The sequence below is a fragment of the Sphaerochaeta associata genome, from assembly GCF_022869165.1.
Classification (GTDB): domain Bacteria; phylum Spirochaetota; class Spirochaetia; order Sphaerochaetales; family Sphaerochaetaceae; genus Sphaerochaeta; species Sphaerochaeta associata.
Genome location: NZ_CP094929.1, coordinates 1 through 57671 on the forward strand (window position 1 = coordinate 1; position 57671 = coordinate 57671).

The window sequence follows — 57671 nt, forward strand, 5'->3', positions numbered from 1 at the left end:
ATGAGCGACATGCATACGACCTATTATGAATTCTGGCAGGAGACCGCCTCCAGGATCAAGGATACGCTGCCGGAACAGGAATACAATACCTGGTTCAACCGTATCGCGTACCTGAAATCAGAGAATAAAAAAGTATTATTGGCGGGAGCAAGCCAATTTATTCTCGATACAGTGATAGCCCGTTACAGGGATTTAATCGTCAATACACTCAGTGAATTGACAGGAGAAGACATCAATGTGGAATTTGTTGTCGTCTCGCGTTCAGAAATTGAACAAATCAACAAACCAGAAGGAACAGCCAAGGACAAAGAGGAAAAAGCCGAACCTGTTCAAGTCCAGGCGAAGCCCAAGATTTCCAGTGAAAAAACACTTCGCATGAAGGAGGAGAGCAATCTCAACCCTTCCTACGATTTCGGCACATTCGTCATCGGGGACAACTCGGCATTCGCCTACAATGCAAGCCTGGCGATCGCCAAGAACCCGGGGGTGAGCTACAACCCCTGTCTCATCTACGGAGGGGTCGGGCTTGGTAAAACACACCTGCTTAATTCAATCGGGAACTACATCATCAATAATACCCCCGAACTGAAGGTAATGTATGTCACCGCTGAGATGTTCACCAACGAATTCATTGAGTCGATTGGATCGCAAAGAACCCAGCATTTCAAGAACAAGTTCCGCAAGGTGGACGTGCTGCTCATCGATGATATCCACTTCCTGCAGGGAAAGGACAGTACCCAGGAGGAGTTGTTCCATACCTTCAACAATCTGTATGAATCGAAGAAACAGATGGTATTCACCTGTGACCGTCCCATCAGCGAACTGAAGAACATAACCGATCGTCTGAGCAGCCGATTCGAACGGGGCCTGAATGTTGACCTGCAGCCGCCGAATTATGAAACGAGAATGGCGATCCTGAAGAAGAAGCTTGTGGAGCGGGGAAGCTCCATGAGTGAGGAAATTCTCAACTATATCGCCACCAATGTCTGCACCAATGTCAGGGATTTGGAATCCTCGCTGACAAAGCTGATTGCATACAGCGAACTGTTGTCCCAGGAAATATCCTTCGATAAGGCAAAAGAGCTGTTGGGTATTCTCCCTTCTTTGGCCGCCAATGCAAACCAGACGCTCTCCATCGACACCATCATCAAGGTGGTCGGTGAGTATTTCAATGTCAGCAGCTTCGAAATCAAGGGGAAAAAGAAGAACAAGTCCCTGATCCAACCGCGTCAGATTTCAATGTATCTTGCAAGGGACATCACCGAGTATTCAACAACCGAAATCGGTACTGAATTCGGAGGCCGCGACCACACGACGGTCATGCATGCATACGATCGAATAGAGTCATTGATGAAGGGAGACGAGGCCTTCGCAAATACCATCCTGAAATTGAAGCGTGACTTAACAAATGTTAAGAAGTAATTGCCTGTGGATACCCTCGGGACACATTGTGGATAACTCAGAAAACTTGTGGATAGAGGGTTTTTGCTTGTGCAAGGAATGTGGACAACTCTAAAAGTTATCCACAGGATGACAAAAAGTAAGAAGAGATTGTATAATGAATTAAAAAGTTATCCACAAAATATGTGCTATTATTACTATTATTACTACATATTCTAATAAACTAGGAGTATTAAGATGAAATTCGTCTGCAGCAAAGAAGCCATCCTCACCGAGATCATATATTCCATGGATTTCACCAGCCAAAGGAACTCCCTTTCCATCACTTCCAACGTCTATCTTGAGACCTACAACGACACCCTGGTTATCAGAGCTACAGACCAGAAACTTGGATTCAGCACCCATATCGCCGTACAGACCCTCCAAGAGGGAAAAACTACTGTGTTTTGCGAGAAACTTTTGAACATTCTTCGCTCTCTGCCCGATACCAATGTTGAATTCAACGTTGAAGACGGCATGTTTACCATCAAGCCGGTAAGCCAAAACATAGATTTCAAACTAAGAACCATAACACCGGATGAGTTTCCCGCCCTTGAAACAGCACCTGAGGGACAGTATTTCACCGTCCCCCAGAAAGCATTCTCCGATATGGCCAACCAGACGATATTTGCCATCAGCGAAGATGAAACACGTTACTTCTTGTGTGGTCTCTACCTCGAACGCAATGCAAGCGGAATGAACATGGTTGCAACCGACGGAAGAAGGCTTTCCATTGTTGAACGTACATTTGAAGAAAATTTACCCATGTTTACTCCTGTCATCATAGCTCCTAAGTTTTTCACCGAGCTTAAGAAGCTTTCCACCGATGAAGGTATGTTGGAACTGTGCATAACAGAGCAGTTGCTCTTTGCAAAAATCGCACAGAGAACGTTCTACACAACCCTGATAAAGGGTCAGTATCCAAACTATCGCCGTGTTATTCCCGACACTCAGAATTACAGTTGCACCATGCGTATCCAGGATATGTTGGATGCATTGAAGCGCGTCTCGTTGTTGGTTGAAAACAAGGCGAAGCGAATATTCCTGGACATCAGCGAAGCCGGCGTGCTCTTGACCAGTGATGAGAGTGAAGTCGGGGAAGCCAAGGAAATAATTCCCTGCCAGTATGAAGGACCAGAGAGCAAGGTTTCTTTAAACTACACCTACCTGCTCAACCCTCTTAAGGCGATGGAAGGTGAGTATTTCTCCATCAATTTCACTGAACCTACCAAAGCTATGACGGTAAAACCTGAGAGTAACAGGGATTACTATCATATCATCATGCCGATGCAGCCCAATTCCTAATGCGTTTCATCGAGCTTTGGGCAAACCAATTCAGAAATATCGCAGCAGAAAGGATACCTGTCGACAATCGGCAGGTATTCCTCATTGGGCCCAATGGTCAGGGTAAAACAAATCTACTTGAAGCAATCTACACCCTCTGCTACGGCTCCTCTTTTCGTACCAATCAACTCAAGGAATTGACTGCCCACGGCCAGAAGGCCTTTAAGATTGAAGGACGCTACCTTGGTGACGATCACGTGGTTCATACGCTGGTACTCGAGTGGAAGGACGGAAAGCGCAGCCTTGTCCTCGATGACCGTGAAGTCAAGGACCGCAAGGAGTTGATATACAACATTCCCTGCATAGTATTCAGCCATGACGATATTTTTTTCATCAAGGGGGAGCCTGAGCAACGCCGCCGATTCTTCGATCAGACGATGAGCATGTACAACCCTCTTTTTTTTGATGATCTTCGTCGGTATCGTCTGGTGCTTCGTCAGCGTAATCAGGCTATCAAGGATGGAAGGCTGGAGCTTTTGGCCCTGTATGACCTGCAGCTTGCGAAATACGGGCTTGCAATCCAGAGTGAACGGACTCGTGCAGTTTATGAATTCGACCAAATTTTTCCTTCGATGTACAAGAATGTCTCACAAAGTTCGTTGGATGTGCATATCGAGTACCACCCTTCTTGGAGCGATTGTGCAACCGAGGATGAGATCGTCGAATATTTGGCTCGTACGAGAAGCCGTGACTTGAGTTTGCTGACCACCACCAGCGGCATCCATCGGGACAGGTTTCTCGTAATGGAGGACCGCCAGCCGTTCTCCCAGACCGGCTCTACCGGGCAACTCAGACTTGCCTCCTTGATTTTCAGAACGGCACAGATGGCATTTTTCCAGAAAAAGACAGGTAAGGAACCGTTGATTCTTGTCGATGATGTACTTTTGGAGTTGGATTTTAAGAAACGAGAACAGTTTTTACACTTGATGCAGACCTACTGCCAAGCCTTTTTCACCTTCCTGCCGGAAGAACACTATTTTTCAGAGCTGGCGGATGAAGGAGCTTTGCTCTATACTGTCCAGGAAGGAAGGTTTTTGCGCTCATGAAGGACAAAAAGCCCAGGTTATGCAAAGAAGGGGAACCTCTGGAGGGAAGAAAAGTCCTGGACTTTGTGTTGCGATCGCTTGATATCAACTCTGATAATCCTAAGGCGGCAATCGGTTTCGAATGGCAGAAAATCATCGGAAACAGACTGTATCCGCATGTAAAAATTGTCGAAATCAAGGGTTCAACATTGGTTCTTCGGGCCGATCATCCTTCTTGGGCACAGATTGCATTGATGCAGCAAAAGAAAATACTTGCTTTAATTACCAAGAAATATCCATCATTGGGCATCAAATCCATACAGATGCTGAGCGCCTAGTTACTTGACGTAACGACAGTTGCTCATTATACTGCACCACTCGGAGGACCTTACTCCGTCAAAGTAGAAAATATCCGCGTTAAGCGATGTAAAATTGGAGAATATCTCATGAGTTACAAAGGAAAAAGAACCTACCAGCCCAGCAAAGTCAAGAGAAACAGAAAGTTCGGATTCAGGGCTCGTATGGCAACGAAGGGCGGACGCCTGGTATTGGCCCGCAGGCGAGCCAAAGGCAGACACAAGCTGTCCGTATGTGATGAGAAGAAGCCTTTCTAAGACAGAAATTGTAAAGCGTAAACCGGAGATTGACCGAATTTTTAAAACAGGCAGGACATACGCCTGCCGTGGTTTAAAACTGATTGTTAGCCAAAACCAGCTGGATGTTGACAGGATTGTAGTTATACCCGTCCGTCACTATGGAAGCGCTGTTCAGCGTAACAGAATACGCAGACAGATCAAGGAAATCTGGCGAAATGAAAAGCCTCGGATGATCCCCGGTTACGATTTTGCATTCATCGTATATCCAGGAAAGGTTAATGACCATACATCCCAAAAAAAACAACTCCTCTCTCTCTGTGAAAAGGCTGGGGTCTTCCTCGAGCCTTAAGACTTTCTGTTAGTCTTTCCCCACTCCTGTTGTTGCAGAAATTCGTTATGTACCTATCTTTCCTGTGATCGTTTTCTCACCACACCCCATCATCAGGAGCAGATATGGACAAAAATACCATTCTAGCCATAGTTCTTTCCGTATTGGTCATTACTGTCGGTATGACCATTCAGACCACGTTCTTCGCCCCCGATCCGGCGACACAGGCAGTTCAGCAGGAAGCTCTGCAGCCCGGGACTTCCCCTGCCGCCGCCACCACCACGCTTGAACCTGCCCAGTATTCACAGATTCCCTCCAATATTGCATGGAACAGCAAGCTTCCGGGCTCGTTGGTATCGGTGGGTAACCAGGGATCGAGTGCACCTTTCACCTTCTCAACCGAATACTTCATCGTTGAGTTCAATCCAAATGGCGCATCCGTCTCCTCCTTCAAGCTGAGAAAACACCTTGATGAAGGACAGCCGGTGGAACTGCTTTTCAAAAGTCAGGAATCCAACGATGCATTCCTGCTTTATGCCGGAAAGGATAAGACCAACCCCATTGATGCCAATTTCAGGTATCAGATCAGTGGAAACAAAGTTATTTTCACCCAAGAATTCGCCCTCCTTTCCGAAGACGGCAAGCGTGCAGGTGATCCGTTCACCCTCACCAAGACCTATACCTTCGGCAGTGAGGACTACTTGTTTCAGATCGACGTGGCTACCAAGAACAGCGTAAACAAGGCTGTTCCCCTCTCGTTCGAGAATGCAGCCTACACCTTGGCCTTTGAGCCCCAGATCGGCCCTTCTTTTGCTTCGCTTGACAACAACTACAACTATAGAAGGTTCTACGTCAAGGAAGATGGATCTTCCAAGAAGAGTCAGGTCAAGCTCAGCAATGGTGCCTATACCACCACCAAGCCCCTCTCCTGGGTGGCTCTGGTCGGCAAGTATTTCTCCATGATTGCAATTCCCGACGCCACCAACTACACCGTCAGCCTGTCCGAGGAAAGTGATGCAGGATTGCCGCTCCAGTCAAGTATGTACTTGACCCGACCGGCCATCAGAAGCGCATCGCAAACCGATACGTTCCGCTTTTATGCTGGGCCTCAGCTCAAGGGTGACATGGCCATCTACAACGATGCGTCACAGAATAGCTTCGGGGTTGCAAACCTCCAGCTTGAACAGGCATTGGACAGCAGTTCCTGGCTTGGTTGGCTTGAGACCATCCTCAAGACCATCCTGAACCTTCTCTACAAGGTGATTCCCAACTACGGTGTGGGCATCATAATTCTCACCTTCCTGCTCAAGATGGTGCTGTATCCCATTTCCAAGAAAGGCATGGAGTCCACGGCAAAGATGGCCTCCCTCTCACCTAAAATGGCTGAGATCAAGGAGAAGTATCCGGACAATCCGACCAAGCAGAATGAAGAGATGGCTACCTTGTACAAGAAGGAGAAGATCAATCCGATGGGCGGCTGTCTGCCGATGCTGCTCCAGTTCCCGATCCTCATCGCCTTCTACGGACTGCTCAACAAGCACTTTGAACTTCGTGGTGCCATGTTCATTCCCGGTTGGATTCCTGACCTTTCCATGCCGGATACCGTATTCACCTTTGGTTTCAATCTTCCCTTCCTGGGCAATCAGGTGCACTTGCTGCCGATCATTTATACGGTCAGCATGATTTACTCGATGAAAATCACCCAGAATGCCTCGACTGCAGGAAGCCAGCAGAGCATGATGAAGTTCATGACCTACGGCATGCCCTTGATGTTCTTCTTTGTTCTGTACAATGCTCCCTCCGGTTTGATCCTCTACTGGTCGGTCATGAACGCTCTCTCCATCTTCCAACAGTTGTATACAAACAAGAAGAAGAGCAAGGAGGCAGCTGAAGAGAAGAGCTCCAATGTGCAGCAGTTCCCCGGCCCCAAGGGGAAGAAGCGGACCTAGTTCCCACAAGAAATTTCACCTGGGGGACCCGGTCCCCCGAACGGAGTAGCTATATGATGAAAGAATTCGAAGGACGTACCGAGCAGGAAGCTATTGCAAAGGCAGTAGAAGAACTGCACATTGAGCGGGAAGATTTCGATGTAGAAATCGTCGAGCCTGTCCGCAAGGGACTGTTCAAGAAAAGCAATGTAAAGATTAGAATCCACTTTGAAGATGAGAATGATGTACCAGAAGAAAGTTACGATGTTCAGAGTACGCAGGACGAGGAAGAGCTTGATGCTCCAATCAACAGCGACCTCGAGGACAAGCTCCTGCTGTTCGTAGCAACCATTCTCGAGAAGATGGGATACCAGGGTAAAGTTTCCATCTCCTTTCGCAAAGCCCGTAAGCTTGGCTTGAATATTGAGAGCGACAACTCCAGTATCATCATCGGCCGCAAGGGAAAGAACCTTGATGCCATCCAGCTGCTGGCCAATGTATATGCCGGTCAAATCGATCCTGATTTGAAGGTCATCATCGACAGTGAAAACTATCGCATGCGTCATGAGGAGCAGTTGATCAGGATGGCTTTCAAGACAGCCGAACAGGTCAAGAAGAGCGGCAGAAGCAGATTGCTTGAACCGATGAACCCGTATGAAAGACGGCTGGTGCACACCGCCCTCAACGATTTCGGGGGAGTGGAGACCAAGAGTGAGGGTGAAGGCTTGTACAAGCAGATCCGCATCACCAACCAACGACACTAAACCTGCTGGGGACTTCGGTCCCCGTTTTTTTATTCTGCTTGACAACAATCCTTATTGGACCTACTGTTAGTAGTGTACCGTATGGTACTAAACACTATATCTTGTGTGTATAGGAAAAGGGAAGTGGGTGAGAAGCCCACGCGGTCCCGCCGCTGTAAAGGGGAGATTCCGCTAAGAGCCACTGGAGTAATCCGGGAAGGGAGCGGGATTGATGAACCTGAGCCAGAAGACCTTGCCTGTACAGACACGCCGTCACGGAGTATGACAGGAGCGTGTGCCAATGCAGCACCGTTGCTCTGTCCATACTCCGTCAGGAGGAAGCCATGCAACAGCAGGTGGTCAAACGGGACGGGCAGGTGGTTCTCTGCGAGGTTCAGAAAATCATCAATGCAGTCAACAGGGCAGCAGTAGCTGCAAATCAGGATGTCGATGCCTTGGAAGTGGCAGCGTTGGTACTTGCCGACATGAAAGGCATCAATCCCATCACGGTCGAGCACATCCAGGACCTGGTCGAGCAAGCCTTGATGGCCAGCGGAGCAAAGGAAACGGCAAAGGCCTATATCCTGTACCGTAATCAACGGGAGAGGGTGCGTGAGGGCAAGGCCCTCATCAAGGCGACAAACGCCCTCTTTGACTCCTATTTGGGCCAGACGACCTGGCAGACCAAGGAAAATGCCAACACACGACGCTCGGTCAACGGGATGAACAATTTCATCCGCGAACGCTTCACCGAACAGTATTGGCTCAATGAAATCTATCCCAAAGAGATCAAGGCGGCGCATGAGAGCGGTGCCTTGCATCTGCATGACCTGGGCTTCTTCGGGCCGTATTGCTGTGGCTGGGACCTTCGGCAGCTTTTGGTCAGCGGCTTCGGTGGTGTTGAAGGAAAAGTGAGCAGCAAACCTGCAAGGCATCTACGCTCGTTTCTCGGGCAAATCGTCAATGCTACCTTCACGTATCAAGGTGAGTGTGCTGGAGCCCAGGCTTGGTCCTCCTTCGATACTTATACAGCTCCGTTCATCCGATACGACAATCTCTCGTATGCCGAAGTGAAACAAGCGATGCAGGAGTTCATTTTCAATCTCAATGTTCCCACCAGGGTTGGTTTTCAGTGCCCTTTCTCCAATCTGACATTCGATTTGATTGTACCCGCTTCTCTTCGGGATGTTCCGGTGATCAGGGGAGGGGTGGCACAGAAGGAGACCTATGGCATGTTCGAGAAGGAGATGTCGATGCTCAATCTTGCCTTCTGTGAAGTCATGGAGGAGGGTGATGCTTCGTCCAGGGTTTTCACCTTTCCTATTCCCACCTATAAGGTGACCAAGGATTTTCCCTGGGAGAGCGAGGTTGTGGATGCGATATTCTCCATGACAGCCAAGTACGGTATTCCCTACTTCTCAAACTATGTGAACAGCGATTTATCCCCCGAGGACGCCCTCTCCATGTGTTGCAGGTTGCGCCTCGATACTTCCGAACTCAAGAAGCGCGGTGGTGGTTTGTTCGGATCAAACCCTCTTACCGGCTCGATTGGTGTGGTGACGCTCAATCTTCCCAGGTTGGCGTACGAAACCGGCTCCGAGCAGATGTTCTTCCAAAAACTTCCCTCGGTTGCAGCACTTGCCAAGGAGAGTCTGGAGATCAAGCGCAAGGTCATTGAAGCGGAAACCGAGCGGGGTATGTACCCGTTCAGCCAAGGGTCGTTGGTTGATATAAAGCAAAGGCTTGGAAAATACTGGGCGAACCATTTCAGCACCATCGGCCTTGTCGGAATGGAGGAAGCCTGTTTGAATCTCTTCGGCCCGGAAGGTTCCTTGGTCACCCAAAAGGGACAGGAATTTGCCTTGAGGGTGCTCAAAACGCTGAGAGACCTCATCAGTGGATTTCAGGAAGAGACAGGAAACTTGTATAATCTCGAAGCCACTCCGGCCGAGGGAGCGAGTTATAGGTTGGCCCGTCTGGATCTCCAGCAGTATCCTGACATCGTCACAGCCGGTGAGAACGTCGGGTACTATACCAACTCATCGCAGCTTCCTGTGGGCTATACTTCGGACTTGTTTGAGACGCTGGAGAAACAGGATGAGCTGCAATGCCAGTACACCGGTGGAACGGTTTTACATCTGTATCTGGCACAACGAATCAAGGACGTTGATGTGGCCAAGAATCTTGTAAGAAAGACCTTCACCAGGTACAAGCTCCCATACGTATCGTTGACTCCCACCTTTTCCACCTGCAAGAATCATGGCTACTTGGACGGGGAGGTGGAACAATGTCCCTACTGCGGAGAAACTGCAGAAATATGGACAAGGGTGGTGGGGTATCTCAGGCCGAAGGGGGACTTTCATCCAGGAAAGCAGGAGGAGCACCGCCAACGCAGGTTCTATGAGGTTCAAGTTTCATGAACATTACAGCCTTGGAAGCCTGCTCCCTGCTCGATTATCCGGGCAGGTTGTGCAGTGTCCTTTTTTGTCGTGGTTGTAATTATGATTGCTTCTACTGTCATAATAGGTCACTTCTTTGTGAGGGATCGGATGCAATAAGCCATCAAGAGATAGAATCGTTCCTGCTAGAGCGAAAGGGTTTCATCGATGCCGTGGTGATAAGCGGAGGTGAACCCACCTTGCAGAAGGATCTTGTTTCTTGCATCGGGTTCATCAAGAATCTCGGATTCTCTGTAAAGTTGGATACCAATGGAAGCCGGCCCGAAGTGATGGTCGAAGTGATCGACTCAGGCATGCTTTCGTATGTTGCCGTGGATGTGAAAGCTCCTTGCTCTAGATACGGCGAGATGGCCGGAAGCAGTGCCGATGCTCTTGCTGTCAAGCAGAGCGTGGCTCTGCTTGCCTCGTATCAGAATCGATGCATCGACTTCAATTACGAGGTGAGAACCACCCTCGCTCCTTCATTGATGATCGAGGACATCCTTCGCATGGTGCAGGAGCATCCTCCTGTTGCTCGTTGGTATCTGCAGGAGTATCGGAAACCAAAGCAATACAAGGATGAGGATGAGCAAAAAATCAACCTCCCTTGCGTTTCGCGCACGGAGGTTGATCGGAATCTTGATTTGCTTAGGAAGTATCAGCCGAATCTGGTCATACGTTGATGATTTGTTCCCAGGGCATGGAGGCTTTGCCGAAGTGCCCGTAGTTCACATTCTGCTGATAAATCGGCCTGAGCAGGTCGAGGCTTCGGATGATGCCCGCCGGGGAGAGGTTGAACTTCTGCCTGACAAGGTCTTCAAGCTTTTGGTCATCCACCGTTCCTGTTCCAAATGTATCGACGTAAATCGAGATGGGATAGGGGACCCCGATTGCGTACGAGAGCTGCACTTCACAACGGGTGCAGTACTTGTTTGCCACCAGGTTCTTGGCGACGAAACGGGCCATGTATGCAGCTGACCGGTCCACCTTCGAGGGGTCTTTGCCGCTGAAAGCCCCGCCTCCGTGCCGGCCCATGCCACCGTAGGTGTCAACGATGATTTTCCGGCCGGTCAGACCGGTATCACCGCTGGGACCGCCGATGACAAATCGTCCGGTCGGGTTGATGTAGATTTTTGTCTTCTCGTCCAGAAGGCCGGTTTTCTCAAGCACCACCTTGATGACCTTCTCGGTCAAAAAGGAGATGAGATGGTTGCGGTCGGTCTCGGCGGTGTGCTGGTGGCTGATGACCACCGAGTCGATATGCACCGGCTTTCCATCCTGGTACAGCAACGATACCTGGCTTTTTGCGTCGGGGCGAAGAAATGGTGCAAATCCTTCCTTGCGAAGCCGGCTTGCTTCCATCAGAAGCTGATGAGCCCACATGACAGGAGCCGGCATGAGCTCTTCGGTCTCATCGCAGGCAAAGCCGAACATCATTCCCTGGTCTCCCGCCCCCTGCTCTCCGAAGAGAGAGGTGTCGGCGCTCACCCCCATGGAGATGTCCGCCGATTGGGTGTTTGTCAAATTGATGACCTTCAGGGTTTTGTAGTCGAAGCCGCATCCTTCTTCGGTGTAGCCGATCTGCTTGACGGTTTCCCTGACGATTGCTTCGATGTCCAAGGTGGCATTGGTGGTGATCTCCCCCCCGACAATCACGGTATCGGTGGTGGCAAACACCTCGCAGGCAACCCTGCTTTTAGGGTCCTGGCGGAGACAGGCGTCGAGAACGGCATCGGAAATCTGGTCACAGACCTTGTCCGGATGTCCTTCGCTTACTGATTCTGATGTGAAAATGTGTGATCCATGTGCTAACATACACCCTTCCTTTGAGAACTTGGGAAGGAGGAACTCAATTCTGAGAATTGTTGCGCTCCCCTTTTAGCAAGTTTCTTTAGTGACGCCCGCAAGCCGGGAGGCTATCAAATCGACGTCATTCGTAGAGGATACTAGCAGGGATGAGCAGATTGTACAAGGGTCGGGGTCTGCCTCTTTACATAACAATAAATGTTATGATATATAAATTGTTATGAAAGTACTCCAATTGAAAGATGACAACCAGCTGCAGATCTTCATGCACCCCAAGCGGCAGGATATTCTCCACCTGTTGAGCGTTGAGGGTCCGGCGACGGCAAAAATGGTCAGTGACGCGCTGAACATGACCCCTTCGAGTGCAAAGCATCACCTGCTCAAGCTCAAAGGACTTGGGGTGGTGGAAGAGGATCATACCCAAATCATCCATGGTATAACAGCCACCTTTTACAGGAAGGCGGAGATTACCGTCAGCTTTGGTGCCCTTGGACAGGATAAGCAGAAACTGGTGTCGGATTTTGTCTCTCACCGGATTCGTGATGAATTATATTCCAAGCCCAGGACACATCAGGATGAGGATGGTCACTTTGCAGCCGATCAGCTCTCGGGCATCGTTCACCTGAGCCGGGAACAGGCTGACCAAATCTATCAGCTCATTCGGTCCTTTATTGACGGGCATGAGCAGAGACAACAAGGAACAGAGGCGTATGCTTACTCGATGGTTGCCTACCGTGTCTAAGCCGTTCAGGCTGGCTCCCTACCTGGGCCTGCTCAGTCTTTCCTACCTGTCACTGGGTGTCACCATTCCAGCGATGAGCCTGATTGTCATCAGCAAAGGTTTCTCGCTTTCCCGGTTGAGTCTGGCCATGATTGTTTTTTCCCTCTCGGTGATGGCCTTCGAGGTTCCCAGCGGAATTTATGCCGATGCCAAGGGGAGGAGAAAAAGCTTTGCATTGGGTCTTGTACTCTCCTTGATCGGGACGTTGCTGCTTTTCAGCTCCTCGTATCTTTTGCTGTGCGCCGGTTTTGCCTGTACAGGAATCGGCAGGGCATACGCAAGTGGAAGCTTGGATGCCCTGATGATTGAGCGCGGACAAAGAGCCGGTAAAAAACTGGAGGATATTGTATTTGCCTTGGATGTGAATTCAGGTATTTCACTGAGCGTGGGGTCGCTGCTTGGCGGCTTGTTGTTAAGTCTGGGGGCCCAACTGGATAACTTGACTTCGTTGGTCCTGCTTGTCCGCGTATTTCTGGTTGCCTTGTCATTGCTTTTGCTTTTTCTTCTGATTCCCAAAGAGACGCAGACCCCTGAGGAGGCCTTCACCTTCAAAGCCCAGGCCAACGCTTTGGTCTCTGCACTCTCGAGCTCTCCGTTTTTACTCGCTTTCAGTCTCAGTGTACTGGTTCAAGGGGTGCTGCTTGCTTCGCTGGAGGGGTATTGGCAACCATATTTAAAGCAGCTGTTGGTCTCCGATTCCCAACTTTGGATTCTTGGTCTGATCTCAGCTTCAGTTTTTGCCGTCAGTGTACTGGGATCGATGATGGGCAAACGCTTACTATCGCATATGCGTCCGCCGTTGGTGTATTGCCTGGCCTTTGCCGGGATATTCGCTCTGCAATTGATGTTGTCACGCTCACATACCATCATACAGTTTTTGCTGTTTTATGAGCTTATCTATCTGCTGTTGGGTGTGGTTTCGGTGGTGGGTATGTACCTCTTGAACAAGAAAGCTTCCGATGCTGTGAGAACTTCGCTGGTCAGCGTCTCATCGTTTTGCCTGCAAACAGGCGGATTGCTGGCGAACCTTTTAGCCACGGTGGTATTTTTAGGCGGCGGCATCAGCAGATATTGGGTCATCACCGCTCTGGGTGGGCTGGGCATGATTTCAATACTCTCTGTCTGGTTGCTACAGCGAACGCCACGCACCTGACTCGAGCAGGTTTCTCAGTTCCTGTGCTTTCTCTTTACTGAATTGAGCCCCTCGCTGGGTGATGATTTCTCCTGCGAGAATGGAGGCGATGATGCCACAGTCCTGGATGGAGAGGTGGTGGTATCGGCCGTACAAAAAGCCTGCTGCATACACATCCCCGGCTCCGGTGGTGTCCACCGGTACCACCGGCCCTTTCACTGGAATGGCGGTGATGGTCCCTTCGTGGCAGATGAAGGAGCCCTTCTTGCCGTTCTTTACGATGGCGGTCCTGCAGAGTTTTCCCATCGAGCGGCAGCACTCATATGGATCGTAATTGTCAAAGAGAATTCGTGCCTCTTCCCGGTTTGCATACACGATGTCGCAACTTTCCTTGATGAGAGAGAGGAAAGGCTCGCGGTATCGGCCGACGGCGAAGGGGTCGGCAAGATCGAACGAGACGATGGTGTTGTGTTGTTTGGCGATGGAAAGGGCCTTCCTGATCGCACCTTGTTGGCATTGGGTGTCCCACATGTAACCGGTGAAATGAAAGAAATCCGCGCCTGCGACAGTGCTCTCACAGACATCGGCCTCCTCATACAGGCGGTTTGCCCCAAGGAAGGTGTTCATGCTCCGTTCGCTGTCCGGGGTGCTGAGGATGACCGTGGAACCGGTCATCTCCTTGTCGGTGGCCACCAGCTCGTCCTGTACTCCGAGGCTGACCAGCCGTTCACGGTAAATGGTGCCATTCTCATCGTTGCCGATTTTCCCGGCCAATGTCGCCGGTACTCCCAAGGATGCCAAGGCGATGATGGTGTTCGGACAGGAACCACCGCAGGAGTAGGTGGTCTTGCGCTGCTTGCTAAGCTGCAACAACTCCTCCATACGCTGACTTGAAATGAGCGCCATGGTTCCCTTGTGAATTCCCAAGTCTATTATGTCCTGCTCCTCGACGCTCACGATGATGTCGATGAGAGGATTTCCGATTCCATATACCATGTGCTGCATCTTGTCCATCTATGGATATTGTACCATCGCTGGTCCATACAATTCAACAATGACCTTGCGAAAGTGAAGCCTCGGAGGTAGGATGACACCAAGGGGGAGGCAATGGGCGAGTATCGTATCATCGGAGGGAAAGCAGCAAGCGGCGAAGTACAAATAAGCGGCAACAAGAACTCCGCCCTTCCGTGTCTCGCGGCCACCCTGCTGACAGATGAACCCGTTCATTTGTTGAACGTACCTGACATCGAGGATGTGCAGGTAATGCTTGAACTCTTGCAGGACCTGGGTTCAACGGTAGTGAGGGAGGATACCCACAGCTACACCATCACCACAGGGAGCCGCAGCGGCTTGCTCAAACGCAATCTTGTCGAGGCGATACGGGGCTCGATTCTTCTGCTCGGACCCTTGCTTGCAACCAACGATGAAGTAAGGCTCACCCCTCCTGGTGGCGATGTAATCGGACTAAGGCGTTTGGACACCCACTTCATGGGTCTCGCTTCGCTTGGGGCCGACTGTACGATCAGCGAAGATGGTGAGATTCACATCAAGACAAAGAACGGTGCCCTTATTGGATCGGACGTGTTCTTGGATGAGGCTTCGGTTACCGCCACGGAGAATGTATTGATGGCGGCCGCCCTTGCCCGGGGGGAGAGCATCATCAGCAATGCTGCAAGCGAACCGCATGTCCAGGACCTGTGTTCCATGCTGCAGCTCATGGGCTGTCCCATCGAAGGCATCGGGTCGAACAGGCTTAGGATTACCGGGCAAAAACGTTTGAATGGATGTGAATTCCGTCTGGGTAGTGACTATATGGAAATCGGATCCTTCATAGGTCTTGCCGGGGCCAGCGGTGGACAGGTCCTGATCAAGGGCGTACAGCATGAGCATCTGAGAATGATTCGCCTCGGCTTTGAACGGATAGGCATTACCTTCGTCGAGGACGGCCCCTCCTCGCTTTTGGTTCCGAGGAAGCAAAAGCGGATCCTTGCCAAGGAAGTGGGCGGGCATACGGCAAAAATCGACGATGCTCCGTGGCCTGGCTTTCCCGCCGACCTGCTCAGCATCATCACCGTCTGTGCAACGCAGATGGAAGGCTCCATCCTGATTCATGAGAAGATGTTTGAATCAAGGATGTATTTCATCGATTGGCTTATCAGGATGGGAGCGGACATTATTCTATGCGACCCGCACCGCGCCGTGGTGAATGGTCCTTCCCAGTTGTTCGGGTCGACGGTTGCCAGTCCTGATGTACGCGCTGGAATGGCCTTGGTCATAGCTGCAGTCTGTGCTCAAGGGGAGAGCGTAATCCAGAATATCTACCAAATTGAACGAGGCTATGAGGACCTTTGCGGCAAGTTGCAGGCACTTGGTCTTGAGATTGAGCGATCCGAGTAATTCATGGTTTCTCCGTGATTTCTTCCTGGTATCCACAACGTTATCCACAAGTTATCCACAACCTGTTTTCTGCTGGTTGTATACAAGGTGGAGAAGTGAGAAGTTGCCTAGTGTTGCAGGCGTTTTGTCGACGTATTTTAAAAGAATGACAAGTAAATATATTATAAGTAATTAAATAAATTCCTAGCTCACAACTTCACTCTAATTTTTATATAGGTTTCATGTGGTTTTACTTACTCCATTTTGATGTCCGATGTACATATGACAAACCGGTTGTCAACAGGTTATCCACAACCTATACTCGATTCTGAAATATCGGGAAAATCACCTCTCGACAGTACTTACAAGTCATTTTCCCGAACGATGAAACATGTTTGTTATAGGATGAACTTGTGGATGGACATTCTGTCTGTAAGCATTATTCCTACATTGTTCATTCTTTACTCCTATGATACTCTGAAACAACCAAGAGAGGAGGGAATCGTGAAACAAAGAACCTGGGTTGCCAGCACGACCCTCATTTTATTATCGACTCTTCTGCTTGTTGTCATGTCACTGCTCACCATCATTCGTGTCGAACAGGTTTACACCAACAATACTGCTCAAAGCATCGAGCAGCTGAAGCGTCGGTTTCTCTACGATGCTGTGAACAACCAGATCAAACGCATCGACACCCAGCGCGAGCTGACTCAGCAGTTTTACTTTTCAGAGTTGGACAGGACAATCTGCATGGTCGACCACATATATAGCAGCGGAAGCGAACACATCGACCGGATTGTTTCCTATTTCACCAGTGAGAGCAATACTCTTTGGACGGCGATATTGTGGGAGAAGAGTACAGGGAATGTGTTGCTTGACAATCATTCACAGATTGAGGAAGGCCTTCCGGCGATTGAGACGGTCGACCGCCTGAGCAAGGAGTACCAAGTATATACAATCAAGTCCTATGGTCTTTACAACCTTTACCTAGGTATTCCCCAGTCGTTCATTGATGCACAGGTTCAAGAGTATATCGCCAAGGAAATATATGACTCCAAGTATTCGGAAGACTCCTACATCTGGGTGAATGAGGTGGTCAACTACGAGGGAGGGGATGCTTATGCCATCAGGCGCATTCATCCCAACCTTCGAGATACTGTAGGGACACTCCTTTCAACGAGCATGACCGATGTGAGGGGCAGCACTCCCTACAAGACCGAGTTGGAAGGGGTGAAGCAGAATGGAGAGCTGTTCTTCACCTATTATTTCAAAAAGATGGGCAGTGACATCATTTCCGAGAAGCTCACCTATGCCAAGCTCTACAAGGACTTTGACTGGATAGTCGCCATGGGAATCCATTTGGATGACCTTACGGAGTATATTGATGAAACGACCGGACAAAGTACGAGAATCGTCAGGCAGATCGCCCCTGTATTCATTATTTCCATCCTTGTTCTCTTCGTTCTGCACTCCCTGCTTCTGGTCTATCTTGAGCATCGCAGAAATAAAAAAAGCGAGCATATTCTCGAGGAGCAGGTCTATCAGGATCCCCTGACCGGTATCGGGAACCGGCGCTTCGGCCTGATGGTGCTCAAAGATCGCTTTCTCCAATTCAAACGGGCAAATACCGCAACGCTGATAGCCCTGTTTGATGTAGATTTCTTCAAACAGATAAATGACACCTATGGACACGATATCGGAGACCGCTGTCTCGTACAGCTTTCCAAGGCAATTTCCCAGGTCATCTGTACGGAAAAGTCACTCTTTCGATGGGGTGGCGATGAATTTCTAATTATTTGTCCCTCTGTTGCCACCGATGAGCTTGAACGAGTGAAAAAGACACTCCTTGAGACCGCACAGGCAACGTACATCACCTATGAAGGGATCTCCATCACCTTGACCATTTCGGTTGGGATTTCTTCATTTTTTCCCGCAGATGAGAGCGAGGAGCAAATTCTCAAACGTGCGGACAAAGCCTTGTATCGAGCCAAACAGCTTGGCCGTAATCGAATAGAAACAGAATTATAGAAAAAAGTGTTGACAGACCAAACAAAGGAACGGTATAACATATTTGAAAGTTAGTTTTAGCTAACTATGGAGGATTCAGTATGCCCCTTTCCTTTGCCCAGGTCGGAGAAACTCGCAAGGTGCTTTCCTTGCAGGGTGATGATATGTTGAAACAGCATCTGCTTGACCTTGGGTTTGTTGCTGGACAAACCGTGCAAATCATCGGAAACAGTAATCAGGGCCTCATTCTCTCCATCAAAGGTGTTCGCCTTGCCCTCAATCGCGGCTTGGCTCACCGTATCAATGTAGCATAATACCGTTCGAAGGAACGAAGAGAGGATAGAGATGACACTAGGAGAGTTGCGTCCTGGAGAGAAAGCACGGGTTCTGAAGATCGGGACCCAGGGAATGTTGCGTCAACGCATTTTGGATATGGGAATAACCCCTTCAGTCGAGGTGAAGCTTGTAAAGGTCGCTCCTTTGGGAGACCCCTTGGAACTCACGTTGCGCGGATATCAGTTGAGCTTGAGAAAAAGCGATGCCGCGTTGATTGAAGTTGAAAGATTATAAGGTTTTTTTCTACTTAAAGTTAGTTATAGCTAACATATAGAAGGAGTTCCTAATGTCCATTACCATCGCACTTGCCGGCAATCCCAATAGCGGCAAAACCACCGTATTCAATGCCCTGACCGGAGCAAAACAACATGTAGGCAACTGGCCGGGAGTAACCGTCGATAAAAAGGAGGGGCAGTACCGAAAGGACAAGAATCTGACCATCCTCGATCTGCCCGGCACCTACTCCCTCAGTCCCTACAGTGCAGAGGAGATCATCACCCGTACGTACATCGTGGAAGAGAAACCGTCCTGCATCATCGATGTGTTGGACGGCACTTCGCTTGAGAGGAATCTCTATCTCGCCCTGCAGATCTTGGAGACCGGCACCCCTACCGTACTTGCTGTGAACATGATGGACGAAGTAGCAGCAAAGGGTGATGTAATCGATGTTGCCCGACTTGAAGCAGAGCTTGGGGTTGCCGTAGTTCCTATTGAAGCGAGAAACAATAAGGGCCTCGACCAATTGATGGAGGCTGTGAATCGGACCATCGAGCAGAACCGCAGGCCCAAGCAGCTTGAACTCTACAGCCTTGCAGGCAAGGTCGATGAGGATACCCTCGCCGATCGTCGCTATAGCTACATTCAGTCCTTGGTGGAAACCTGTGTTCATTCAAAAAGAACCCAGGTTGTGCACATTGAGAGCTTGAGTGACAAACTGGACAAGGTGTTGACCCATCGGCTGTTCGCCCTTCCTGTATTCGCCTTGGTCATGTATGTGTTGTTTTCCATGACCTTCAGTGAAAATTTCCTCTTCGTCCCGGGGCTTCCTAGTCCCGGTATCGCCCTCGCAACCCTGGTCGAGACCCTCTGGGGTGGTTTGACAGGTGTTGTTTCCACGTTCCTTGAGAACGCAGGGGCTGCCGACTGGGCATACAGCCTGGTAGTGGATGGAGTGTTGGAGGGCATTGGAGCCATTTTCGGCTTCCTTCCCCTCATCCTTGTCCTCTACCTGTTGATGAGCTTTCTGGAAGACAGCGGCTATATGGCACGGGTTGCTTTCGTCATGGACAGAATATTCAGACGATTCGGGCTCTCCGGGCGCTCTTTCATCCCCCTCTTGATGGGTTTTGGATGCTCCGTCCCTGCAATCATGGCCACCCGAACCTTGGATAGTGAGAAGGACCGAAGGATTACCACACTCTTGTGCGGCTTTATGCCATGCGGAGCCAAACTGCCGATTTTCATCATGTTCGTCTCGGTCTTTTTTTCCGAGGGAAACAAGACCTTGGTGATTTTCTTCTTGTATGCACTCAGTCTTACCGTTTCGATTCTTGTTTCACTCATTATCAATCGTATTGCCTACAGGGGCCAGGTTTCCAACTTTTTGATGGAACTTCCCCAGTATCGTCTTCCCACCCTCCGTTCGGTATGGATTCATGGGTTTGAGAAAGTAAAGGGATTCGTACAGAAGGCAGGAACCGTCATTCTTGCTGCAACCATTCTCATCTGGCTGCTCTCCAATTTCAATCTACACTCCTTCACCGGACGAAATCAGATTGAACGTGGAACCGTACTCTCGGGGATGGACGACTCGTTCTTGGCTTCAGTAGGAAAGACGGTGGCTCCCGTGTTCAGACCGACCGGATTCGGCGCTTGGCGTCCTACCGTAGGAATTGCAACAGGCTGGGTCGCCAAGGAGATGGTTGTTGTCACCTTGGCACAGTTGTACAGCGAGGATGTCAATGATGAGTATCTTGAGCGGTACTTCTCGTCGATGGATGGTGATGCCTTGAGTGACCTTGGCTTTACTGATGGCCTCTACTCAGGTGATGAAGCGTTTGACATCTATACCGAAGCGGTATTGATGGAAGGATCCGACGAACATGCCCTGAGTACACTCCGCACTGATATTCCCACCAAGCAGGCCGCCCTTGCGTACATGGCTTTCAATCTTCTTTGCATGCCCTGTTTTGCGGCAGTCGGGGCCATGAAACGGGAGTTGAAAAGTTGGAAGCGTACCGCTTCCGCAGTGGGAATTCAGATGGCGACAGCCTATGTAGTGGCTCTGTTGATCAACCTGATCGGTTCACTGGTTTAGGAGGATACGTATGATCAACTATGTAATTGGAATCGGTTCGGCACTCTTTTTGTTCTCCATGCTTGTGAAGAGCATCCGTCGAAGACGAAGGATTAAGGCGGGGAAAGAGATGCTTCGGATGTGCAGCGGATGCTGTTCCTCCTGCCCGAGCAGCTGTTCAACCTAACTCCAGATCTTCCTCCATGATTTGGAGTTCCTGCTGTTCTCCACATGCGATGACACTCCGCCTGAGGGTGGAGAACAGCTGTCTGACATTGCCGGGCCAGTGATAGGACTGCAAGAGCCTGATGCTGGAGGATGAAACTTTTTTGTGGGGAGCATTCAAACCGAGGTAGTGGGAGCATAGCTGGGGAATGTCCTCCTTGTGTTCCCTAAGGGCCGGCATATGGATGTGGGTATCGGTGATGCGATACAGGAAATCACTACGCATGACATTCCGGTGAATCAAGGCGGAGAGCTTTTCATTGGATGCGGTGATGAGTCTGAACTTTGAGGTGTGCACCTGTGTGTCCCCGTATCTACGGTACTGCCCTGTCTCCAGCAGTCGCAGCAGATGAGCCTGGAATTGCAAGGAAAGGTTTTCAACTTCATCGAGAAAGAGGGTGGACTGATGTGCTTCGTGTATAAGGCCGGGAAGCTCTGTCTTGCCGTCGGTGAAGGCCCCTTTTGTGTGGCCGAAAAACATCGAGTTGCCCAAGGCGCTGCTGAGCAACGAGCAATTTATCGAGACTATGTTTCTATGGGGATATTTAAGGCGGTGCAGATAGTTCGCAGCAATCTCCTTGCCTGTTCCGGTTTCTCCGTAGAGATGTACCGAACAGTCCTGATGAGCATACCGCTTCAACTGTTCCCTCACCGAATGCATGCATTTGCTCTGTCCGATCAAGCCGCTTGGGTGATATGCGTGGCTCTCCTTCACTGCATCTTGCTGTTGAAGCTTGTCCAGATATTCAAACAGCTTCGAATAGTTCAACTCTTCTCGTCTCACACAGTATACCTTCAAGTTTGCCTTGGACAGTACCGGTTCCATTTGGTCTTTTTCAAGACAGAGAAGGATGGGAATGGTTGTTTGTCTGTCGGATAGGGCCTGCAGGAACCACTGGTAGGAACCCTTTGCCAATCGGTTGTCGATGATTATGAGTGCCGGTTGTTCGGTAGGCAGGGCTGCCAGGGCTTTTTCTGCCATGGAAAACTCACGAAGAAAGGCTGGTGTGAAATGCGACTTGAACTTTCCCTTGAATCGCCAGTCGGAGGAGACGATGAACAAAGACATAGAAACTCCTAACAAATGAGTATAGGAAATCTCGACTTGCAGAACAGAGACGCATCAATGGATTTCGATTATTTCCATGAAGATTTTGGGAGCAGGTTAGGTATAATTCTACTCTCATTGTGAGAGGTGTACCGGTTTATTGTTGTAGGTTTCTGTGAGGAGAACTTGTATGGCAGAAAGGGCGTAGACACCCGCTGTCTCACTTCTGAGGATGTTGGTCTTAAGAACGACCGGATAGAATCCCGATTGCTCCAGGAATGTGCACTCCTCATCACTGAAACCTCCTTCAGGACCAATGAGGACACAGACAGGCTTCTCAATAGGATGAGCCTCAAGCAGGGATGTGAGAGTCTTTTGGCTTTCGGAGCGGGTGCTTTGGTGAAAGAAAATGGCTAATCCCCGATCAGCCCACCATGAGGGGACATCCTGTAGATCAAGTACCTGCGATACAAGCTGCGTGGGGACAGGGGACCCGCTTTGCTGCAGGGCTTCCTTGATCTGGATCTCAAGCCGTTCAAAGCGTGCGTGTACCGCCTTCTCTTTTTTATCCGAAAGATCGGTAACACAGTACCTGCTGGAGACCAGGGCGAGTGTTGCAGCCCCGATCTCAGTGGCTTGACGGAAAATTTGTTCCTCTTTCCTTCCTTTGCAAAGACATTGCAGAAGCACCAGGTTGGGATAGGGCCCTTGGTAGGATGGCAGGGCATCAGTGGTCTGGACCTGCATGTTCTGCTCCACTTGTTGGCAGGAAAGTATACAACTGTGGCTTGTAATCTCGATAAGCGTGAGCAGATACTTGCGACCTTCAGTGTCGCGCCCGAGGATCTGCTGTCCTCGTTTCAAGCGCAACACCTTGGTCAAGTACTGGCTCTCCTTTCCTTCCAGCTCCAGATGCGGACCACCTTGGTAGGAGCGAGGCAGTACCAACTGCCTCATTTCCCTGTCCTGATGAATTCAACCGCCCGATTGAGCTGCTTGTCGAAGGTTGCATCAGCAATGGGTCGCTTGTCATAGGGCATCTTGGAAAGATACTCGTTGCGAACCAGAAGCGTCAGTACCTCCTCGTCAATCCCTCGTTCGGTGTAAAGGGAGGCGAAGCGGCGGATGTTGGCCTCACTCGGTTCTGGATTTTCCTGTACAAAGGTGCTGATCACCTTGTCGGTCATCAGCTGTTCAAAGGCGGGAATCTCCTCATCCGAGAGCTGGACATCCTCTACCAAAATATCCGGTTCAATTCCCAATTTGTGGATATTCTCCCCATTGGGTGTGTAATAATGGGCGGTTGTGACCTGGGCGAAACCCGAGCCGAATCGGAAGACATCCTGCACAATGCCCTTTCCGAACGTTTTTGTCCCGATGAGCGTCGCCCTGCCGTTGTCCTTCATTGCAGCGGCGAAGATCTCCGCCGAGGAAGCCGAGCCTGTATTGGTAAGGATTACTATAGGAAGATTGGCAGGAACCTCCGCTTTTCCCGTTGATATGTAGCGCTGGTCGCGCATCGTGCCTTTCTTACCTTGGATGGTTACCAGCGTCTTGCCTTCTTCAAGGAAGATGTTCGCCGACTGCATGGCTCCGTCCACAGCCCCTCCGGAATTGTTTCTCTCATCGATGATCAAGCCGACGATACCCTGCTTCATTAACTTTTGTACATGTTCGAGCAGTTGGTTGCCGGTTTGAGGCGTGAATTCAGAGAGAATAATATACCCGATGGTATCTTCAATGATGCCGCTGTCTACAGTGGGGGCGGTAATGCGTTCCCTTTTGAGCGTCAAATCGAAGGAGGTTCCATTTCGGTAGACCGTTATTGTTACGAACGTGTTCGCTTCTCCTCTTAGCTTCATGCTCGCTTCGTAACTGGTCAGTTCGTCTACCTTCTCCCCGTCTATGTGGCTGATCAAATCACCTGCCATCAAGCCCGCTCTCTGCGCCGGGGATCCGGGGAACGGTGATACGATGGTGATCATATAGGAGGAGGGAACGGAGGGGTCGATATTGTCCGGGGCGGGTTTGTTCAAATACGTCCCGATGCCTCCATATACCCCGCTGGTCTCTTCCTGGTACTCCTGTGCCTTGGAGGGCGGTACATAGAAGGAGTAGGGGTCGTCCAGGGATGCGACGAGGGCGGAAGCCAGGTCGTTGAACATCTTCTGCTTGTCGACCTCATCGATGTAAATTGAATCGACATATCGATACAGCCGTTCCAGCGAGGCCATATCGATAGTGATCTGGTCTGCTTCCATGCTTGTCCGTGTGGAAAGCGGAGCAGCAAGAATCTGCTCCATTGAACCACCTGCGAACAGGGGCAGGAAAATCAGCAATACTATGAAACTAAGGCTAAGCCTGCGTATTATGGTTCTTCTCATAGAGAGAATATACAGTATTAGAGAGAAAACGGCTAGGTTTTGTAGTATTGACCACACCCGCACAGCACATTACACTTGCCCCATGACACAATTCATCTCCTTCCCCAGCTGGATTTCACCGGAGATTATCCCCGGTCTACCCCTACGGTGGTATGGCCTGATGTACGTAGTGGCATTCAGTTTTGCCTACCTGATGATTCGCGTCCAGGCACGCAAAGGGGATATAGCCCTCGATGCCGACCAAACCCTGAACCTGGTGCTCTACTGTGTTGTCGGCCTGGTAGTCGGGGCAAGACTCTTTTCTGTTCTGTTCTATGACGGGACAACCTATTACTGGACACATCCTTGGATGATTTTCTGGCCGTTCAGAGACGGCCGATTCGTTGGATTGCCGGGGATGAGTTACCATGGTGGTTTGGTGGGCGCAATTCTCGGAGCCTGGCTTTTCAGCCGAAAATACCGTTTCAATTTTCTCTCTCTTGCCGATACGGTAAGTTATGCCGCTCCCTTGGGCTATACCTTCGGACGGTTGGGAAACTTCATCAACGGCGAGCTCTTCGGGCGTGTCTCGACGACTCCTTGGGCGATGGTTTTTCCCGATGCCCCCCGCTTTTCAACCAACTATGAATGGGTGAGAACCCTTGCCGATTCGCTAGGCATCGCCTATCAGAGCGGGGAGCTGGTCAACCTGCCCCGCCATCCCAGTCAACTGTACGAGGCCCTGTTTGAAGGGGTGCTGCTCTTCTGCTTCTTGTGGTTTGTCATCCGAAAGCGGAAAAACCTTAAAACCGGTATGGGTCTGGCTTGGTATATGATCGGATACGGGACGGTGCGGTTCTTCATCGAGTACTTGCGCTCCCCCGATGAGAATCTCGGCTACATTCTTGCATTCGGAAAACAGTCGGACAATATTGCCTTGTTTCAATCCTTCTTCAATTTCTCCATGGGGCAGCTTTTCTGCCTTGCCATGATATTCAGTGGAATCATCTTCATCCTTGTCCTACGAAAACAAAAAGGAGCCTTGCATGTCTCACATACATGAACGGGTAGCGGCACTGCGCGCCCTTCTAGCTCAACATGATCTTGATGCATGGATCATCAATGGAACCGATCCTCATCAAAGTGAATATGTTTGTACACGCTATAGAAGCCGGGAGTGGATAAGCGGGTTTACCGGAAGCGCCGGGACGGTGGTAATCACCAAGGAAGCTGCTCTTTTGTGGGTCGACTCACGCTATTTCATCCAGGCCCAGCAGCAGATCGAGGGTAGTGAATTTATCATGATGAAGGTCGATACCCCTTCCTATCCCGACCCCTATTCCTACCTTGTGCAGCAGCTTCCAGAGGGGGGCAGGGTCGGCATCGACAGCGCAACCCTCACTGTCTCAGCCAAGGCCTCGTTGGAGGCATCTTTTGAAGGCAGGGTGGTCCTCGTTCCCTTCTCAGACCTTCTGGATGCAATCTGGCTCGACAGGCCTCCTGTTCCCTCTCGGGAAGTTGTTCATCTTCCCAACGATATTGCAGGGTTCAGTTCGGTGCAGAAACTTACCATGGTACGCCTTGCCATGGCTCAGAAGGGGTGTGACTATACCGTCATCTCCTCCCTTGACGATATCGCCTGGATCACCAATCTCAGAGGATCGGATGTCACCTACAACCCGGTGTTTCTCTCCTACTTGGTGGTAGGCAGACAGCAGGCTTGGTTGTTTACCGATCCGGGCCGCTTTGATGCAGAGACCAAGGACCTGATTTCCTCCGATTTTGAGATTCTTGACTATGAGGCGATCTCTCCCACCCTCTCAGCCATGCTGAAGGCCGACGATGTCATCTATTACAATCCCGATAAAACAAACCTTCTTCTTTTTGCCGCTTTTCAAGGAAACAAGCATGTGACAGGGCGCGAATTCACCACCGACCTGAAGGCGAGCAAGAATGAGACGGAGTTGGAGGGAATGAGAAAGGCCCATCTGCTCGATGGGGTTGCCTTGGTTAATTTCCTGGCTTCCCTGGATACCAAGAAAGGCACCTATACCGAAATTGAACTGAGCACCATGCTCAAACAACAGCGGCAGCGTAATGCCCACTGCATCGGAGAATCATTCTCCCCCATCAGCGGGTGGGCCGCCCACGGGGCGATGTGTCACTATAGTGCCGACGAGAAGAGCAATGCGACGGTGCAGGGGGACGGACTGCTTGTCCTCGATACCGGCGGAATGTATACCTTCGGCCTTACCGATGTGACCAGGACCATTCTTTTCGGTACCCCCACCGAGGAGCAGAAGCGTGACTACACCTTGGTGCTCAAAGGCAATCTTGCCCTTGCGAACATGCGCTTCCCCGAGGGAACCTGCGGGTATCAGCTGGACGTGCTTGCAAGGCAGTTCCTCTGGCAGCAGGGCTTGAGCTACTTCCATGGTACCGGTCATGGACTGGGGTTCCGCCTCGGCGTCCATGAGGGTCCGCAGTCGATCAGTGTGAAGCCGCTTGCCGTACCGCTTAAGAAGGGTATGATCGTCAGTGATGAGCCCGGCATCTACAAGGAAGGCCGGCATGGAATCCGTATTGAGAACATCCTCGCGATCAAAGAGGATGTGAAAACTGAATTCGGGCAGTTCTTGAGCTTTGAAGTCTTGACCATCTGTCCGTTTGAACGCACATTGATAGATAAGAATCTACTTACAGTGGAGGAGATTGCCATGGTGGACGCCTACCATCGATGGGTCTTTGAAGAATTGAAGGACCTGGTGGACAGTGCCGCTCTCCCATACCTTGAGAGAGCCACCGAATGTTTGTAAGCAGATATGCTGAAGGAGAACATACCAATGGTTGATGCATTAAAAAAAATGGGGAAGATTTCCCGCAAGGGTCCTGTCGTCCTGGTGATCATGGATGGAGTAGGATTTGGAAAATACAAGGAGGGCGATGCCGTTGCAGCCGCTCTCACCGGACATTTGAACAAGCTGTACAAGGCCAATCCCTGGACGAAGCTGAAGGCCCACGGACTTGCCGTCGGGCTTCCCAGCGATGACGATATGGGCAACAGTGAAGTAGGGCATAATGCCATGGGCTGCGGACGGGTTTTCTCCCAGGGTGCGAAGTTGGTCAACAACTCAATCGAGACCGGTGCCATGTTTGAGGGAACCACCTGGAATAAACTGGTTGCCAATGTAAAAACCAAGGCATCAACGCTGCACTTCATCGGTTTGCTCAGCGACGGAAACGTTCACTCGCACATCGACAACCTCAAGGCTATGATCGTGCAGGCCAAGAAGGATGGGGTTGCAAAGGTTCGCATCCATGCCCTGCTCGACGGCCGCGATGTCGGCGAGGTCAGTGCACTTGAATACTTCGACCCCTTCGAGGCTTTTCTTGCTTCGTTGAACGATGCTTCCTTCGATGCAAGGATTGCCAGCGGTGGCGGCCGCATGGTCATTACCATGGATCGATACAATGCAAACTGGAATATGGTACGCAAGGGTTGGGAGACTCATGTTCTGGGTGAAGGCCGGATGTTTGAAGGCGCCCATCAGGCCATCGAGACGCTGCGCAAGGAGAGCAAGGCCATCGACCAGGACCTTCCCCCGTTCGTCATCGCCAAGGATGGAAAACCGGTGGGAACCATCGAGGATGGCGACAGTGTCATACTCTTCAACTTCCGAGGCGACCGTGCCCTTGAGATAACCAAGGCTTTTGAAGCACAAGAGCTTGCCGAATTCGACCGAAAACGTCATCCGAAGGTAGAATATGCCGGGATGATGGAGTACGACGGGGATTTGCATGTTCCCAGCCAATTCCTGGTCACACCTCCGGCCATCGACAAGACAATCGCCGAGTATCTTTGTGCCTCCAAGGTGCGGCAGTTCTCGATCAGTGAAACGCAGAAATTCGGCCATGTAACCTACTTCTTCAATGGCAACAAGAGCGGAAAGTTCGATGACAAGCTCGAAGAGTATGTAGAGATTCCCAGCGATATCGTTCCTTTCGAGGAGAGGCCCTGGATGAAGTGTGCCGAGATCGCGGACCGTGTCATCAAGGAAGTGGAGAGCGGCAAGTGGGACTTCATCAAGCTTAATTTCCCCAACGGGGACATGGTCGGTCATACAGGCAACTTCCAGGCTGTTGTGTGCTCGATGGAAGGGCTTGACCTGCAGATAGGGAGAATCCACAAGGCGGTCATGGAGGCCGGCGGCGTCATGGTAATCACAGCCGACCACGGCAATGCAGATGATATGTTCGAGCATGGAAAGGATGGAAGCGTGCAGTACAAGGAGAATGGCGATCCGAAGTCCAAGACCAGCCATTCGCTCAATCCAGTGCCGTGCATCATCTGTGACAGCAACTACCAAGGAGAGTATGAGAGCGAGCTCAAGACAGGGCTGGGGATCAGCAGCATAGCTGCAACGTGCATGAATCTTCTCGACTTTGAAGCTCCCGCCGAGTATGATCCGAGTATCATTACCATGCGATAACTGTATTTTCGTACTATGATTAACAGGGCCTACGGGCCCTGTTTGTCGTTTCAAGGAGGGTTTCTATGGATTACAAGGAGTTTGGAAGAACCGCTCATCGTTCCAGCAGGGTCATCTTTGGTGCTGCGGCACTGGGGGAGGTAACCCAACAGGAAGCAGACAGGACGCTTGGTCTTCTTTTGGACCACGGGATCAACCATATCGACACCGCCCGAAGCTATGGAGAGTCGGAACTTCGCATCGGACCTTGGATGAAGCAGCGGCGCTCAGCTTTCTTTCTTGCATCGAAAACCGGTATGCGGACCAAGGCGGAGGCTTTGGAAGAACTCAAGCAGACACTCGATCGCCTCAAGACGGACCATCTTGACCTCTGGCAGCTGCATTTCCTTGTCGACGCCCAAGAGTGGGAAGCAGCCATGGCCGAAGGCGGGGCCCTGGAGGCAGCCATGGAGGCTAAAAAACAGGGTCTGGTACGCTTCATCGGGGTAACCGGTCATGGTGTTGACGCACCGAAGGCCCATCTGAAAAGTCTTAAAGTCTATGATTTCGATGCGGTGCTTTTACCTTACAATTACACCATGCTCCAGAATCCTGTCTACAACGCCGATATGGCACAGCTTCTGGAAGTCTGTTCGAAACGCAATGTTGCCGTACAGACCATCAAATCGCTTGCACGCGGGGCATACAATCCCAATGAAAAAACGTTCGCGACCTGGTATGACGCTCTCAGCGATGAATCCTCGATTGAAAAAGCAGTGCACTATGTCTTGTCAAACGAGCAACTCTTTCTCAACAGTACCGGTGATATCGATCTGCTTCCTCTTTTACTGAAGGCTGCAGAGAAGCCCATTGTTCGGCCTACGGAGGAAGAAATGAAGACATTGGTGGAGAAAGAGGGAATGAAGGCACTCTTTGTGTGATCAGGTCCAGATGTGATAGGTTCTGGTCACCAGGATGAGAATGGTGGTTCCCGCTACATAGAAGACCAGTCCCAATACATTGAACAACGTTTTTTGGCTGATTGTCACCATCGCATTGCCTACGATCATCAGGATGAATGAGAGACAGCGGACAAACGTCTGCCTGCTGAACTGCTCCTCGAACATGGCGATGATGAAGGTGGCGACGGCAAGCACGTTGATCAGTATGCACACGCCGAGAAACAGGGAGTTGGTTACACTCGCCTCAAAAAGAAATGAGGGGGAGTTGACCGATACCGGTACGATCATTGATAAAAACAGGGCGCTGGCAGCTGCAACAAAGGAGTACTGGCTGAGTTTTGCAGGATTGATGGTCTGTTGGAAGAGCCCTGAGGCCAGAAACAGGAATGATGAGAAGAGCAGGGAGAAGTGATACAGTACTGAAATTGCAGACGGGTTGAGGATGAAAATGTGGGTGATGGAGTGATAAAGCGGGAGAATTTTTACATTGCCCAGGCTTATCATTAAAAACAAGAGAGGGAGCACCCTCGCTTCCGCTCCAATGTTTGCACGATAGAAAAAACAGAGCAGCAAGGCAGCTGTAAACGCCACCCAAAGGTGAATGAAAGAAGGAATCAGAAATGACCGCGCCGTGTCCCATATTTGCTGCTGTACCGCACTGATGCTGCCATGAACTATGCTGACAGTAAGAATGAGGGTAAGAAGGCCCTGAATGCCCAATAGGACAAAACGCAGATTTTTTCCCATAGTCTGTTACAGGATGTCACGGTAGGCGCTCTCAGTGAGAACACCCATTTGTTGGCAGGTGTAGGCTGAGCCGAAGGCTGCAATGAAGGAGTCTACAAGGATTCCCAATCCGTTGAGTATCGGCATCAGGGCGACAAGCGTCATCTCGGCACCATATAAGTCGATTTTCAGAAATTGCAGGGCGATGATGGAGATGAAGAATACCTCATAGCCGAGGTAGAGCGGGCTTGCATACGCGAAAAGGGCACTGGAAAGGGCGACAAAGATAATCACCTTGTCCGAGGGCATGGAGGATGTGGCGGCATAGAGCAGGCTGAGTATGCTCAAAGTCGCAATCATGGCCGAACCTCCCCTGCCGATGAGGGTGTAGAGGGGAACGGCTGTCGCACTGACACGTTTTTGACAACCAAGGTTGTGTCGGGAAAGCGATATGGTCATAGGGCTGGAGAAAAAGATGCTGCCGGTGAAAAGAGCCGCCGCCGCCGGTGCGAGCATGCGGTAGATGATCATATAAGGATTAACACGGAAACGGGTGACCAGACCAAAGAGAAGTGGCAGAACAACCAGGATGCCCGAAAGGGTTGAAATGATCAGCATGAGCAAGAAACGTCCGGCGACAAAGAGGGTGCCTTCCATCTGCAGGTGGCTGAACCAGTAGGAGGATGCAAAGAAAATAAAGAAGTGCCCGGTGGTGCTGTACGCCCTGGCAAGGCGGAACATGGTCTCGCTGAGCGAGTTCATGGTGACGTATGCCGGTCTGATTACCTCTACATTCGGCTTGAGAAAGTAACCGAAGACCAAGGCTATTACCAGAACAGGGAGCAAGAAGCTCTCTGCATTGGCCAAGGTGTAGAACGGATTGATCGGAAGCATCGATTCGAAGAGGGTGGAAATCGATTGGGGTGCAATAATGGAAAGCGATGATGCATCGCTGCCTGCACTGGTGCTGGCAGGGAAATTGGACGGGAAGAACCTGAAGACAATGGCACAGCTCATAACCAACAGCAGGGTGGAACCTATGCTCCATAGAATGGTGGTACGTGCGAACACCCCTCCCTTACGATCTTTCCTGAGGGATGCTATTCCGCTTGAGAAGCCGAAAAAGACCAGTGGAATCAAGACGAACCCACCGAGCTGCACCAAAAGGGCGGTGATGGTGTACATCACTTGTTGAAATATACCCGACTCTCCAAATAAAAGGGTTGCAGCCAAACCGAGGGCGGTTGCAGCCAGATAGCTTATCCAGGTCTTCATAGTTTCCAAGAGTATCTTATCAGATGCAGCAAGTCAATCAAACGTCGCTTTTCAACCCAACAGCTGATCAAGCTTATATCCAGACTGCATCTCAGCTTCCATAAGAATCCTGATATAGGAGCTTACATTCCCCATTCCCTTGATTACTGCAAGAGAAAGCGCTGATAGATAGATGATCTCCTGCATTGCCTCCTTTGTGTACCACGTTACTCCCTGGTACTCATTGACCTGTGCATATTTGGCAAGGCTGGAATCGGAAAGCAACAGAGCCAATATCTGCTTGGGATCTTCCATGCCGTCATCCACCATGAAGGCCGCACTTGCCAGGATGGCGGCACTATGGCAGGCTTTTCTCGCTGATTCCTCGGTAAATCCTGCATCGCAGAGCTCTTTGGAGAAGAACCGGGAAAGAAGCAGGCTGTCGCTCGCCCTCATAGCCTCGCTGATGGTCGCCTCGTCACCGAGAAACGGTTTGAGGAAGAATGATGCTGCGACCACTGCTTCCATCTCATCAAGGATGCGCGAACCGTACAGGAATGCGCGATTTTCCTCACGCTTGAAGAGAGTGCTGTATCGCTGGACTTGTGAAAGCATCTGTGCAGGACTCACATCATTGGGGAGGGAAGGCAGTGATTTTTGGGCGGCGGGATGCAGGTTCTCGACGGCAGCCGCCAAATGCGCATAGGCCTCGGCCAAGGTGAGAATGAGCTTTCGCTCGCTCTTGCTGGTAGCCTCTCCATTGAGAATAAGCCTGATTTGCTTGAAGAAGTTCTCCGAGTGGAAACTCTCCATTGCTTTGTAAACAGGCTTGAGGCGGAGCGCAAGGATTTCTTGTTCGAGGTTGGCTATCCCGCTCTCTCCGATCTGCTCATACAGTTCGGAGTATGTCCCGTCGACATCCTCAACTTCACGGATATTCAGAAGCACCTTGGTCTCAAAACCTCTGAGATGGACTGCCATCCCCTCATCATACACCCTCAGTGACGGTCTCATATACGTGAGGCCCTCATTGAACGAGTCGTAAATCAGGTACCTTCTTCCTCCTACCGTCAAGCCGAGAGCCTCTCCGAGACTTACCGTCTCGCTTCGTTTCTCCTCTCCAATTTTCTGAAGCTTGGGGCAGCTGGTCTTGATCCAGCCTTCCACACTCTCATATTGGTTATTGTAGAGAACCAAGGCGCGCTCACGCTCATTGCCGTTGACATAACAGAATGCCGATTGCTGGACATTCCCCTCCCGATACAAGTCGAAGAGTTGGAAGTAGTCGACGCCGCTGAAGAGATACCGCCTTTTCAAAAGCGGGAAAATCCGTCGATAGTGCTCATCGACCAGATATTGATTGGGCTTTTCGTCCCAATACGCTCGGCGGTACTCCATGCCGTACTTTTCCCTATAGCCTTCAATCTGGCCGTGACCGAACATCGGCAGTCCCGGCATGGTGGAAAGCAGGGTGCAGACCCCGAAATATTTGTCCCCGTCTCCAAATTGGGCGAGTGCCGTTTCCTCATCAGGGTTGTTCATGAAATTGACGAAACGCTTGAGAATCTCAGGCTCGAAGGCGATGGTGTTCTTGATCGTCTCCCGATACTTCTGGTTTTCCTGATTCTTGAGCATGTTCATGAAAGCGCTGTTGTAGACTCGATGCATTCCCAGGGTACGCACGAAGTACCCTTCCATCATCCAGAAGGCCTCGGCAAGCAGCAATGTGTCAGGCAGCTCCTCATTGATGCGGTCGACAACCTCACGCCAGAACTCCTGGGGGATTTTCTGGTTGAACTCGAGTTCGTCCATGCCGTATTGGGTGCGGCCTGCTATATCACCTCCATGTCCCGGTTTCGGATACCAAAGTCGCTGGATGTGCTTCTTTGCCAGGGTCATTGCAGCATCGAAGCGGATGATCGGGAAGTTGCTGGCAACATGCTTTATCTGCTGATAGACAGCCTCGCGGGTGGCAGGATTGAGGAAATCGAGCTGTGCAGTGTCATTCCAAGGCATCGATGTACCATCGTTGCCATGGAAAATATAGGTGGTGTCTCCTGAACGAAGGTCTTTGCGTCTGAATGTGACGGCAGCATCGCTGCGGTCATAGTAGTGATCCTCAAGCTTGATTTCCACCGACGGGTCTGAAGAGAGATTGGGACCATCATACGTATAGGAGGGGAAAGGAGGATAATGCTGCTGGATGAAATATTCACTGTGGTTGAAGACCCAATCCCCATCGATTCCGGTGTGGTTGGGCACCATGTCGCTCGCCAGACGGATGTGGTAGCGGCTGCAGCGCTGGCGCAGGTTGTCCAGTGCCTGCCAGCCTCCGATGGACTGGGCGATCTCATAGTTCTTCAGCGAGTAAGCCGATGCTTCGGCATCAGGATTGCCGCACAGATTCTTGATCTTCTTGCTTGCCGAGCTGCGCTCCCACAATCCGATGAGCCACAGGGCGGTGAATCCTCGAGAAGCGAGTTTCTCCAGCTCCTGGTCGGGAATCTTGTCCAACGTGTCGATCGGGTAGCCGTACTCCTTGGTAAGCTGGTCCAGCCAGACCAGAGTCGATTTGGCGATCATGATGACATTGGGCATCCAGTTCCGGTCGGCGGTGAAGGCTTCGTATTCATGGTCGAATATGCTGTAGTCGGGAACCACCATCACAGGACTCCCGCCTGCGCCCACCGGCGGGAAGTGCGGCTTGTCCTCCTCCTGCACGAAGTCGATTGCCCTGAGGAGCATCGTCTTCAGGCTCTGGGGAATCAGGTCCGCCCAGGCTTCAAGAATGTAGCTGATCTGGTCGAGCAACGAATCCGGATAGAGTTTTGCAGGACGGGTGAGGAAGGAAAAAATGTCGGAGTCACTGTTGCCCATGACGGCGGAGGCTTTGGTATACCCACCCAGCAGGGCGGTAACCGCCTGGGATGCCTGGGGGAAGGAGAGTCCTTCGGGTGAAAGGAACGGCTTTGCAGCCATGATGAGGGCAGGATTCTCCTGCATTACCTGATGAAGGAAGTAGCCGCGAAGCGACTCTTCATAGAAGAAATCCAAAGGAAGGGATTGCTGAACCAAAAGCGGCGACGGGAACTCCTTCATGTAGAAGGCCAGCACCTCCTGGGCGGCATGGTTCTTATTGATCAAGGCCGTAAGGCGGGTGAAGAAATCAGGTTCGCTGTCGCTGAGGTATCGGCTGAGAACACTCTGATAGAGCTGGTGGAGGACCGCTGTGGCATGGAGCTTGCCGGCTGACACCCAGTCGTTTCCCCCCTTTGCCTTTACCTTGCTGTTGTAGATGTGTGCGATTTCCGTGGCTTGCTTGTAGAGCAAAGAAAGATCGGAATCCGAAGGGAACAACGCTGGAAAAAAATCCATTTCAGTCCTGGTACGAACTGAAATGCGAAAATCACGTGTAATCAAATCACGCCTCCCTGAGGGTGGGTCCATCCCTGAACAGTAATGCCAGTATACCATGAGAGCGCTTGGTTGTAACCCCTTTCTTGAAAAACGGGGACTGTTAGACTAGTGTATTTGTTACTGGTAGAGAAGAATATGCGTCTGTAAGCATTTTTTCTGCGAGATCGATGACCAGCGGCAGGGAAATTTCCTCGTCAGGTGTAAACCGTTCCAGCACAAAGGAGGCAACCGAGCCGTGCTGCGGTCTGCCGATACCTATCCTCAACCTGAAAAATTGATCGCTTTGAATATGGGCCCTGATGGACTTCAGCCCGTTGTGACCTCCCAGTCCTCCGCCTTTCTGCAGTCGTAGTGTTCCGAACGGCAGTTCCAAATCGTCGTGTACGACTAGAATCTCATCGATGGCGTATCCGTAGAAATCCATGCAGGCACGAACCGACCTTCCGCTCTCATTCATGTAGGTGGAGGGTTTGAGCAGCTTGGTTGAATTGTCCGAACTCACAAGGCCGTGGAACTTCTCACTCCATCTTGCCTGGGGATGACGATGCTCTGCAACCATCCAGCCGACATTATGTCTTGTTCTTGCATATACCTTGCCCGGGTTGCCCAGAAATACCAGAAGCTTTACCATACGCGTATCATACGGGCAATACGGGAGGCATGCAACGATGTACGTGATGGTTTTCTATGTTCCCCAGTCGCATCTGGAGGAAGTGAAAGAGGCGGTCTTCAGTGCAGGGGCCGGTATCATGGGCGGGTACGATCGATGTTGCTTCCAAACCTTGGGAACCGGACAGTTTCGGCCCCTTGCAGGCAGTTCTCCTTTTCTCGGGCAGGTTGGAACGCTTGAACAAGTACCGGAGTGGCGTTTAGAATTGGTCGTTGATGAAGAGCATGCCGCCCAGGCAGTCCAAGCCCTTTTGGACACCCATCCCTATGAGGTCCCTGCCTATCATTTGATCCCGGTCTTGACCCTTGAGGGGGTCGAGTTCAGCGAATAGAGGAGCTTCTATGGCAAAAACGATTGCCCAGATCAACGAGAAGATCAAGGCAGGAAAGGCGGTGGTGGTCACTGCCGAGGCCTTCAGTGCTATGGCGAAGGAGAAAAGCCTCGCCGAGCTGGCCCAGGAAGTGGATGTGGTAACCACAGCTACCTTCGGACCGATGTGCTCCTCCGGGGCGATCATCAACTTCGGCCACTGGTCGCCGGGAATCAGAATGGAGGAAATTTCCCTCAACGGGGTAAGCGCTTATGAAGGGCTTGCCGCTGTCGACACCTACATCGGGGCGACCAGTGAATCGAAATTCGATCCCGCCTATGGCGGGGCGAACGTAATCGAGGACCTTATCCGCGGCAAGGATGTGCGCCTGCATGCCAGGGGCAAGGGCACCGATTGCTATCCTACCAAGGAGGTCGATACCTGGATCAACAAAGAGACGGTCAATGAGTTCTACCTTTTCAATCCCCGTAATGCCTACCAGAACTATGCAGCGGCGACAAACAGCACCAATCGCATACGATACACCTATATGGGAAGCCTTCTTCCCCGCTTCAGCAATATCACGTATTCGACCAGCGGTGAGCTTAGTCCCTTGCTCAATGATCCATTTTTGAGGACCATAGGAATCGGCACCCGAATTTTTCTCGGCGGCAGCGAAGGGTATGTGGTATGGAACGGGACCCAGTTCAATACCAGGCGCGAGCGCAATGAATATGGGATCCCCAAGCTCCCCGGGGCCACCTTGGCCGTAATCGGTGATGCAAAACGAATGTCCTCCGATTATATCCGTTCAGCCTACTATGAGAAATACGGCGTATCGCTCTTTGTCGGTATCGGGATTCCCATTCCGGTTCTTGATGAGAGGATGGCCAAGCATCTGAGCATCTCCAATGAACAGATTGAGACCACCATACTCGACTACGGGCAGGAACATCACCCGGCGGTGGGAACCACCTCCTACGCCAAGCTTGCCAGCGGAAGCGTAACGCTGCCTGACGGCAAGGTGGTGAAAACCGCTCCGCTCTCCTCGCTTGCAAAAGCCAGGGAGATTGCCGAACTCTTAGGTCAATGGATTCGTGAAAAGCGATTTTTTCTTACCGAGCCTGTACAAATGCTTCCCAAAGACAGTTTTGTCAAACCCTTGGTTCCCCGTGAAGGAGGTGAGCAATGAAACGTCGCTACGCCCTTCGCTTCTCTCCCACCCTGGTGGAGCAGCCGATCGTCAGCAAACTCGCCCGCTCCTACGATGTCGACATCAACATCCTTAATGCCGATGTAGCCAGCGGTCGGGGAGGCAAGCTCATCGTTGAGCTCTGCGGAACCGAACAGAATCTTGATGCCAGTGTGGTGTATCTCTCAGAGATGGGTGTCATTGTCTCGGAAATGGTCAAGGAGCTGCTCTTCCGGGAGGATGGGTGCATCCACTGCGGTGCCTGTACCGCTGTCTGCTCCCCCAGGGCACTGCGGTTGAACGCCGAGGCAAAGCTGGTCTTTGATGTTTCCCTTTGTGTGGTATGCGGACTGTGCACCCAAGCCTGTCCTCTGCGACTCTTCGAGGTTTCCCATGAGCGGGAAGCGTGAGACCAGACCCCGATGCCTGCTTGAACCTTGATGTCCCCTTACCAAGGGATGCACTATAGATATATGTAAGAGTTAGGGTTCGAGAACATCGATGCCGTTGGAGGTGCATACTGCAATGAATAGAACGGAGTACCTGAAGAGCCTGCTTTCCCAGCGCATCGTATTGCTTGACGGGGCGATGGGGACCATGATCCAAAGTCAGGGATTGGGCATCGATGATTACACGCTCGACGGCTTGGCCGCCTTTGGATGCAATGAGGTGCTCAACCTCACCCGTGGCGAGGTGATATTCTCAATCCATCGGCAATACCTTGAGGCAGGGGCCGATATCATCGAGACCAATACCTTTTGTGCCAATGCCTTTAATCTGGCGGAGTATGGTCTGCAGGACCAGGTTCAGACCATCAACCAGGCAGCTTGTGAAATTGCACGCGAAGCCGCTGCCGATTTTGAGGCGGTCAATGCAGGCTACGTATTTGTTGCAGGCGTCATCGGACCAACCAATCGTTCCCTCTCTTTCTCTCCCAAGATGGAGGACCCCGCCTATCGGCAGAGTGATTTCTCCGATTTCCATGCCATGTACCTCCAGCAGGCGCGTGTGCTCGTCCAAGGAGGCGTCGATCTGATTCTGATCGAAACCGTCTTCGATACGCTCGCGGCCAAGAGTGCCATCCTCGCATGCATCGATGCCATGGGTGAGGAGGGAAGGACCATTCCCATTATGGTCAGCGTCACCTTCAGCGACCAAAGCCGGAGAACCCTCAGCGGTCAGACCCTTGATGCATTTGTAACAAGTCTTGGAGCGTTTCCCCTCTTCAGCCTGGGGCTGAACTGCTCGACCGGACCACAGGAGATGCTTCCCCTCCTGCAGGAGCTTGATGCAATCTGCCCGTTTTACGTCTCCGCCCATCCCAATGCAGGCTTTCCCGATAAGGAGGGGCATTACACCCTTACCCCGCAGCAGATGGAAACCCAGCTTTCACCACTCTTGGAGGAAGGAAGGCTCAATATTCTTGGAGGTTGCTGTGGCACCACCCCGGCCCATATTGCCGCTCTGAAGAAAGCCTCCCTGCAGGCAGTACCCAGAAGTAAGCCTCAAGCTCCTCATGCCTTGCAGCTCAGCGGTCTCGATGCAATCACCGTCAAAGAGAACACCCTGCTGGTAATCGGGGAGCGTACCAACGTCGCCGGTTCACGCAAATTTGCCCGTCTGATCAAAGAGGAGAAGTGGGAGGAGGCTCTTGCCGTTGCCCGTCTGCAGGTAGCCCAGGGCGCCCGGGTTTTGGATATCTGCATGGATGCCTCCATGCTTGATGCAAAAGAGAGCATGCGCTCGTTTTTACGTCATATCGCCGGCGATCCCTCGGTGAGCAAGGCGGCCTTGATGATCGACTCCTCCGATTGGTCGGTAATCGAAGAAGCCCTGGGTGAAGTGCAGGGCAGGGGAATAGTAAACTCCATCAGTCTGAAGGAAGGTGAGGAAAGCTTCGTCAGCCATGCCAAGCACATTGCCCGTTACGGGCATGCCATGGTGGTCATGCTTTTTGACGAAGAGGGGCAGGCTGCCACCTATGAGCGAAAGATGGCCATTGCCGAGCGCAGCCATGCCTTGCTCCTTTCTGCTGGTATCAGGGAGCAGGACATCATCTTTGATGCTAATGTGCTTTCCATCGCCACCGGTATTGAAGAGCATGACACCTATGCCCGTGATTTCATCCTTGCCACGCGAGAGCTGAAGCGGCGCTATCCCTTGTGCCATACAAGCGGCGGGGTCTCCAATCTCAGTTTTTCCTTCAGGGGCAATGAGAAGGTCAGGACAGCGATGCATGCCGTGTTGCTCTCTCTTGCAGACCTGGATATGGCAATCATCAACCCTGCCTCTCTTCTGGATGCAGAGCGCTTGGACGAAAAGACGCGTACCATCATCGAGAAAGCCCTGCTTGCAGAGGATGAGGACCTGGCGCAGAACCGCGCCAATCTGATTGCTCTTGCACTGGCGATGCAGGAGGATGAGAGTCCGCAGAGCAAAATGGCCGACCGTAAAGAACGAAGTGCAGGCGAGCGTCTGTTCGACGCCGTCCTTGCAGGAGACCACACGTATCTGGAGCAGGACCTGAAGGAACTTGAAGCGGAGAATCCTCTGACCTTGGTGGAAGGAACGCTGATGGATGGGATGAAGGAGGTAGGCCGGCTTTTTGGTCTGGGTAAGCTGTTCCTCCCTCAGGTGGTACGAAGTGCACGGACGATGAAGCTTGCTGTTGATATCCTCCAACCGCGTATTGCAGAGTATTTAAAGCAGAATAACAATGAATCAGGTAGTCAAAAGAGGCCGGTTGCGGTGATGGCTACAGTCAAGGGTGATGTGCATGACATCGGCAAGAACATCGTCAACCTAATCCTTCGATGCAACGGCTTTGAGGTGATCGACCTTGGAGTCATGGTACCTCCCCTGACTATCTGGGAAGCCGCGGTCGCCAATAAGGCGGACTTGGTCGGCTTAAGCGGTTTGATCACTCCATCGCTGAAAGAGATGGAGGCTGTCATTACGTTGTTTGAGCAAAAGGGCTCTTCCATTCCCATTTTTGTGGGGGGCGCCACCACCAGTGAAATCCATACCGCAGTCAAGCTGGCGGTCCTCTACTCCGCCTCGGTGATCCAGACCAAGGATGCATCGGCAATGGCCTTGGCTGCCAAGCAGGTGGTGGGGCCGGATAAGGAAGCCTTCAAGCGAGGTTTGAATGCTGTCTACCAGGACCTGAGACAAGCTCATCACATGCCCAAGGATGGAGCCAAGGTTCAATCGGCCTATGCAGAGTCTCTACAGAAGAGCAGTCAGAAGCAGACGGGATCCAAAGCCAGGACCTATGGGGTGTTTACCAAGACCGATTTCCATCTTGGTGATTTGGCGGCCGGCATCAATTGGCGCATGTACTGTTCTGCATGGAAAGTCCCGTTTGACAGCGAGGAGGGAAGGAACCTCATTACCGAGGCGAAGCATCTTCTTGCCGAGAGCGAGGTCATCCGCCTCTTCGAAACCGGATGCAAAATCGTCTATGGCTTGTTTCCTGCCTCCAGCGACCGCTTGCAGGTGCAGGTGGGTGATGCTTCCTTCTTCTTTCTTCGTGACGAGGAAAGCGGACTCTGTCTGGCGGATTTCATCGCAGTCGATGATACGGTGGGACTGTTTGTTTCCACCTCATCGCTGAGCCTCGAGCCCTATCTGAAGCAATTGGAAGCCGAAGGAAAAACCATGCAGCTGCTCAGCCTCAAGCTGCTTGCCGACCGGCTGGCCGAAGTATTGGCCGAGCAAGCCCAAATCCAATTGAAGCGGCTGTGGGGATCTGATGAGCTCTCATTCATAAGACCGGCTCCCGGCTACCCGTCCTGGAACGACCACAGCGAGAAACAAACGCTATTCTCCCTGCTGGCTGCGACAAAGACCATTCAAGTCCGCCTGACCGAGAGCTTTGCCATGGATCCACCTTCATCGGTATGCGGTCTGCTCATCGGAGGGGAAAATCTTCGTTACTTTGCCTTAAAGCAGGTAAGTGAAGAGCAGAAAGCCCTGTATGCAAGGAGAAAAGGGGTGTCGATAGAGACGCTTGCCACACTGCTCAGTGGTATGGAATACTGATGCCATGCAAGTAATCGATATACTCAACCAAGCGAAGCGCCCTCTTTTCACCTTCGAACTGGTACCTCCCCTCAAGGGTGGTGATGTCCAGACTCTTTTGGAGACGGTGCGTCAGCTCTCCCGCTTCGAGCCGGCGTATATCAATGTCACCAACCATCAGCAGGAAGTTGTATACATCGAACGTCCCGACGGCCTTTTGGAACGCAGGACGGTGAGAAAAAGACCGGGGACCATCGCCCTCTCGGCCTTGATCCAATACACCTTCAATATTCCGGTAGTGGCACACCTGATCTGCGGTGGCATGGACCAAGACGAGCTGGAGGATGCCCTGGTTGAGCTGAACTTCCTGGGTATTGAAAATGTACTTGCACTTCGCGGTGATCCCCCCAACGGGGAGAAGCGGTTTGTTCCGGTCAAGGGAGGGTATGAACACTCCAGCGAGCTGGTCTCCCAGATCAGTGATTTGAACCGGGGAAAGTACCTGGACCAGGATTTGCAGAATGCCCAGAAGACCCACTTCTGCACAGGGGTTGCAGGTTATCCTGAAAAGCATGCCGAGGCTCCGAACCTGGAGCGCGATATCGAGATGCTGAAGTACAAAGTAGACTGCGGTGCCGACTACATTGTCACCCAGATGTTCTTCGACAATGCGGTATACTACCGCTTCGTCGATGCCTGCAGAAAAGCCGGTATTACCGTTCCCATCATCCCGGGGCTCAAGCCCATCGGGAGCAAACGGGATTTGGCCACCATCCCCCAAACCTTCCATGTCGACTTTCCCTCGGAGCTGGTGGAACTGCTCTCAAAGGCCACCAAGCTCTCCGAGATTCGTGAGATCGGGGTGCATTGGTGTACGCTTCAGACCAAGGACCTGCTTGCCCATGGAGTACCGGGGGTGCATTTCTACACCCTTGGGAAGGCTGAATCGGTTGCAAGCGTGGTACGTTCCTGCTATTAACGACTGCGACTCACACCGATTTTCGGACAGCGCTGCGCTTGAGGGCACTTGCTGCAGAATGGGCTGACAGGAGTGCAGATGAGCTGACCGTAACGCACCAAAAGCTCGTTCAGCGGTATCCAGAAACGTCTGGGCATGACCTCTTGCAAGGCAAGTTCAGTCTGCTCTGGCGTTTTGGTATGTACCCAGCCAAGACGGTTTGCGATCTGATGGACATGGCAGTCCACGCAAATTGCATCGATCTGATACCCCAGATTCAACGTAAGATTCGCAGTCTTGATGCCCACTCCCGGCAGTGCAAGCAGCTCGTGTTGGGTATCGGGAACCCTGCCCTCATACTGTTCAATCAATCGCAGTGAAATCAAGCGTATGTTTTTAGCCTTGGTTTTATAAAATCCTGCCGGATAGATGGCCTCTTGGATGGCCTGTTCGGAAAGACAGGCCATGGCATGGGGATCACCGGCCAGTGCAAAGAGGCGTTGGCTAGCTGCAAGGGTGACCTCATCCTTGGTTCTGAGCGAAATGAGGGTGGCGATCAATACCCGGAAGGGATCATGCTCCCGCTCGGCGATTATGGAGACGGAGGGCAGTATCTGTCCCTCAGCTTCAATGGCTTTTCTGAATTGTTCAAAAAGATTATCCCAATACTGTTCATTCATACTCTAGGGCCTACCATGCCACAACAAAAAAAGCAACGCTCACTTGACCTTTTTATGGTTACGCTCTAGCGTATTTTCATGATAATCGTACTGAAAAAACAAATCAGCGAAATGCAGAAAGAGTCGATCAGATCCTTTCTGGTGGAGAAGGGCTACACCGTCAAGGAAATCGTTGGGCAGGAAGAGACTGTCTTCGGTGCCGTCGGGCAGAGCACCCTCGATATCCGTGAGGTTGAGCTGCTCGAAGGGGTGGCCAATGTCGTGCCCATCAGTAAACCATACAAGCTCGCTTCGCGTGAGCTGAAGAAAGAGGATACCATTGTTACCGTCGGCAAGGTGAAAATCGGCGGTAACCGCATTGCAATCATAGCAGGGCCCTGCGCCGTTGAGTCGCGTGAACAGATCATGAGCATTGCGGCCTCGGTGCGTGAAGCGGGAGCAGTGATTCTTCGCGGCGGGGCCTTCAAACCCCGTACCAGTCCCTATGCTTTCCAAGGCTTGGGTGAAGAGGGGTTGAAGTACCTCAAGGAAGCCGGAGAAACCTATGGCATGCCGGTGACCACCGAAATCGTCAATCCTTCCGATGCTCCCATGATGACCAAGTACATCGATATGTTCCAGATCGGTGCGAGGAACATGCAGAACTTCGAACTGTTGAAGGCGGTCGGGAAGACCGGCATGCCGGTGCTGCTCAAGCGCGGCTTGTGCGCCACGATCGAAGAATGGCTGATGGCTGCCGAGTACCTGATGGCCAGCGGAACCGACCAGATAGTCCTGTGCGAGCGGGGCATTCGGACATATGAGCGGGCTACCCGCAACACCTTGGACGTCTCTGCAATCCCCGTGGTGCAGAAGATGACCCATCTGCCGGTCATCGGCGATCCCAGTCATGCAACAGGGTTGAGGGACATGGTAAGTCCGATGAGTCTTGCCTTAATCGCCAGCGGAGCCTCCGGCTTGATCGTCGAGGTGCATAACAACCCGGAAAAGGCTTTCAGCGACGGCCCCCAGTCTCTCTACCCTTCCCAGTTTGAGAAGTTGATGCGTGACCTGCACTCGCTCAGTGCCGTTGTCGGAAAATCTCTGGAGCGCATACCGCGTATTGTTCCCGAATCACTTGCCCTGAATCCAACAGCTTCGCCTGTAAGCGACCACCTGGTGGTTGCCTTTCAGGGAGAGCGGGGTGCGTACAGCGAGCTTGCCATCCGCAGGGCGTTTGACGAGTCGACCGATGTGCTTCCCTGCAAGTCCTTCTCCGATGTATTCGAGGCCGTGCTGCAGGGCAAGGCCGCCTACGGCATGATTCCCCTGGAAAATACGCTGGGTGGTACCATCTATGAGAATTTGGACCTGTTGGACCGACATCAGGCCATCCAGGTGGTAGGGGAGCAGCAGATCAGGATCATCCATAATCTCATCGGCCTTCCCGGCTCGAACATAGGGAGCCTTCGAGAGGTCTACTCTCATCCACAAGGGCTTGCACAGTGTACCGAGTACCTGCAACATGAACTCTCTTACGCCCAGGCTATTCCGTTTTTCGATACCGCCGGTGCAGTAGCGTATGTCAAGGATGCAAAGGATCCCACCAAAGCCGCTATCGCCGGCGCTCCCGCGGCCAAGGTGTACGGGATGGAAATCCTGTGTGAAGGCATCGAAAGCAACCCCCGCAACTATACCCGCTTCTACATTATCTGCCGCGAGGAGCGCAGTGCAGTATTCCGTTCAACGGCCGCTGTCAACCGTGCTTCCCTTCGGTTCACGGTTCCCGATCGTCCGGGCTCCCTGTTCGCGGCCCTGTTGGTTTTAACAAAGCATGGTCTGAACATGAAGAAGCTGGAAAGCCGCCCGATACCTGGCAAACCTTGGGAGTACTCGTTCTTCGTCGAGACCGAGCTCGGTGAAAGCGGGGCCTTCGACGTTGCATTGGCTGAACTGTCCGAGCTCTGCCTTTCGGTTCGAGTTCTCGGAACATTCACCTCGAATCTGTAAGATGGGACGGGTTGCTTCCTTCACCCCCAGATCCTTGGTCATGGGGGTGTTGTTGGAAAATGAAGGTCTGCTCGAGACGGTTGTGACTCGTCTTGAAACCCAGTACGGCCCTGTTTTGAACCAAAGCCCCCTTACACTCTTTACCTATACTGATTATTACGACCGGGAGATGGGGACCAAGCCCCATCGCTGTTACCTGCAATTCAGGACCCTTGTCGATCCCGCACGATTGAGTACCATAAAAATCGAGACCAATGCGCTTGAGGACCTGTTCCGCAACGACATCGGGCGTCGGGTGAATCTCGATCCCGGGCTGCTCTCTTTGGAGAACCTCATTCTCGCAACCACCAAGAATCGCAGTCATCGCATCCCGCTTTGCGACGGCATCTACGCCGAAGTGACGTTGCAGTATGAGAACCATGCATTCCAGGCGTTTCGATGGACATATGCCGATTACAACAGTGAAGAGGTGAAAAAGCTGTTTTTTCGGTGGAGGAGCGTCTATCATGAGCAGCTGAAGCAGGAGGGCTGTCTCGCCACCTAAGGTGGTGTGAAATGGTTAGCTTGCTTGAGCTTGTTGGTCTTGTGCATAAGCTGTGAATTCAACCCTCTTCATGAGAGACGGCTTGAGGTCGCGATTGCAAAAGAGCATCCCTGGAAGGAAGGCAGTCATCGCCCGCTTTGGCATACCCTCGTCTATTTCGATGCTTCAGGATCGCTTAAGCGTGTACATCTTGAAGGCGGGACAACCAGGGCCTCAGTGACGGTTAAACGCGAGGGCCTTACAGTCCTGTGCGCCTATCCACTCTCAAACCTCCATCCCTATGGAGGATTCTTCTATCCTGGTTGCGAGCTGCCGGTCGTGCTGACCCAAGAGCAGGGTCGGCTGGCCGGCCTCCTGCTGGATGTGTATGCGTATAATGCCCAGGCAATAGAGAACCTCAACGGAGAATTACTAACCGAATTGGCACCTGATACCGGGCTGCTGGACACCTCAAACCTATTGGTTGATCTTCTGAACGGTACCGTGGACCAAGAAAGCCTGACCCCCAAACCAACGCTTTCGATTACGCTCGCCGATCTCCCTGCAGGGAATTGGGTCAGCGAGAGAACCGGACGGCAGTCCTTCTACTTTCACTATGGCGACACCATCAGTCTTGAGGCCGAAGGAGGCGTCGAGCGTTGGTGGAACCAAGAACATCAGCTTTGTCTGACGCTCTTTGCAGACCTCATCCAAGGCACGTTTTCCACCTCCCTTTCCAAAGCACCCCTCTGGTAAAAACACCTTCCCTTTTTATGGATAAACCGATAGAGTTTGGTTATGGAATCCCTTCGAGAACTCTTTCGGATCGGCTACGGCCCATCCAGCAGTCATACCATGGGACCGCGTTCAGCGGCCACCCATTTCCTCTCGCTGTATCCTCGGCAGGCCCGCTATGAGGCCGACCTGTACGGCAGCCTCGCGGCTACCGGGAAAGGTCACTTGACCGACAAGGCCCTGCGTGAAGTTTTTGCCAAGGAGGGAAGCGAGGTTGAGATAGTCTGGTATCCCGACATCGAAAAGCCGTTTCATCCCAATGCCTTGACCATCCGCTCCTACAATCATGCAGGAAATGTGGAGCATGAGCAGACCTACTACAGTGTGGGCGGCGGCAAGGTTGTCATTGAAGGGGTGCAGGAAGAGACTTCCAAACTTGTCTATCCCAAAGAGTACTCCAGAATGAAACAGATTCTTGAGTATTGCTCCGAGGAAGGTCTGCAGCTGTGGGAGTTCGCCGTCCAATGGGAAGGTACGGAAATCCTGGCTTACATCGAGGAAGTGTGGAACGTCATGGCTAGTGCCGTCGAGCGCGGTTTGGATGCCGAAGGCGTCCTTCCCGGTGGTTTGAAGCTGGCACGCAAGGCGAGCCAGTACAACTCCAAGGCAACCGAGTTCTCCGGCCCGCTCGGAAGCACTGCCTCCGCTCTCAGTTATGCCTTGGCTGTCAGTGAAGAGAACGCCGGAGGCGGCTTGATCGTCACAGCACCCACCTGTGGAAGCTGCGGAGTGCTGCCGGGGGTGCTCTACTATCTGGCCAAGCAGTATAAGCTGCCCAAAGTGAAAATCCTTAGGGCCCTGCTCACCGCCGGTGTCATCGGCAATGTAGTGAAAACCAATGGGTCGATCAGTGGAGCCGAGGTAGGGTGCCAGGGGGAGATCGGTGTAGCTTGTGCCATGGCAGGAGCTGCCGCAACCCACCTTCTGGGAGGCAGCATCCACCAGATCGAGTATGCTGCGGAGATGGGCCTTGAGCACCATCTGGGGCTTACCTGTGACCCTATGCGCGGCTTGGTTCAGATACCCTGCATAGAACGTAATGCCTTGGCAACCATGCGCTCGCTCGACCACTGTTCCTACGCCCTGCTTGGAGACGGTCGTCACAAGGTAAGTTTTGATAATGTCATTGAAGTCATGATGGAGACAGGACAGGCTCTGCCCTCCCTCTATCGTGAGACTTCCAAAGGTGGTCTGGCAAAGGTCCTTGGTTAGGCTTTGCTATGTCACAAGGGAAGCATGGTTTGTGATATCTTATTATTTCACTATATAAGAAACAAATATTTTCATTCTTTTTGACTCCTACTAGAAAGGAATCTCAACTAATCTGGATTTCTTCGGGGAATTGCTCTGTGCTTAATGTATAACACTTGACATAGGTTTTTAGGCTAAGATACTGTACAAAGAGCGTATGGAGAAGAGATCAAGGTCAGTGAGACGAACACAGCGATGCAAGGCAGCCACTTTCGGCCTGCTTCTGTGTTTGTTGTGTCTTGCATCCCCTTTAGAACTCCGCTCTGCCATCACCCTCCAGACTCCTTCAACGGATGTGGTTATTGTTGTCGAGCCCGTTCCTTTCGACGGAAGCGATGCTTCTCTTCTCATCCCGATTTGTGATGTGACACTGATGGCCAAGCACCCGGGCTTCGGGAGGGTCTACATCGATCACACCCCTTTGTCCAATCAACTTGAAATAGTCATGTACCAGCTGGTATCAGAACGTGGTTTGGATTTTGAGCGTTCCGAACCTTTTCTCTATTATGTGCGGGGAGCATTGCACGAGGAGATTTCCATCGGTCGGCTTTGGGCCCGCTTGGTGCGTCCTCTGGGTACAAGGGGCAACCTCTACTCAAGTACGCTCAGGGTGAATCTGGTATTGGAAAAATAGTGAGGTTATAAAAAACCACGCCCGATTTTGCTCGGACGTGGTCTCAACCTTGTTGGTTCTCTCGTTATTTTACAACGATATTCACCAGCTTATCGACAACTACGATCTCTTTGACAATGGTCTTTCCCTCGAGCCAGCTCGCAAGCTTCTCGTCCCTCTTGGCCATGGCCAGGACTTCGTCCTTGCCGAGCCCCTTGGGGACCGTAGTCTTGGAACGCACCTTTCCGTTGATCTGGAAAACCATTTCAATCTGGTTGTCGACCGTCAACTCCTCAACGAACTGCGGCCACGCTGCTGTTGAAAGACTTGTGCTATGGCCAAGGCGTTCCCACAGCTCCTCGGCAAGATGGGGTACGTACGGTCCCAGCAGTTTTACAAGCGTCTCGGCCACCACCTTGGGCAGGACATCGATCTTGTACAGCTCGTTGACCAGTACCATCATCTGGCTGATGGCGGTATTGAAGTTCAGGGTATTGGTATCCCAAGTCACTTTCTTGATCGTCTTGTGCAGCGTTCTGTTCAGCTCATCCGAAGGCTCTTCATCGACGATGACACGCTCCTCAAACAGTCTGTAAATTCGGTCGAGGAAGCGATACACACCAACCAAGCCGGTGGTAGCCCAAGGTTTGGAGACTTCAAGAGGTCCCATGAACATCTCATACATGCGCATTGAGTCGGCACCGTATTCGCTGATGATCTCATCGGGATTGATGACGTTCTTCAGGCTCTTGGACATTTTGGCGATGACACGCTCAAGCACCTCGCCGGTTGCCTTCTCCACGAAGACATCGGTCTCCTTTTCCTCGACCATATCGGTGGGGACAAGGCTCTTGTCCTTGCGTTGGAAGGCATAGCTGGTGATCATGCCCTGGTTGATCAGCCGCTTGAATGGCTCGGGAGTGGAAACCAGACCGAGGTCGAAGAGAACCTTGTGCCAGAAACGGGCATAAAGCAGGTGAAGCACCGCGTGCTCTGCTCCCCCGACATAGAGGTCGACGGGCATCCAATATGCTTCCTTTTCAGCCGATACGAACTGCTTTGTGTTGTTTGGATCGAGATAGCGCAGGTAGTACCAGCAGGAACCCGCCCACTGGGGCATGGTGTTTGTTTCACGTTTTGCTTTTCCGCCGCAAACCGGGCAGGAGCAATTGACCCACTCATCAATCTTTGCAAGCGGGCTCTCTCCGGTTCCGCTGGGCTCATAGCTGCTTACTTCGGGCAGCAGCAGGGGGAGCTGGTCCTCAGGGACGGCTACCGTACCGCAGGTGGGGCAATGCACCAAGGGAATGGGTTCCCCCCAATAGCGTTGACGGCTGAAAATCCAGTCGCGAAGCTTGTAGTTGACCGCCTTCGAACCAAGCTTGTGTTTTTCAAGCCATGCAAGCATTGCATTGATTGCATCTTCCTTGTTCAGGCCGTCGAGGAAGTCGCTGTTCACATGCACGCCATCCTCGGTCCAAGCCTGGTTCTGTACATCGACCTCACTCTTGAGGACTTCGATGATCGGAAGCTCGAACTTCTTTGCAAACTCCCAGTCGCGGGTATCGTGGGCGGGAACGGCCATGATGGCGCCGGTTCCGTAACTGATCAATACATAATCGGCGATCCAAATGGGGATGCGCTTGTTGTTTACCGGGTTTATTGCATAACTGCCGCTGAAGACACCGGTCTTGTCTTTGGCAAGGTCGGTTCTTTCGAGATCGCTCTTGCGGGCGCTTGCCTCAAGGTAGGCCTCAACCGCCTCTTTCTGTCCGGTCTTGGTCAGTTGTGCAACCAGCGGGTGCTCAGGGGCGACGACCATGTAGGTCGCTCCAAAAAGCGTATCGGCACGGGTGGTATAGACTTCCAGGTGCTCATTCGATCCATCTATCTTGAAGAGGACCGAGGCCCCCTCACTGCGACCGATCCAGTTGCGCTGCATGAGCTTCACCGATTCAGGCCAGTCCACACTGTCCAGGTCGGCAAGCAGCTTGTCGGCATACTCGGTGATCTTGAGCACCCATTGGCGGATGTTCTTGCGAACAACCGTCGTTCCGCAGCGCTCGCACTTTCCTTCCTTGACTTCCTCGTTTGCGAGGCCGGTCTTGCATGCCTCGCACCAGTTGATCGGTGTGTGGGACTCATAGGCAAGGCCCTTGTTGAAGAGCTGGATGAAAATCCACTGGGTCCAGCGGTAATAGTCGCTGCTGTGGGTCGAAATCTCTCGATTCCAGTCATAGCTGAACCCCAAGCTCTTGATCTGCTTGCGGAAGTTCTCGATGTTCTTCTCGGTGGTGGCACGAGGAGGAGTTCCTGTCTTGATGGCATAGTTCTCAGCCGGCAGTCCGAAAGAGTCGAAGCCCATCGGATGAAGCACGTTGTAGCCGTTCATTCTGAGGAATCTGCAGTAGATATCGGTAGCGGTATATCCTTCAGGATGGCCGACGTGCAGACCAGCGCCGGAGGGATAGGGGAACATATCCAAGACATACGCCCGCTTTTCCTTGGGGATGCTTGGATCCTCGGTGACGGCAAAACTCTGATGCTCGTCCCAGTACCGTTGCCATTTCGTTTCTATTTCATGGAAGGGATATTTGCTCATGGGAGCCATCATACCTTCGCATCACGCTTCAGTCAACGCTACAGAAGGGTTCCATCATCGATGGTCGGGGAAAATTCCACAGCCTCCATTCTGTTTCCCTTCATGGAGATGATGCGAAAGGTTCCTAAAGGAGACTGGACAACATCCCCCTCTTGGGGAATGTCCCCGGTCAACTCCAAAACATAGGCGGCAACAGTGGAAATCCTCTGCCTCTGGTGGTCGGCCGAAAGATCCAGCTCGTCGATGAACTGCTGGAATGGAGTGTCGGCCATCACCAGGAAAGTACCCGGCATCTGCTCACGCTCGACAATCCGGTCGGGGAACCTTCGCTCATGCTCATCGTAAAGTTCGCCGAAGAGCTGCTCGGCCACGTCTTCCATCGTCACCACTCCGCTGAAACCGCCGTATTCATCCAGGACGATGGCTTGCTGCAGCTTGTCCTTCTTGAACAGGAAAAACACATCGTCGAGGTGCATCTGTTCAGGGACGAAGATGGGCTTTCTGAGAATGGTCGAGATGCTCTTGTCCATCCGTTTTTCCAATTGGGCACGCAATATATCGCGGACAAGCACAATACCGATGATGTTCTCGGCGCTGCCATGGAAGACCGGGACGCGGCTGAAGCCGGACTTCACAATAGACGGGAATGCATCACGGATTGTAAGCTCGTCGCTGATGCAGAATACGTTCGTCCGGTGGGTCATGATGGTGCGTACCTGGGTTTCGCTGAAGTGGATGGCCCTCTGCATAAGGTCGGACTCATACTGGTCAACCAAGCCTTCATCCTCTGCGGCGTCCACCATGTGCATCACCCCTTCGGTTGTGATAGCCGGCTCTGCATGGGAGGCGAACAGGCGGGTGATCAGGGAGGAGAACTGTCTGAGCAGCCAAACAACCGGAAAGAGGACGATGGAAATGAACCTGAGAGGATAGGCCATGAAGACGGCGATCTTCATGTTGTGGGTGAGGGCCAGCTGCTTGGGCGTGATCTCTCCGAAGATCAGAATCACCAAGGTCAGCAGACCGGTGGCGTACCCAACCGCCTGGCTTGAGAAGTATTCGATGGCGAACGTGGTCACCAGGGCGGAAGCTGAGATGTTCACCACGTTGTTGCCCACCAGAACTGTCGTAAGCAACGCGTCACGATTCTGGCTGAGTTTGTACGCGACTCTGCTGGAACGCTTCCTGCGGTTCTCCAAGGTCTTGAGCTGTACGAAAGAGAGGGAGGTGTATGCTGTTTCCGTTGCTGAGAATACAGCGGAAAGCAGCAACAGGATTATAATGGCGGTCAGTTGTACTTGCATGTACACCCCCCGGCCACATACGAAAAAAGCGAGTGTTCGTTTGAACACCCTTTACTAGGTAACGGGTCATCCATAATGGAATCAGTATACCAAGAGAAATGCGTAGCAGGCAAGGGTAAGTATGATGCCGTACGTCCTGTAATTCCACCCTTCCCGCATGATTCGTGATGCGTTGAAGCCACAGAATGGATAGAAGAAAAAAAACGTATCCAGGGTAAGCAAAAAGAGGGTGTAGGGATTGGGAAGCAGTATGAACAGCAGTGCGAGCGAAGTGTTGGAAACCAGGCTCATCCGAGCCAAGTCCCTTGCATGGGTCTTCATCGACCAATTGCTACCTTGTATATAGAGGTTTCCGGGGACGGGAAACGGCAGCCCTGCAAGAAAGGGCAGCAGAAGGGCTGTGAAGTACGCCGTATCCCACTGCCGATAGACGAGCTGGATTTTCCTTGCATGTGCAAACACCAGTGAGGGGACGGTGCGTACGAGCAGGCTCAGAAGGGGTATCGCAACCAAGAGAGACTTGTTCGGGTGGGAGACCTGCATCCATGAGAGGTTGAGAAGGGAAAGCAGGTTCCAACCCAAAAGAACGGGAAGAAACAGCAGGGTGTTCGCGACACACCCCAACACAAAGGCCTTGCAGTTTTCGGGGTATTCCTGCTTGGTTGCATCGTCGAGATGCAGATGCCACATGAAGTAGCCCATGTCGAAAAATCGGGAGGCATGTTTCCAAACTCGAAAAAGTCCGAAACGAAAGCGTCGTATTTGGCCGACGAGAGGAAGGCGTGAGAAGCCCTCGTTCTCCAGCTGTTTGAACGATGCCGGATTGTCCCCTTCAACACATGCTGCGACATCGGTGCAGCCCAGGCTTTTAAGGAAGGGAAGGGACTCGGATATAAGTTTGCCGGCAAGGCCCTTCCCACGGTGCTTTTCATCGGTGTAGAGCCAACCCAGATACCCCATGTTCACCTGCTCGTTCACCCGGTAGACATCGAGGTTCAAGCCTGCAACCACCCTGCCTTCATAGAGGACTACCAAGGTGGTATCGGGGTGAAGAAAGAAAATGGAGGCAAGACTCTTGTCAAAGCAGCGTTGCATGAGTTCTTTCGTCTCGCTCTCCTGTTCCTTTTTCATGATTGAAATGGTGTATGTGCTCATATCTGCGACTCTGAAAGGGTGAGGGTCATTTCGCTTTGGGTGGTGAAGTTGGAGAACCCGACTTCCTGCAAGGCCTTGATGGTCAGATCATCGCCATGGTCGACATTGAGCATGCGGACCGATTGGGTCGTACATGCCATTGTACAGGAAATAATGGCCTGCTTCAGCAAATCCACATCTCTATACTCAGGCTCTATGTTTATCTGGGCTATTAATCCACGATTCGGGTGATACCAGACAAAGCCTTTCCTTACTCCCTTTTCCACAATATCAGAGCATGTGTATGCTCCTTCTGCAACCGACTCATCACTGTTCTGGTAGCTTGGCTCAAAGCTTGCAGGGACGATGTATCCTTTATCGTGATTTTCCAGGATAAGGTCGGACCGACCAGTGAGTTCCTCCTGTTTTACTGTGAAGCACAACAGGCTGCGCCTGATCGCAAACCCATGACTGAGGTAGAGGTTCTTTGCCTTGGTATTGGTATCGAGGACCTCAAGGACGAAGGTGGTGCACCCTCTTGACCGGAGGTGTCCTATTGTATCGTCAATGAGGATGTGGGAGAGGCCTTGACCCCGATAGGAGGGAATGATGCCGGTTCCGGCATCGTATGCCGTGTTGCCCCTTCGTCCAATGAGCAGAAAGCCCACCAAATCTCGTTTCTCGAACAGGCCCACCGAGTCCTCACTGGTATAAGAGAGGCTTTGCAAATGGGCTTGCAAGGCCGCAAGCGTCATGGATACCGGTACATCGTAATCACTGAATGCTTCATTGAAAACAGGAAGGAGCTGCTCGATATCTGTGTGCTTGAGTGAGGCTGTCACCACCATTTTTTCCTCCTGAAATAGATGGCCATGCCGCTGACAACGAGAACACAGCAGACCAGGATTGCATAAAAGCCCCAATAGGCAGCGGTAAAGGGCATATATGAGAAGTTCATACCATATAGACCGGTCAGGAACGTGAGCGGAATGAATACTGTCGAGATGATTGTCAGCACCTTCATGATGGCATTCATTTTCATATCGAGACTTGAAAGGTAGACTTCCATGATACCCGACACGGTTTCACGCATCATATCGCACTCATCGGCTAGCCAAAGGGCGTGGTCGTGGATGTCGCGCAACAGGAAGGTGGTGTTTCGGTCGAGAAACGGATTCTCGGTTCGAATGAGGGTGGTCAGGATATCCTTAAGCGGGCTGGTCATTCGCCTGAGCTTCAGAATCTCGGCTTTTTGTTGATGAATTGCCGAGGCGGTGGTCTGTTGGGGGTTGGTGATGACCAGCTCCTCAAGGTTCTCGGTCTTCATTTCCAACTCATCGGCCTTGACCAGGTACTGATCGACCACCCGGTCGATGAGGGCGTGCAGCAGGGCGCTGGAACCCGCACTCTGCAGCTTTGTCGCCGAGGAGAGCTGGCGAACCACCGCCTCAAACGTCTGGTGGCTGTACTCTGCAATCGACAGCACCCATCCATCCCCTAGAAAGAGTGTCAGCTGCTGTTCTTCACTTCCTTGATGAGCCAAAATCCTCAAGGTGACTGAAAGATAGGCGTCGTACTGGTCCAGCTTGAGCCGCTGGTCGGTGGAAAAGACATCCTCAAGACTGAGATTGGCTATCTGGAACTCTTTGGCAATCTTTACGATGGTCTGGATATCCTCCAGCCCGGTTATCTCGACCCACCTTATACTTTCATTGCCGGCCTGCCTGAAACCCTGTTCCACCCGATACGATCCTGAGCGGTAGTGATGGGTGCGCACGGATGTCTGTTGGGGTTGGGTATCTCCGACATAGACAAGGCTTCCAGCGGCCAGTCCTTCTTTCTTCTTGTGAGCATAGGGATTCACTTTCTTTTCGTGCATACGTTCTCCTACAGATTGACCAATCCCTGCACCAAAAGCAGTTGTGCGAGTATGTAGGCGGCCATTTCCGTGACGACGCTGAAGCGGCGTCGATGCAAGGTGTCCATGGCAATCATACCGTCGGATATGATGAAAGCCAAGGCTCCCAGTGAGGCAAGGTGCGAACCGGATCCGAAGCACAAGGCTGTCATCACGAACAGATTGATGCCGTAGAGGACATAGCGTAGTTTGACAGCAGATGCTTTGAGAAGCAATACAAGATAGATCAAAGGAATGAGTGCAATCAGAGTCCCGATTACCAGGAGGGGCTGATGAAGAGGGCGCAGCAACAGATGGATGGAGTAGAGCAGGTGGGCGAGTGCGAAGCTGACCATGCCCAAGGTGAAATAGGCTTTCCGGGTACCGTCGGTGAGAAAGTAATCGCCCAGCGTTGCAAGTGATAGTGAGACAAGCAGGAGAGGCTGGGCTCCGTTTGCCAGTACGTACGCCATGAGGGTCGGCATCAAGAGTACTTTTGTCAACGAGCCCGGTCGCTTCAAACCTTCTGCGCGAAGGCTCAGATGCAATAGGGCCAAAGCGATGTACAGCAAGAGTATCGTATCCATACATGCAGGGTACTGGAGCGAATATGAGAGTGCAAGAGAGAAAGATGAGAGTATTTTGCCATCATTATGGAATTCTGCTATAATCCCTGGATATGGCAAAGACAACCTATGATGAATCGAAAATCCAAACGCTCAGCGCGCTGGAGCATATACGAAAGCGCCCAGGCATGTACATCGGGCGATTGGGAAATGGTACGCATGTCGATGACGGCATCTACATCCTCCTCAAGGAGGTGGTGGACAACAGCATCGATGAATTCATCATGGGGTTCGGCAGCAAGGTTGTCATACGCCGCAAAGAGTGCGAGGTCCGGGTGCGTGACTATGGTCGCGGCATACCGCTTGGCAAGGTGGTTGATTGTGTTTCGATCATCAATACCGGTGCAAAATACAGCGACGATGTATTTCAGTTTTCCGTCGGTTTGAACGGGGTGGGAACGAAGGCGGTCAATGCGCTCTCCTCCCGCTTCGTGGTCACCAGTTATCGTGAGGGCAGGTTCCACAGCGCAACCTTCTCTCAGGGCATCATTGTGAACGAGGCGAACGGGGACACCAAGGAAGTCGACGGGACCGAGGTATCCTTCATCCCCGATCCCGAGTTGTTCGGAGACTATGCCTACAACGAGGACTTCATCATCTCCAGGCTTTGGAGTTATGCATATCTGAATACCGGGCTCTCGCTCGATTACAACGGTAAAATCTATAAATCGGCACACGGCCTGCTCGACCTGTTGGAGAAAGAAGTGGGAACCGAAGCCCTCTATACCATCATCCATTATCAGGCCAAGCAGATTGAGTTCGCCCTGACCCATGTAGCGGGCTCCTATGGGGAGAATTACTTCTCCTATGTGAACGGCCAGCATACCACCGATGGAGGAACCCATCAGAGTGCCTTCAAGGAGGGGATACTCAAGGGTATCAACGAGCACTTCAAGAAGAACTGGGCACCCCAGGATGTTCGCGAGGGCGTGGTCGGGGCGATTGCTGTGAAGGTAAAGGACCCGGTGTTTGAGTCGCAGACGAAGAACAAGCTGTCCAATACCGAGATCCGTACATGGATTGTGAACGAGGTGCGGGACGCCCTCGTTGATTTCCTGCTCAAGAATGCCGAGGAAGCCCAGAAGATCTATCAGAAGATCATCAACAACGAGGCGCTTCGCAAGGAGCTCAACGAGGTCAAGAAAGGGGCGAGGGAGTCGGCCAAGAAAGTATCGTTGAACATTCCCAAGCTCAAGGATTGCAAATACCATCTGGGTCAAAGTGCCTCCCATCAGGATGAGTGTGAAAAGTCCATGATCTTTTTAACCGAGGGTGATAGCGCATCGGGAACCATCACCAAGACCCGTGATGTCATGACCCAGGCCGTCTTCAGCCTCAGGGGAAAAATTGTAAATGTCTATGGCAAGAAGAAGACCGAGATCTACAAGAATGCCGAGCTCTATAATATGATGGTCGCCTTGGGGATTGAGAACGGGGTGGAAGGGCTCAGGTACGGCAAGGTCATCATCGCAACCGATGCCGACACCGACGGGTTTCACATCCGTAACCTCCTTATGACCTACTTTCTGACCTATTTTGAGGATTTGGTGCTTGCAGGCAGATTGTATATTCTGGAGACTCCGCTCTTTCGGGTGCGCAACAAGAACCAGACGGTCTACTGTTACAGTGAGCGTCAGCGTGACGATGCAGTTGCACAAATCAAGAACAGCGAGGTGACCCGCTTCAAGGGCCTCGGGGAGATCGACCCCAAGGAGTTCGGCCAGTTCATCGGTGAGGATATGCGTCTCATTCCTGTCTCGATTGCAGGCATGAACGAGATGCATAAGACCATGGAGTTCTATATGGGCAGCAATACTCCCGATAGACGCGAATTCATCATGGAGAACCTAATCTAATGACCCAGGCACACTCAATCTTTAAACAAAACTTTCTTGAATATGCCAGCTATGTCATTAAGGAGCGGGCGATTCCCGACCTTGTGGATGGGTTCAAGCCGGTTCAGAGGCGTATCATCCATACGCTTTTTGAGATGGATGACGGTAAGTTTCACAAGGTGGCGAACGTCGTAGGTTGGGCGATGCGTTACCACCCGCACGGCGACTC

The 57671-nt window shown here is 51.8% G+C and carries 50 protein-coding genes and 1 riboswitch (1 of these 51 running past the window's edge); of the genes, 34 read left to right on the plus strand and 16 right to left on the minus strand.

The features are described 5' to 3' along the window. The 10 genes from dnaA to MUG09_RS00050 all read left to right on the plus strand — a co-directional run bounded on the left by dnaA (nucleotide 1) and on the right by MUG09_RS00050 (nucleotide 10525). A complete protein-coding gene (dnaA, locus tag MUG09_RS00005) occupies nucleotides 1–1422 on the plus strand; it encodes a chromosomal replication initiator protein DnaA (RefSeq protein ID WP_244772527.1) in 1422 nt (473 codons plus the stop codon). 216 nt (nucleotides 1423–1638) lie between these two features. Continuing rightward, a complete protein-coding gene (gene dnaN / locus MUG09_RS00010) occupies nucleotides 1639–2745 on the plus strand; it encodes a DNA polymerase III subunit beta (RefSeq protein WP_244772528.1) in 1107 nt (368 codons plus the stop codon). After that, entirely contained in the window at nucleotides 2745–3830 is a 1086-nt protein-coding gene (recF, locus tag MUG09_RS00015; protein ID WP_244772529.1) for a DNA replication/repair protein RecF, read from the plus strand. The genes dnaN and recF overlap by 1 nt, the downstream gene beginning before the upstream one ends. Then, entirely contained in the window at nucleotides 3827–4147 is a 321-nt protein-coding gene (locus MUG09_RS00020) for a DciA family protein (protein WP_244772530.1), read from the plus strand. The genes recF and MUG09_RS00020 overlap by 4 nt, the downstream gene beginning before the upstream one ends. Before the next feature lie 108 nt (nucleotides 4148–4255). Further along, a complete protein-coding gene (gene rpmH / locus MUG09_RS00025) occupies nucleotides 4256–4423 on the plus strand; it encodes a 50S ribosomal protein L34 (protein ID WP_244772531.1) in 168 nt (55 codons plus the stop codon). Then, entirely contained in the window at nucleotides 4404–4754 is a 351-nt protein-coding gene (gene rnpA / locus MUG09_RS00030) for a ribonuclease P protein component (RefSeq protein WP_244772532.1), read from the plus strand. Before rpmH ends, rnpA begins: the two co-directional genes overlap by 20 nt. Before the next feature lie 104 nt (nucleotides 4755–4858). Then, nucleotides 4859–6682 carry a membrane protein insertase YidC gene (yidC, locus tag MUG09_RS00035; RefSeq protein WP_244772533.1) on the plus strand — a complete coding sequence of 608 codons (1824 nt, stop codon included), beginning with the start codon at nucleotides 4859–4861 and terminating at the stop codon, nucleotides 6680–6682. Nucleotides 6683–6735: 53 nt separating this feature from the next. Next, the gene (gene jag / locus MUG09_RS00040) at nucleotides 6736–7425 is read left to right on the plus strand and encodes an RNA-binding cell elongation regulator Jag/EloR (RefSeq protein WP_244772534.1); all 690 of its coding nucleotides are present in this window, start codon (nucleotides 6736–6738) and stop codon (nucleotides 7423–7425) included. Nucleotides 7426–7490: 65 nt separating this feature from the next. Further along, nucleotides 7491–7679, plus strand: a riboswitch (cobalamin riboswitch). Nucleotides 7680–7748: 69 nt separating this feature from the next. Further along, entirely contained in the window at nucleotides 7749–9824 is a 2076-nt protein-coding gene (locus MUG09_RS00045) for a ribonucleoside triphosphate reductase (protein ID WP_244772535.1), read from the plus strand. Continuing rightward, a complete protein-coding gene (locus MUG09_RS00050; protein ID WP_244772536.1) occupies nucleotides 9821–10525 on the plus strand; it encodes an anaerobic ribonucleoside-triphosphate reductase activating protein in 705 nt (234 codons plus the stop codon). The genes MUG09_RS00045 and MUG09_RS00050 overlap by 4 nt, the downstream gene beginning before the upstream one ends. Here the strand turns inward: MUG09_RS00050 and metK are convergent. Continuing rightward, nucleotides 10515–11657 carry a methionine adenosyltransferase gene (gene metK, locus MUG09_RS00055; RefSeq protein WP_244772537.1) on the minus strand — a complete coding sequence of 381 codons (1143 nt, stop codon included), beginning with the start codon at nucleotides 11655–11657 and terminating at the stop codon, nucleotides 10515–10517. The genes MUG09_RS00050 and metK overlap by 11 nt on opposite strands. 211 nt (nucleotides 11658–11868) lie before the next feature. Here metK and MUG09_RS00060 point away from each other — a divergent pair, with 211 nt between their 5' ends. Together MUG09_RS00060 and MUG09_RS00065 are read left to right on the plus strand one after the other, a co-directional pair. Next, the gene (locus MUG09_RS00060) at nucleotides 11869–12390 is read left to right on the plus strand and encodes a helix-turn-helix domain-containing protein (RefSeq protein ID WP_244772538.1); all 522 of its coding nucleotides are present in this window, start codon (nucleotides 11869–11871) and stop codon (nucleotides 12388–12390) included. Beyond that, nucleotides 12359–13582, plus strand: coding sequence for an MFS transporter (locus MUG09_RS00065; protein ID WP_244772539.1), 1224 nt, complete (start codon nucleotides 12359–12361; stop codon nucleotides 13580–13582). Before MUG09_RS00060 ends, MUG09_RS00065 begins: the two co-directional genes overlap by 32 nt. Here MUG09_RS00065 and MUG09_RS00070 read toward each other — a convergent pair. Beyond that, a complete protein-coding gene (locus tag MUG09_RS00070; RefSeq protein WP_244772540.1) occupies nucleotides 13559–14575 on the minus strand; it encodes an adenosine kinase in 1017 nt (338 codons plus the stop codon). The two genes, MUG09_RS00065 and MUG09_RS00070, sit on opposite strands and share 24 nt — an antisense overlap. Nucleotides 14576–14668: 93 nt before the next feature. On the opposite strand from MUG09_RS00070, the gene murA reads away from it, so the two are divergent. The 6 genes from murA (at nucleotide 14669) to MUG09_RS00100 (ending at nucleotide 20763) form a co-directional block, all read left to right on the plus strand. Then, complete coding sequence (gene murA, locus MUG09_RS00075; protein WP_244772541.1) at nucleotides 14669–15958, plus strand: UDP-N-acetylglucosamine 1-carboxyvinyltransferase; 1290 nt, start codon at nucleotides 14669–14671, stop codon at nucleotides 15956–15958. Between the two features lie 483 nt (nucleotides 15959–16441). Continuing rightward, nucleotides 16442–17965 (plus strand): sensor domain-containing diguanylate cyclase, encoded by a 1524-nt coding sequence (locus MUG09_RS00080; RefSeq protein ID WP_244772542.1) that lies wholly within the window; start codon nucleotides 16442–16444, stop codon nucleotides 17963–17965. An 80-nt stretch (nucleotides 17966–18045) separates the two neighbouring features. Beyond that, nucleotides 18046–18258 (plus strand): FeoA family protein, encoded by a 213-nt coding sequence (locus tag MUG09_RS00085; protein ID WP_244772543.1) that lies wholly within the window; start codon nucleotides 18046–18048, stop codon nucleotides 18256–18258. 31 nt (nucleotides 18259–18289) lie between these two features. Then, complete coding sequence (locus tag MUG09_RS00090) at nucleotides 18290–18514, plus strand: FeoA family protein (protein WP_244772544.1); 225 nt, start codon at nucleotides 18290–18292, stop codon at nucleotides 18512–18514. Between the two features lie 52 nt (nucleotides 18515–18566). Beyond that, entirely contained in the window at nucleotides 18567–20597 is a 2031-nt protein-coding gene (feoB, locus tag MUG09_RS00095; RefSeq protein WP_244772545.1) for a ferrous iron transport protein B, read from the plus strand. Nucleotides 20598–20607: 10 nt separating this feature from the next. Beyond that, complete coding sequence (locus tag MUG09_RS00100) at nucleotides 20608–20763, plus strand: hypothetical protein (protein WP_244772546.1); 156 nt, start codon at nucleotides 20608–20610, stop codon at nucleotides 20761–20763. Here MUG09_RS00100 and MUG09_RS00105 read toward each other — a convergent pair. From MUG09_RS00105 to MUG09_RS00115, 3 genes are all read right to left on the minus strand, one after another. Continuing rightward, nucleotides 20755–21870 (minus strand): sigma-54-dependent transcriptional regulator, encoded by a 1116-nt coding sequence (locus tag MUG09_RS00105; protein WP_244772547.1) that lies wholly within the window; start codon nucleotides 21868–21870, stop codon nucleotides 20755–20757. The genes MUG09_RS00100 and MUG09_RS00105 overlap by 9 nt on opposite strands. Before the next feature lie 114 nt (nucleotides 21871–21984). Beyond that, entirely contained in the window at nucleotides 21985–22806 is an 822-nt protein-coding gene (locus MUG09_RS00110; protein WP_244772548.1) for an RsmE family RNA methyltransferase, read from the minus strand. Continuing rightward, nucleotides 22803–24233, minus strand: a complete 1431-nt coding sequence (locus MUG09_RS00115; protein WP_244772549.1) for a S41 family peptidase — start codon at nucleotides 24231–24233, stop codon at nucleotides 22803–22805. Before MUG09_RS00115 ends, MUG09_RS00110 begins: the two co-directional genes overlap by 4 nt. 82 nt (nucleotides 24234–24315) lie before the next feature. Here MUG09_RS00115 and lgt point away from each other — a divergent pair, with 82 nt between their 5' ends. From lgt to MUG09_RS00135, 4 genes are all read left to right on the plus strand, one after another. Further along, nucleotides 24316–25275, plus strand: a complete 960-nt coding sequence (gene lgt / locus MUG09_RS00120) for a prolipoprotein diacylglyceryl transferase (RefSeq protein WP_244772550.1) — start codon at nucleotides 24316–24318, stop codon at nucleotides 25273–25275. After that, the gene (locus MUG09_RS00125; RefSeq protein ID WP_244772551.1) at nucleotides 25259–27028 is read left to right on the plus strand and encodes an aminopeptidase P family protein; all 1770 of its coding nucleotides are present in this window, start codon (nucleotides 25259–25261) and stop codon (nucleotides 27026–27028) included. The genes lgt and MUG09_RS00125 overlap by 17 nt, the downstream gene beginning before the upstream one ends. A 27-nt stretch (nucleotides 27029–27055) precedes the next feature. After that, complete coding sequence (gene gpmI, locus MUG09_RS00130; RefSeq protein ID WP_244772552.1) at nucleotides 27056–28702, plus strand: 2,3-bisphosphoglycerate-independent phosphoglycerate mutase; 1647 nt, start codon at nucleotides 27056–27058, stop codon at nucleotides 28700–28702. 65 nt (nucleotides 28703–28767) lie between these two features. Then, nucleotides 28768–29622, plus strand: coding sequence for an aldo/keto reductase (locus MUG09_RS00135; protein ID WP_244772553.1), 855 nt, complete (start codon nucleotides 28768–28770; stop codon nucleotides 29620–29622). On the opposite strand, the gene MUG09_RS00140 is transcribed toward MUG09_RS00135, so the two are convergent. From MUG09_RS00140 to pth, 4 genes are all read right to left on the minus strand, one after another. After that, nucleotides 29623–30390 (minus strand): hypothetical protein, encoded by a 768-nt coding sequence (locus tag MUG09_RS00140; RefSeq protein ID WP_244772554.1) that lies wholly within the window; start codon nucleotides 30388–30390, stop codon nucleotides 29623–29625. It abuts the gene before it with no gap. A 6-nt stretch (nucleotides 30391–30396) separates the two neighbouring features. Then, complete coding sequence (locus MUG09_RS00145) at nucleotides 30397–31644, minus strand: cation:dicarboxylate symporter family transporter (protein ID WP_244772555.1); 1248 nt, start codon at nucleotides 31642–31644, stop codon at nucleotides 30397–30399. A gap of 51 nt (nucleotides 31645–31695) precedes the next feature. Then, on the minus strand, nucleotides 31696–35043 hold the full coding sequence (locus MUG09_RS00150) for an alpha-amylase family glycosyl hydrolase (protein WP_244772556.1): 3348 nt from the start codon (nucleotides 35041–35043) through the stop codon (nucleotides 31696–31698). Nucleotides 35044–35140: 97 nt separating this feature from the next. Beyond that, nucleotides 35141–35671, minus strand: coding sequence for an aminoacyl-tRNA hydrolase (pth, locus tag MUG09_RS00155; protein WP_244772557.1), 531 nt, complete (start codon nucleotides 35669–35671; stop codon nucleotides 35141–35143). Between the two features lie 37 nt (nucleotides 35672–35708). Between pth and MUG09_RS00160 the strand changes: the two genes are divergently transcribed. From MUG09_RS00160 to metF, 5 genes are all read left to right on the plus strand, one after another. Beyond that, nucleotides 35709–36041 carry a YqfO family protein gene (locus tag MUG09_RS00160; RefSeq protein WP_244772558.1) on the plus strand — a complete coding sequence of 111 codons (333 nt, stop codon included), beginning with the start codon at nucleotides 35709–35711 and terminating at the stop codon, nucleotides 36039–36041. Nucleotides 36042–36051: 10 nt separating this feature from the next. Then, nucleotides 36052–37212 (plus strand): homocysteine biosynthesis protein, encoded by a 1161-nt coding sequence (locus MUG09_RS00165; RefSeq protein WP_244772559.1) that lies wholly within the window; start codon nucleotides 36052–36054, stop codon nucleotides 37210–37212. Beyond that, nucleotides 37209–37622, plus strand: coding sequence for an NIL domain-containing protein (locus tag MUG09_RS00170; RefSeq protein ID WP_244772560.1), 414 nt, complete (start codon nucleotides 37209–37211; stop codon nucleotides 37620–37622). Before MUG09_RS00165 ends, MUG09_RS00170 begins: the two co-directional genes overlap by 4 nt. Before the next feature lie 115 nt (nucleotides 37623–37737). Then, on the plus strand, nucleotides 37738–41256 hold the full coding sequence (gene metH / locus MUG09_RS00175; protein ID WP_244772561.1) for a methionine synthase: 3519 nt from the start codon (nucleotides 37738–37740) through the stop codon (nucleotides 41254–41256). Nucleotides 41257–41260: 4 nt separating this feature from the next. Continuing rightward, on the plus strand, nucleotides 41261–42214 hold the full coding sequence (gene metF, locus MUG09_RS00180; protein WP_244772562.1) for a methylenetetrahydrofolate reductase [NAD(P)H]: 954 nt from the start codon (nucleotides 41261–41263) through the stop codon (nucleotides 42212–42214). Here metF and MUG09_RS00185 read toward each other — a convergent pair. Then, entirely contained in the window at nucleotides 42211–42873 is a 663-nt protein-coding gene (locus tag MUG09_RS00185; RefSeq protein ID WP_244772563.1) for an endonuclease III domain-containing protein, read from the minus strand. The genes metF and MUG09_RS00185 overlap by 4 nt on opposite strands. Before the next feature lie 78 nt (nucleotides 42874–42951). Here MUG09_RS00185 and aroF point away from each other — a divergent pair, with 78 nt between their 5' ends. From aroF to MUG09_RS00210, 5 genes are all read left to right on the plus strand, one after another. Continuing rightward, nucleotides 42952–44862 (plus strand): 3-deoxy-7-phosphoheptulonate synthase, encoded by a 1911-nt coding sequence (aroF, locus tag MUG09_RS00190; RefSeq protein WP_244772564.1) that lies wholly within the window; start codon nucleotides 42952–42954, stop codon nucleotides 44860–44862. 1 nt (nucleotide 44863) lies between these two features. After that, entirely contained in the window at nucleotides 44864–45406 is a 543-nt protein-coding gene (locus MUG09_RS00195) for a DUF4416 family protein (RefSeq protein ID WP_244772565.1), read from the plus strand. A gap of 6 nt (nucleotides 45407–45412) precedes the next feature. Continuing rightward, nucleotides 45413–46141 (plus strand): hypothetical protein, encoded by a 729-nt coding sequence (locus MUG09_RS00200; RefSeq protein ID WP_244772566.1) that lies wholly within the window; start codon nucleotides 45413–45415, stop codon nucleotides 46139–46141. 42 nt (nucleotides 46142–46183) lie between these two features. Continuing rightward, the gene (locus tag MUG09_RS00205) at nucleotides 46184–47392 is read left to right on the plus strand and encodes an L-serine ammonia-lyase (RefSeq protein WP_244772567.1); all 1209 of its coding nucleotides are present in this window, start codon (nucleotides 46184–46186) and stop codon (nucleotides 47390–47392) included. A 196-nt stretch (nucleotides 47393–47588) separates the two neighbouring features. Beyond that, a complete protein-coding gene (locus MUG09_RS00210) occupies nucleotides 47589–48065 on the plus strand; it encodes a hypothetical protein (RefSeq protein WP_244772568.1) in 477 nt (158 codons plus the stop codon). 64 nt (nucleotides 48066–48129) lie between these two features. On the opposite strand, the gene leuS is transcribed toward MUG09_RS00210, so the two are convergent. The 6 genes from leuS to MUG09_RS00240 form a co-directional block, all read right to left on the minus strand. Beyond that, entirely contained in the window at nucleotides 48130–50646 is a 2517-nt protein-coding gene (gene leuS, locus MUG09_RS00215; RefSeq protein WP_244772569.1) for a leucine--tRNA ligase, read from the minus strand. 38 nt (nucleotides 50647–50684) lie between these two features. Continuing rightward, entirely contained in the window at nucleotides 50685–51950 is a 1266-nt protein-coding gene (locus MUG09_RS00220) for a hemolysin family protein (RefSeq protein ID WP_244772570.1), read from the minus strand. 81 nt (nucleotides 51951–52031) lie between these two features. Further along, nucleotides 52032–53081 carry a GNAT family N-acetyltransferase gene (locus MUG09_RS00225; RefSeq protein WP_244772571.1) on the minus strand — a complete coding sequence of 350 codons (1050 nt, stop codon included), beginning with the start codon at nucleotides 53079–53081 and terminating at the stop codon, nucleotides 52032–52034. Nucleotides 53082–53101: 20 nt separating this feature from the next. Continuing rightward, a complete protein-coding gene (locus tag MUG09_RS00230; RefSeq protein ID WP_244772572.1) occupies nucleotides 53102–53932 on the minus strand; it encodes a GNAT family N-acetyltransferase in 831 nt (276 codons plus the stop codon). Then, the gene (corA, locus tag MUG09_RS00235) at nucleotides 53923–54963 is read right to left on the minus strand and encodes a magnesium/cobalt transporter CorA (protein WP_244772573.1); all 1041 of its coding nucleotides are present in this window, start codon (nucleotides 54961–54963) and stop codon (nucleotides 53923–53925) included. Before corA ends, MUG09_RS00230 begins: the two co-directional genes overlap by 10 nt. 8 nt (nucleotides 54964–54971) lie before the next feature. Next, nucleotides 54972–55568 (minus strand): lysoplasmalogenase family protein, encoded by a 597-nt coding sequence (locus MUG09_RS00240; protein ID WP_244772574.1) that lies wholly within the window; start codon nucleotides 55566–55568, stop codon nucleotides 54972–54974. Between the two features lie 92 nt (nucleotides 55569–55660). On the opposite strand from MUG09_RS00240, the gene MUG09_RS00245 reads away from it, so the two are divergent. Together MUG09_RS00245 and MUG09_RS00250 are read left to right on the plus strand one after the other, a co-directional pair. Continuing rightward, nucleotides 55661–57463 (plus strand): DNA topoisomerase IV subunit B, encoded by a 1803-nt coding sequence (locus tag MUG09_RS00245; protein ID WP_244772575.1) that lies wholly within the window; start codon nucleotides 55661–55663, stop codon nucleotides 57461–57463. After that, nucleotides 57463–57671, plus strand: partial view of a DNA topoisomerase IV subunit A gene (locus MUG09_RS00250; protein ID WP_244772576.1) — the 5' portion only. It continues 1771 nt past the right edge of the window; the window shows 209 of its 1980 coding nt (coding positions 1–209); the start codon lies at nucleotides 57463–57465; its stop codon lies off the right edge, out of view. Before MUG09_RS00245 ends, MUG09_RS00250 begins: the two co-directional genes overlap by 1 nt.

Bases quoted from the DNA above. Each gene is read 5' to 3' on its own strand.
- dnaA (WP_244772527.1), top strand. From the start codon at position 1: ATGAGCGACATGCATACGACCTATTATGAATTCTGGCAGGAGACCGCC.
- dnaN (WP_244772528.1), top strand. From the start codon at position 1,639: ATGAAATTCGTCTGCAGCAAAGAAGCCATCCTCACCGAGATCATATAT.
- recF (WP_244772529.1), top strand. From the start codon at position 2,745: ATGCGTTTCATCGAGCTTTGGGCAAACCAATTCAGAAATATCGCAGCA.
- MUG09_RS00020 (WP_244772530.1), top strand. From the start codon at position 3,827: ATGAAGGACAAAAAGCCCAGGTTATGCAAAGAAGGGGAACCTCTGGAG.
- rpmH (WP_244772531.1), top strand. From the start codon at position 4,256: ATGAGTTACAAAGGAAAAAGAACCTACCAGCCCAGCAAAGTCAAGAGA.
- rnpA (WP_244772532.1), top strand. From the start codon at position 4,404: ATGAGAAGAAGCCTTTCTAAGACAGAAATTGTAAAGCGTAAACCGGAG.
- yidC (WP_244772533.1), top strand. From the start codon at position 4,859: ATGGACAAAAATACCATTCTAGCCATAGTTCTTTCCGTATTGGTCATT.
- jag (WP_244772534.1), top strand. From the start codon at position 6,736: ATGATGAAAGAATTCGAAGGACGTACCGAGCAGGAAGCTATTGCAAAG.
- MUG09_RS00045 (WP_244772535.1), top strand. From the start codon at position 7,749: ATGCAACAGCAGGTGGTCAAACGGGACGGGCAGGTGGTTCTCTGCGAG.
- MUG09_RS00050 (WP_244772536.1), top strand. From the start codon at position 9,821: ATGAACATTACAGCCTTGGAAGCCTGCTCCCTGCTCGATTATCCGGGC.
- metK (WP_244772537.1), bottom strand. From the start codon at position 11,657: ATGTTAGCACATGGATCACACATTTTCACATCAGAATCAGTAAGCGAA.
- MUG09_RS00060 (WP_244772538.1), top strand. From the start codon at position 11,869: ATGAAAGTACTCCAATTGAAAGATGACAACCAGCTGCAGATCTTCATG.
- MUG09_RS00065 (WP_244772539.1), top strand. From the start codon at position 12,359: ATGCTTACTCGATGGTTGCCTACCGTGTCTAAGCCGTTCAGGCTGGCT.
- MUG09_RS00070 (WP_244772540.1), bottom strand. From the start codon at position 14,575: ATGGACAAGATGCAGCACATGGTATATGGAATCGGAAATCCTCTCATC.
- murA (WP_244772541.1), top strand. From the start codon at position 14,669: ATGGGCGAGTATCGTATCATCGGAGGGAAAGCAGCAAGCGGCGAAGTA.
- MUG09_RS00085 (WP_244772543.1), top strand. From the start codon at position 18,046: ATGCCCCTTTCCTTTGCCCAGGTCGGAGAAACTCGCAAGGTGCTTTCC.
- MUG09_RS00090 (WP_244772544.1), top strand. From the start codon at position 18,290: ATGACACTAGGAGAGTTGCGTCCTGGAGAGAAAGCACGGGTTCTGAAG.
- feoB (WP_244772545.1), top strand. From the start codon at position 18,567: ATGTCCATTACCATCGCACTTGCCGGCAATCCCAATAGCGGCAAAACC.
- MUG09_RS00100 (WP_244772546.1), top strand. From the start codon at position 20,608: ATGATCAACTATGTAATTGGAATCGGTTCGGCACTCTTTTTGTTCTCC.
- MUG09_RS00105 (WP_244772547.1), bottom strand. From the start codon at position 21,870: ATGTCTTTGTTCATCGTCTCCTCCGACTGGCGATTCAAGGGAAAGTTC.
- MUG09_RS00110 (WP_244772548.1), bottom strand. From the start codon at position 22,806: ATGAGGCAGTTGGTACTGCCTCGCTCCTACCAAGGTGGTCCGCATCTG.
- MUG09_RS00115 (WP_244772549.1), bottom strand. From the start codon at position 24,233: ATGAGAAGAACCATAATACGCAGGCTTAGCCTTAGTTTCATAGTATTG.
- lgt (WP_244772550.1), top strand. From the start codon at position 24,316: ATGACACAATTCATCTCCTTCCCCAGCTGGATTTCACCGGAGATTATC.
- MUG09_RS00125 (WP_244772551.1), top strand. From the start codon at position 25,259: ATGTCTCACATACATGAACGGGTAGCGGCACTGCGCGCCCTTCTAGCT.
- gpmI (WP_244772552.1), top strand. From the start codon at position 27,056: ATGGTTGATGCATTAAAAAAAATGGGGAAGATTTCCCGCAAGGGTCCT.
- MUG09_RS00135 (WP_244772553.1), top strand. From the start codon at position 28,768: ATGGATTACAAGGAGTTTGGAAGAACCGCTCATCGTTCCAGCAGGGTC.
- MUG09_RS00140 (WP_244772554.1), bottom strand. From the start codon at position 30,390: ATGGGAAAAAATCTGCGTTTTGTCCTATTGGGCATTCAGGGCCTTCTT.
- MUG09_RS00145 (WP_244772555.1), bottom strand. From the start codon at position 31,644: ATGAAGACCTGGATAAGCTATCTGGCTGCAACCGCCCTCGGTTTGGCT.
- pth (WP_244772557.1), bottom strand. From the start codon at position 35,671: ATGGTAAAGCTTCTGGTATTTCTGGGCAACCCGGGCAAGGTATATGCA.
- MUG09_RS00160 (WP_244772558.1), top strand. From the start codon at position 35,709: ATGTACGTGATGGTTTTCTATGTTCCCCAGTCGCATCTGGAGGAAGTG.
- MUG09_RS00165 (WP_244772559.1), top strand. From the start codon at position 36,052: ATGGCAAAAACGATTGCCCAGATCAACGAGAAGATCAAGGCAGGAAAG.
- MUG09_RS00170 (WP_244772560.1), top strand. From the start codon at position 37,209: ATGAAACGTCGCTACGCCCTTCGCTTCTCTCCCACCCTGGTGGAGCAG.
- metH (WP_244772561.1), top strand. From the start codon at position 37,738: ATGAATAGAACGGAGTACCTGAAGAGCCTGCTTTCCCAGCGCATCGTA.
- metF (WP_244772562.1), top strand. From the start codon at position 41,261: ATGCAAGTAATCGATATACTCAACCAAGCGAAGCGCCCTCTTTTCACC.
- MUG09_RS00185 (WP_244772563.1), bottom strand. From the start codon at position 42,873: ATGAATGAACAGTATTGGGATAATCTTTTTGAACAATTCAGAAAAGCC.
- aroF (WP_244772564.1), top strand. From the start codon at position 42,952: ATGATAATCGTACTGAAAAAACAAATCAGCGAAATGCAGAAAGAGTCG.
- MUG09_RS00195 (WP_244772565.1), top strand. From the start codon at position 44,864: ATGGGACGGGTTGCTTCCTTCACCCCCAGATCCTTGGTCATGGGGGTG.
- MUG09_RS00205 (WP_244772567.1), top strand. From the start codon at position 46,184: ATGGAATCCCTTCGAGAACTCTTTCGGATCGGCTACGGCCCATCCAGC.
- MUG09_RS00210 (WP_244772568.1), top strand. From the start codon at position 47,589: ATGGAGAAGAGATCAAGGTCAGTGAGACGAACACAGCGATGCAAGGCA.
- leuS (WP_244772569.1), bottom strand. From the start codon at position 50,646: ATGAGCAAATATCCCTTCCATGAAATAGAAACGAAATGGCAACGGTAC.
- MUG09_RS00220 (WP_244772570.1), bottom strand. From the start codon at position 51,950: ATGCAAGTACAACTGACCGCCATTATAATCCTGTTGCTGCTTTCCGCT.
- MUG09_RS00225 (WP_244772571.1), bottom strand. From the start codon at position 53,081: ATGAAAAAGGAACAGGAGAGCGAGACGAAAGAACTCATGCAACGCTGC.
- MUG09_RS00230 (WP_244772572.1), bottom strand. From the start codon at position 53,932: ATGGTGGTGACAGCCTCACTCAAGCACACAGATATCGAGCAGCTCCTT.
- corA (WP_244772573.1), bottom strand. From the start codon at position 54,963: ATGCACGAAAAGAAAGTGAATCCCTATGCTCACAAGAAGAAAGAAGGA.
- MUG09_RS00240 (WP_244772574.1), bottom strand. From the start codon at position 55,568: ATGGATACGATACTCTTGCTGTACATCGCTTTGGCCCTATTGCATCTG.
- MUG09_RS00245 (WP_244772575.1), top strand. From the start codon at position 55,661: ATGGCAAAGACAACCTATGATGAATCGAAAATCCAAACGCTCAGCGCG.